Annotated in this window: 56 protein-coding genes and 2 pseudogenes (1 of these 58 running past the window's edge); 24 read left to right on the top strand and 34 right to left on the bottom strand. The window is 40.6% G+C overall.

Annotated features, from left to right (window positions below):
* Positions 1-1,803, top strand: the 3' portion of a protein-coding gene (locus AC1TO9_RS17790) for a DUF5704 domain-containing protein (protein WP_482060027.1). 1,443 nt of this gene lie to the left of the window's left edge; the window shows 1,803 of its 3,246 coding nt (coding positions 1,444-3,246); its start codon lies beyond the left edge, outside the window; the stop codon is at positions 1,801-1,803.
* An 81-nt stretch (positions 1,804-1,884) separates the two neighbouring features.
* Here the strand turns inward: AC1TO9_RS17790 and AC1TO9_RS17785 are convergent, their stop codons facing one another.
* Complete coding sequence (locus AC1TO9_RS17785) at positions 1,885-3,174, bottom strand: Gfo/Idh/MocA family oxidoreductase (protein WP_482060026.1); 1,290 nt, start codon at positions 3,172-3,174, stop codon at positions 1,885-1,887.
* A 125-nt stretch (positions 3,175-3,299) separates the two neighbouring features.
* On the opposite strand from AC1TO9_RS17785, the gene AC1TO9_RS17780 reads away from it, so the two are divergent.
* On the top strand, positions 3,300-4,157 hold the full coding sequence (locus AC1TO9_RS17780) for a helix-turn-helix domain-containing protein (protein WP_482060025.1): 858 nt from the start codon (positions 3,300-3,302) through the stop codon (positions 4,155-4,157).
* A 355-nt stretch (positions 4,158-4,512) separates the two neighbouring features.
* Here the strand turns inward: AC1TO9_RS17780 and AC1TO9_RS17775 are convergent, their stop codons facing one another.
* Complete coding sequence (locus AC1TO9_RS17775; RefSeq protein ID WP_482056762.1) at positions 4,513-4,644, bottom strand: hypothetical protein; 132 nt, start codon at positions 4,642-4,644, stop codon at positions 4,513-4,515.
* 367 nt (positions 4,645-5,011) lie between these two features.
* Here AC1TO9_RS17775 and AC1TO9_RS17770 point away from each other — a divergent pair, with 367 nt between their 5' ends.
* From AC1TO9_RS17770 to katA, 5 genes are all read left to right on the top strand, one after another.
* Positions 5,012-6,040 (top strand): substrate-binding domain-containing protein, encoded by a 1,029-nt coding sequence (locus AC1TO9_RS17770; protein WP_482060024.1) that lies wholly within the window; start codon positions 5,012-5,014, stop codon positions 6,038-6,040.
* Complete coding sequence (locus AC1TO9_RS17765; protein WP_482060023.1) at positions 6,037-7,458, top strand: sensor histidine kinase; 1,422 nt, start codon at positions 6,037-6,039, stop codon at positions 7,456-7,458. The genes AC1TO9_RS17770 and AC1TO9_RS17765 overlap by 4 nt, the downstream gene beginning before the upstream one ends.
* Positions 7,459-7,466: 8 nt before the next feature.
* Positions 7,467-8,813: a response regulator transcription factor gene (locus tag AC1TO9_RS17760; protein WP_482056821.1), complete on the top strand. Its 1,347-nt coding sequence runs from the start codon at positions 7,467-7,469 to the stop codon at positions 8,811-8,813.
* A gap of 207 nt (positions 8,814-9,020) precedes the next feature.
* Complete coding sequence (locus tag AC1TO9_RS17755; RefSeq protein WP_482056765.1) at positions 9,021-10,421, top strand: sugar porter family MFS transporter; 1,401 nt, start codon at positions 9,021-9,023, stop codon at positions 10,419-10,421.
* A 701-nt stretch (positions 10,422-11,122) separates the two neighbouring features.
* Positions 11,123-12,583 (top strand): catalase KatA, encoded by a 1,461-nt coding sequence (gene katA, locus AC1TO9_RS17750; protein ID WP_482060022.1) that lies wholly within the window; start codon positions 11,123-11,125, stop codon positions 12,581-12,583.
* 119 nt (positions 12,584-12,702) lie between these two features.
* Here the strand turns inward: katA and AC1TO9_RS17745 are convergent, their stop codons facing one another.
* The 3 genes from AC1TO9_RS17745 to AC1TO9_RS17735 are packed head-to-tail and all read right to left on the bottom strand — an operon-like array spanning position 12,703 to position 15,002.
* Positions 12,703-13,548, bottom strand: coding sequence for a MetQ/NlpA family ABC transporter substrate-binding protein (locus tag AC1TO9_RS17745; RefSeq protein ID WP_482060021.1), 846 nt, complete (start codon positions 13,546-13,548; stop codon positions 12,703-12,705).
* Between the two features lie 37 nt (positions 13,549-13,585).
* On the bottom strand, positions 13,586-14,248 hold the full coding sequence (locus AC1TO9_RS17740) for a methionine ABC transporter permease (protein ID WP_482060020.1): 663 nt from the start codon (positions 14,246-14,248) through the stop codon (positions 13,586-13,588).
* Positions 14,238-15,002, bottom strand: a complete 765-nt coding sequence (locus AC1TO9_RS17735) for a methionine ABC transporter ATP-binding protein (RefSeq protein WP_482060019.1) — start codon at positions 15,000-15,002, stop codon at positions 14,238-14,240. Before AC1TO9_RS17735 ends, AC1TO9_RS17740 begins: the two co-directional genes overlap by 11 nt.
* 412 nt (positions 15,003-15,414) lie before the next feature.
* Between AC1TO9_RS17735 and mscL the strand changes: the two genes are divergently transcribed.
* Together mscL and AC1TO9_RS17725 are read left to right on the top strand one after the other, a co-directional pair.
* Positions 15,415-15,792, top strand: coding sequence for a large-conductance mechanosensitive channel protein MscL (gene mscL, locus AC1TO9_RS17730; RefSeq protein ID WP_482060092.1), 378 nt, complete (start codon positions 15,415-15,417; stop codon positions 15,790-15,792).
* Between the two features lie 192 nt (positions 15,793-15,984).
* Positions 15,985-16,368 carry a hypothetical protein gene (locus AC1TO9_RS17725; protein WP_482056770.1) on the top strand — a complete coding sequence of 128 codons (384 nt, stop codon included), beginning with the start codon at positions 15,985-15,987 and terminating at the stop codon, positions 16,366-16,368.
* A 153-nt stretch (positions 16,369-16,521) separates the two neighbouring features.
* Here AC1TO9_RS17725 and AC1TO9_RS17720 read toward each other — a convergent pair whose 3' ends face one another.
* Together AC1TO9_RS17720 and AC1TO9_RS17715 are read right to left on the bottom strand one after the other, a co-directional pair.
* On the bottom strand, positions 16,522-17,037 hold the full coding sequence (locus AC1TO9_RS17720) for a hypothetical protein (RefSeq protein ID WP_482060018.1): 516 nt from the start codon (positions 17,035-17,037) through the stop codon (positions 16,522-16,524).
* Positions 17,038-17,039: 2 nt separating this feature from the next.
* Positions 17,040-18,026 (bottom strand): Gfo/Idh/MocA family protein, encoded by a 987-nt coding sequence (locus tag AC1TO9_RS17715; protein ID WP_482056773.1) that lies wholly within the window; start codon positions 18,024-18,026, stop codon positions 17,040-17,042.
* A gap of 310 nt (positions 18,027-18,336) precedes the next feature.
* On the opposite strand from AC1TO9_RS17715, the gene glgP reads away from it, so the two are divergent.
* A complete protein-coding gene (gene glgP, locus AC1TO9_RS17710; RefSeq protein WP_482060017.1) occupies positions 18,337-19,953 on the top strand; it encodes an alpha-glucan family phosphorylase in 1,617 nt (538 codons plus the stop codon).
* Positions 19,954-20,041: 88 nt separating this feature from the next.
* Here the strand turns inward: glgP and AC1TO9_RS17705 are convergent, their stop codons facing one another.
* The 6 genes from AC1TO9_RS17705 to desA form a co-directional block, all read right to left on the bottom strand.
* Positions 20,042-20,560 (bottom strand): hypothetical protein, encoded by a 519-nt coding sequence (locus AC1TO9_RS17705; protein ID WP_482060016.1) that lies wholly within the window; start codon positions 20,558-20,560, stop codon positions 20,042-20,044.
* A 129-nt stretch (positions 20,561-20,689) separates the two neighbouring features.
* The gene (locus AC1TO9_RS17700) at positions 20,690-20,995 is read right to left on the bottom strand and encodes a hypothetical protein (protein WP_482056776.1); all 306 of its coding nucleotides are present in this window, start codon (positions 20,993-20,995) and stop codon (positions 20,690-20,692) included.
* Between the two features lie 137 nt (positions 20,996-21,132).
* Positions 21,133-21,606, bottom strand: a complete 474-nt coding sequence (locus tag AC1TO9_RS17695) for a double zinc ribbon domain-containing protein (RefSeq protein ID WP_482060015.1) — start codon at positions 21,604-21,606, stop codon at positions 21,133-21,135.
* A 108-nt stretch (positions 21,607-21,714) separates the two neighbouring features.
* A complete protein-coding gene (locus tag AC1TO9_RS17690) occupies positions 21,715-22,314 on the bottom strand; it encodes a response regulator (protein WP_482056778.1) in 600 nt (199 codons plus the stop codon).
* Positions 22,311-23,447: a sensor histidine kinase gene (locus AC1TO9_RS17685; RefSeq protein WP_482060014.1), complete on the bottom strand. Its 1,137-nt coding sequence runs from the start codon at positions 23,445-23,447 to the stop codon at positions 22,311-22,313. Before AC1TO9_RS17685 ends, AC1TO9_RS17690 begins: the two co-directional genes overlap by 4 nt.
* Positions 23,448-23,621: 174 nt before the next feature.
* Positions 23,622-24,677: a Delta(5) desaturase DesA gene (gene desA, locus AC1TO9_RS17680; RefSeq protein WP_482056780.1), complete on the bottom strand. Its 1,056-nt coding sequence runs from the start codon at positions 24,675-24,677 to the stop codon at positions 23,622-23,624.
* A 348-nt stretch (positions 24,678-25,025) separates the two neighbouring features.
* On the opposite strand from desA, the gene AC1TO9_RS17675 reads away from it, so the two are divergent.
* The 3 genes from AC1TO9_RS17675 to AC1TO9_RS17665 are packed head-to-tail and all read left to right on the top strand — an operon-like array spanning position 25,026 to position 29,849.
* Positions 25,026-26,129: a helix-turn-helix domain-containing protein gene (locus AC1TO9_RS17675; RefSeq protein WP_482056781.1), complete on the top strand. Its 1,104-nt coding sequence runs from the start codon at positions 25,026-25,028 to the stop codon at positions 26,127-26,129.
* A 49-nt stretch (positions 26,130-26,178) separates the two neighbouring features.
* Positions 26,179-28,023, top strand: a complete 1,845-nt coding sequence (locus AC1TO9_RS17670) for an ABC transporter ATP-binding protein (protein WP_482060013.1) — start codon at positions 26,179-26,181, stop codon at positions 28,021-28,023.
* Positions 28,020-29,849, top strand: coding sequence for an ABC transporter ATP-binding protein (locus AC1TO9_RS17665; protein WP_482060012.1), 1,830 nt, complete (start codon positions 28,020-28,022; stop codon positions 29,847-29,849). The genes AC1TO9_RS17670 and AC1TO9_RS17665 overlap by 4 nt, the downstream gene beginning before the upstream one ends.
* Before the next feature lie 147 nt (positions 29,850-29,996).
* Here the strand turns inward: AC1TO9_RS17665 and AC1TO9_RS17660 are convergent, their stop codons facing one another.
* The 3 genes from AC1TO9_RS17660 to AC1TO9_RS17650 form a co-directional block, all read right to left on the bottom strand.
* The gene (locus AC1TO9_RS17660; protein WP_482056784.1) at positions 29,997-30,182 is read right to left on the bottom strand and encodes a hypothetical protein; all 186 of its coding nucleotides are present in this window, start codon (positions 30,180-30,182) and stop codon (positions 29,997-29,999) included.
* Positions 30,183-30,343: 161 nt separating this feature from the next.
* Entirely contained in the window at positions 30,344-31,108 is a 765-nt protein-coding gene (locus AC1TO9_RS17655; protein WP_482060011.1) for a C40 family peptidase, read from the bottom strand.
* A 447-nt stretch (positions 31,109-31,555) separates the two neighbouring features.
* Positions 31,556-32,083, bottom strand: coding sequence for a hypothetical protein (locus AC1TO9_RS17650; protein ID WP_482056786.1), 528 nt, complete (start codon positions 32,081-32,083; stop codon positions 31,556-31,558).
* Between the two features lie 195 nt (positions 32,084-32,278).
* On the opposite strand from AC1TO9_RS17650, the gene AC1TO9_RS17645 reads away from it, so the two are divergent.
* The 4 genes from AC1TO9_RS17645 (at position 32,279) to AC1TO9_RS17630 (ending at position 34,671) form a co-directional block, all read left to right on the top strand.
* The gene (locus AC1TO9_RS17645) at positions 32,279-33,022 is read left to right on the top strand and encodes an SGNH/GDSL hydrolase family protein (RefSeq protein ID WP_482056787.1); all 744 of its coding nucleotides are present in this window, start codon (positions 32,279-32,281) and stop codon (positions 33,020-33,022) included.
* Positions 33,023-33,296: 274 nt separating this feature from the next.
* Positions 33,297-33,683, top strand: a complete 387-nt coding sequence (locus AC1TO9_RS17640) for a MarR family winged helix-turn-helix transcriptional regulator (RefSeq protein ID WP_482060091.1) — start codon at positions 33,297-33,299, stop codon at positions 33,681-33,683.
* A 25-nt stretch (positions 33,684-33,708) separates the two neighbouring features.
* Positions 33,709-34,344 carry a nitroreductase family protein gene (locus tag AC1TO9_RS17635; protein WP_482056788.1) on the top strand — a complete coding sequence of 212 codons (636 nt, stop codon included), beginning with the start codon at positions 33,709-33,711 and terminating at the stop codon, positions 34,342-34,344.
* 33 nt (positions 34,345-34,377) lie between these two features.
* Entirely contained in the window at positions 34,378-34,671 is a 294-nt protein-coding gene (locus AC1TO9_RS17630; protein WP_482056789.1) for a putative quinol monooxygenase, read from the top strand.
* Between the two features lie 109 nt (positions 34,672-34,780).
* Here the strand turns inward: AC1TO9_RS17630 and AC1TO9_RS17625 are convergent, their stop codons facing one another.
* Positions 34,781-36,520, bottom strand: coding sequence for an ABC transporter ATP-binding protein (locus tag AC1TO9_RS17625; protein ID WP_482060010.1), 1,740 nt, complete (start codon positions 36,518-36,520; stop codon positions 34,781-34,783).
* Entirely contained in the window at positions 36,517-38,259 is a 1,743-nt protein-coding gene (locus AC1TO9_RS17620; protein ID WP_482060009.1) for an ABC transporter ATP-binding protein, read from the bottom strand. The genes AC1TO9_RS17625 and AC1TO9_RS17620 overlap by 4 nt, the downstream gene beginning before the upstream one ends.
* 151 nt (positions 38,260-38,410) lie before the next feature.
* On the opposite strand from AC1TO9_RS17620, the gene AC1TO9_RS17615 reads away from it, so the two are divergent.
* The gene (locus AC1TO9_RS17615; protein ID WP_482060008.1) at positions 38,411-39,280 is read left to right on the top strand and encodes a LysR family transcriptional regulator; all 870 of its coding nucleotides are present in this window, start codon (positions 38,411-38,413) and stop codon (positions 39,278-39,280) included.
* Positions 39,281-39,367: 87 nt separating this feature from the next.
* Positions 39,368-40,138: a polysaccharide deacetylase family protein gene (locus AC1TO9_RS17610; protein ID WP_482060007.1), complete on the top strand. Its 771-nt coding sequence runs from the start codon at positions 39,368-39,370 to the stop codon at positions 40,136-40,138.
* Positions 40,139-40,217: 79 nt separating this feature from the next.
* Here the strand turns inward: AC1TO9_RS17610 and AC1TO9_RS17605 are convergent, their stop codons facing one another.
* Positions 40,218-41,231, bottom strand: coding sequence for an asparaginase (locus tag AC1TO9_RS17605; RefSeq protein WP_482056792.1), 1,014 nt, complete (start codon positions 41,229-41,231; stop codon positions 40,218-40,220).
* A gap of 291 nt (positions 41,232-41,522) precedes the next feature.
* On the opposite strand from AC1TO9_RS17605, the gene nrdD reads away from it, so the two are divergent.
* A complete protein-coding gene (gene nrdD / locus AC1TO9_RS17600; RefSeq protein ID WP_482060006.1) occupies positions 41,523-43,712 on the top strand; it encodes an anaerobic ribonucleoside-triphosphate reductase in 2,190 nt (729 codons plus the stop codon).
* Positions 43,713-43,716: 4 nt separating this feature from the next.
* Positions 43,717-44,223, top strand: coding sequence for an anaerobic ribonucleoside-triphosphate reductase activating protein (gene nrdG / locus AC1TO9_RS17595; RefSeq protein WP_482060005.1), 507 nt, complete (start codon positions 43,717-43,719; stop codon positions 44,221-44,223).
* Between the two features lie 94 nt (positions 44,224-44,317).
* On the opposite strand, the gene AC1TO9_RS17590 is transcribed toward nrdG, so the two are convergent.
* Positions 44,318-44,788 (bottom strand): DinB family protein, encoded by a 471-nt coding sequence (locus AC1TO9_RS17590; RefSeq protein ID WP_482060004.1) that lies wholly within the window; start codon positions 44,786-44,788, stop codon positions 44,318-44,320.
* Positions 44,789-44,938: 150 nt separating this feature from the next.
* Here AC1TO9_RS17590 and AC1TO9_RS17585 point away from each other — a divergent pair, with 150 nt between their 5' ends.
* A complete protein-coding gene (locus AC1TO9_RS17585) occupies positions 44,939-45,757 on the top strand; it encodes a class I SAM-dependent methyltransferase (protein WP_482056796.1) in 819 nt (272 codons plus the stop codon).
* A gap of 112 nt (positions 45,758-45,869) precedes the next feature.
* Here AC1TO9_RS17585 and thrC read toward each other — a convergent pair whose 3' ends face one another.
* The gene (gene thrC, locus AC1TO9_RS17580; RefSeq protein WP_482056797.1) at positions 45,870-47,264 is read right to left on the bottom strand and encodes a threonine synthase; all 1,395 of its coding nucleotides are present in this window, start codon (positions 47,262-47,264) and stop codon (positions 45,870-45,872) included.
* 161 nt (positions 47,265-47,425) lie between these two features.
* Between thrC and AC1TO9_RS17575 the strand changes: the two are divergent.
* Positions 47,426-48,347 (top strand): annotated as a pseudogene (locus AC1TO9_RS17575) (arsenic resistance protein).
* A 96-nt stretch (positions 48,348-48,443) separates the two neighbouring features.
* Here AC1TO9_RS17575 and AC1TO9_RS17570 read toward each other — a convergent pair.
* Entirely contained in the window at positions 48,444-49,241 is a 798-nt protein-coding gene (locus AC1TO9_RS17570) for a DUF4183 domain-containing protein (protein ID WP_482060003.1), read from the bottom strand.
* A gap of 194 nt (positions 49,242-49,435) precedes the next feature.
* Between AC1TO9_RS17570 and AC1TO9_RS17565 the strand changes: the two genes are divergently transcribed.
* A complete protein-coding gene (locus AC1TO9_RS17565; protein ID WP_482056799.1) occupies positions 49,436-49,846 on the top strand; it encodes a DUF4183 domain-containing protein in 411 nt (136 codons plus the stop codon).
* 140 nt (positions 49,847-49,986) lie between these two features.
* Here AC1TO9_RS17565 and AC1TO9_RS17560 read toward each other — a convergent pair whose 3' ends face one another.
* The 12 genes and pseudogenes from AC1TO9_RS17560 to AC1TO9_RS17505 form a co-directional block, all read right to left on the bottom strand.
* Positions 49,987-50,292 (bottom strand): hypothetical protein, encoded by a 306-nt coding sequence (locus tag AC1TO9_RS17560; RefSeq protein ID WP_482056800.1) that lies wholly within the window; start codon positions 50,290-50,292, stop codon positions 49,987-49,989.
* Positions 50,293-50,928: 636 nt separating this feature from the next.
* A pseudogene (locus tag AC1TO9_RS17555) lies at positions 50,929-51,150 on the bottom strand (RHS repeat-associated core domain-containing protein); the annotation flags it as partial.
* Positions 51,151-51,234: 84 nt separating this feature from the next.
* Positions 51,235-51,735, bottom strand: a complete 501-nt coding sequence (locus AC1TO9_RS17550) for a hypothetical protein (RefSeq protein WP_482056801.1) — start codon at positions 51,733-51,735, stop codon at positions 51,235-51,237.
* Positions 51,736-51,894: 159 nt separating this feature from the next.
* Positions 51,895-52,119, bottom strand: a complete 225-nt coding sequence (locus AC1TO9_RS17545) for a polymorphic toxin-type HINT domain-containing protein (RefSeq protein ID WP_482056802.1) — start codon at positions 52,117-52,119, stop codon at positions 51,895-51,897.
* A gap of 56 nt (positions 52,120-52,175) precedes the next feature.
* Positions 52,176-53,123, bottom strand: a complete 948-nt coding sequence (locus AC1TO9_RS17540; RefSeq protein ID WP_482056803.1) for an RHS repeat-associated core domain-containing protein — start codon at positions 53,121-53,123, stop codon at positions 52,176-52,178.
* Positions 53,113-53,247 (bottom strand): hypothetical protein, encoded by a 135-nt coding sequence (locus tag AC1TO9_RS17535; protein ID WP_482056804.1) that lies wholly within the window; start codon positions 53,245-53,247, stop codon positions 53,113-53,115. The genes AC1TO9_RS17540 and AC1TO9_RS17535 overlap by 11 nt, the downstream gene beginning before the upstream one ends.
* 257 nt (positions 53,248-53,504) lie before the next feature.
* Positions 53,505-53,966 (bottom strand): hypothetical protein, encoded by a 462-nt coding sequence (locus AC1TO9_RS17530; RefSeq protein ID WP_482056805.1) that lies wholly within the window; start codon positions 53,964-53,966, stop codon positions 53,505-53,507.
* Between the two features lie 326 nt (positions 53,967-54,292).
* Positions 54,293-54,553: a hypothetical protein gene (locus AC1TO9_RS17525; protein WP_482060002.1), complete on the bottom strand. Its 261-nt coding sequence runs from the start codon at positions 54,551-54,553 to the stop codon at positions 54,293-54,295.
* 501 nt (positions 54,554-55,054) lie between these two features.
* Positions 55,055-55,402 (bottom strand): DUF7674 family protein, encoded by a 348-nt coding sequence (locus AC1TO9_RS17520; RefSeq protein ID WP_482060001.1) that lies wholly within the window; start codon positions 55,400-55,402, stop codon positions 55,055-55,057.
* Between the two features lie 71 nt (positions 55,403-55,473).
* A complete protein-coding gene (locus AC1TO9_RS17515) occupies positions 55,474-55,827 on the bottom strand; it encodes a helix-turn-helix domain-containing protein (RefSeq protein WP_482060000.1) in 354 nt (117 codons plus the stop codon).
* A gap of 661 nt (positions 55,828-56,488) precedes the next feature.
* Positions 56,489-56,839 carry an Imm8 family immunity protein gene (locus tag AC1TO9_RS17510; protein WP_482059999.1) on the bottom strand — a complete coding sequence of 117 codons (351 nt, stop codon included), beginning with the start codon at positions 56,837-56,839 and terminating at the stop codon, positions 56,489-56,491.
* Positions 56,840-56,873: 34 nt separating this feature from the next.
* Positions 56,874-57,671 (bottom strand): polymorphic toxin-type HINT domain-containing protein (locus AC1TO9_RS17505; protein WP_482059998.1); only part of this gene is annotated, 798 nt, incomplete at its 5' end.

Here is a 57,671-nt window from a genome sequence, read left to right as displayed (position 1 = left end):
CAAGATCCTCAAGACGCAGCAGAAATGGCCGTTGGTGAGGTTCGGGTGAAGAATGATACTTTTACTTTCTATACTCAGACATTGATGAATGGGTCAGTGACAGGAGGACATGGATCAACCCCAACGGCGATTCCAACAGCACCCATCACCGGTGACAATGTGTTGTATAGCCCTGGGAATATGATACCTAGTAGTAAGACGAACAAGGCGGACCAACCTAGTTCAGGAACGATTTATTATAGCCAGGTTAATGGATCTGCGAAGTTGAATTACCCGATCAATGGTATCAATACGGTGACTGTGCATACGCCGACCGTCATTTATGCGAATGCTTCGGATGATGCAGCACATAACCAGAAGACAACGCCTAATTATAGCCGGAGGGCTTTTATACTTGATCGCAATATGAAAGTGTACATGCCTACGAGTGGGCAACATCGTAATATTCCCGGGTACGGAAACCGTGATTATGCAAAGTATATTAAGACCAAACAGGTCCGCTTTGAATTTGATGTCTATACAGCTGACAAATCCAGATTCCATCCGAAGGATACTTGGATCACTGTACCTGTTTCAGATTTAGAATCTACGTTCTTCCTACCTGTGTGGGTCGATGAGGGAGACTATACCGTTTACTTCAGATACTTTGCTGAAAATTCACCTTTATCCGGATTCACGACTGAATCGGAAGCGAATTTGAACCTAATCAACCATGTAGCAACGGATACCGTACCTGTAGAAGTGATTGGCAGATTATATGACTTTCGTATAACGGATATCGCTGATCCGAATTGGGAAACGGTGTTTCGAACAGCTGTTGGTAGCCCTACAGAAAGAGGGACTTCCTACTGGGTAGGAACGAAAGGAATCGATGGAAGTGCTAATGGTTCCTATGCTCCGTATGTCCTTCCAATACTCAGAGGAAGTCATCCTGTATCTGCTTTCAAGACCATGTCGGTTAAGACAGGCTATCATTTCAAATTCGATCTGAAGACTAAGGGCAACATGTTTGAAGATAAGGATGCAATTCAGATCACGCCGACTTTTCACTTCCAGGATAACGATGCTTCAACACCTGCGAAACGAATTGAAGTTGATCTGTACTACCATTCGGACACTGCAAAGTTCGTGAAGATCGGATCGGCTGCGGATTTAGATCGTCGAAATATCATCCTTGATAAACGCTTACGCAATGTTCCTGTTGCTGACATCGTGAACACAGCCGGATCGATATATGATATGAATACGGGTTGGTCGATCACAAGGCCACAGTATTTAGCAGCATTCCAAAAAAGAGCAAAAGAAGATACGTATGTAGGTGGATATGGATTTGAAATACTTCCATCCCCATTACGTACATTCATTAACACATTTAACAGGCCCGACAATGCAAGTGCAAGTCCAGCTAGAACGAATGCTTCCATTCAACAGTGGTACGGAGAATACAGTTTACCGGCTGCAGTCTATGTCGTTGCCAAAGGAACCGATTTGGCCGCTTATGGCAGATCGAATCGACTAGATGAAGCTTCACCGATCTTTTTACGTAAAGGTTATATCTCTGTCAATTTCAATATTGAAACGATTCGAAATGCAGATTTAAAGAAACCCCATTTACAATATATCCATGGACCGTTAAATAACCAGTGGTGGGATATGGAAGGCTTTGATGGTACAGATGGAGTGCGAGATCGAATCATTACCGATCCTTATGGTGTTCAATTCATCTTGCAAGATGGCGATGTCGTTTTCTATGATGCAAATAAATCTTCGTATGATGATTACGCGCCAAATGGAACACATTAACAAGTACAACTGAACCGCAAATAGCAGGCCAAGAGTGACTCTCTTGACCTGCTACCTACTTGTCCATATATTTTCAGCTGTTTAGAATTGAACTAGACTATCGACACGAACAGGAAGCCCCGTCCGTATCGCCTTATTCGCCGCGATACCAGTTAAGATGGATCTCGCTCCATCGATATGATTCGCAGCACGATTGAACTTATCAGGTTCTGGATTTCCAAATATATCATTCAGTAACACAGGATCGCCACCTCCGTGACCACCCTCCGCCTCTTCGACCTCAACTTCATAAGGCTCATTGAACATAGGGAATACGTGAATCGACTTGCCTTTTAACGCACCTTCTAACGCCTTATCTCCTCCAGAATTCACGTATGATTGTTCAACTACATTCACCTCAATACGTCCTTTGCTTCCATTAAAGACAATACGATATCCTTCCCACGGCTGATAAGCAACAAGTGAATACGTTAGAATCGCTTTATTCTTATATTGAACTAACACGCCCATCGTATCCTCAATGCTAATTCCGTCTCCGAATACACTTTGGTCACGGCGATATCCATCTTCATGTTCGGCATCCAGATACATGGCCTTTAAATGCTCATTGTCATCTAAATGCAGAGCAAATGGATCTTCCTTAGCAATCCGGTTCCCGGTAGCCCGCTCATAGAACTGCGTTTCTCCCCGCTTCTCCGCATTTTCCTTGCCATAGAACATCAAGTCTCCGAAAGCAAACACGGTTTCGGGTTGAGATCCGATCCAAAAGTTCACGAGATCGAAGTGATGTGTTGACTTGTGAACGAGCAACCCACCACTATTTCTTTTATCACGATGCCAACGACGGAAATAATCTGCACCATGTTCCGTATTTAGTAGCCATTCGAAATGCACGGAATGAACTTGACCGATTACGCCGTCCATTATTAATTCCTTTAGTTTCGTATGATGTGGTGCATAGCGATAATTGAACGTCACACGTATATCTCGTCCCGTCCGTTTCACCGTGTCTAGAATTTCTTGGCACTTCTCTTCATCCACAGTCATCGGCTTCTCAGTCACAACATCACAACCAAGCTCCATAGCGCGAATGATATACGTATGATGTGTACGGTCTACACTTGTGACAATAACAACGTCTGGCTTCTCTCTATCAATCATCAGATCGAACTGTTCTGCTGTATATGTCGGAATCTCGGGATAATCATACTTCTCTCGCAACAATTGGTTCGCATAGTTCATACGAGTCTGATTCGTATCACAAAAGGCTATCAGTTCAGAAGTGTCTCGATAATCCCTTGCTAAGGCTGCATAGAAAAACTCTGCTCTTCCCCCTGTACCTACTAGAACATAACGTTTCTTCTGACTCAATTCAAACGCCTCCTCTTCTTATTACAATAACAATACCGCAAATAAGAACGATATTCTCCGCAAAATATGTCCATTTCTTCTAATACCCCGCTTTATTTGCTATAATTTAAATAGAGGTGATCGCTGTGAACCAGCCGTTTCATATTATGTTCCATGATCCTTATCATCAGATCGACATTGAATATGATCGGAGAATAGGTCATTTCACGATGCAGAATGACCATATTCATGATCATTACGAGTTATATTACTTGTTATCAGGCGAACGTAGCTATTTCATTAAAGATCGGAGCTATCACATTATAGCTGGAGATCTTGTGTTTATAGACCGCAATGCCGTTCATAAAACATCCGATGTAGGCATTCCTGATCATGAACGTATTGTCATATACTTGAATCGCAACGTCCTAGAGCAACTTTATTTAGAATGGCTACCCATATTAGAAGAACCATTTATGTGGGACACCCCCATACTACGGCTCCCGCTACACGAGAGTAGCTATCTAACGGAATCAATGGGTCAGATTAAGCATGAGTTAGCATCAATACAACCCAATAGTTCACTTCTCTTTCGACATCGCATTGTCGAGCTGTTACTTCATGCCCATCAGCAACGGATGAATAATAAACATCTTATACTGGATGACGAAACACCGATCCGACGCAAGATAGCTGACATTGCCCGCTATCTCAATGATCATATCGCTGAGTCGCTTCCACTGCCAGAAGTTGCAAGCCGCTTCTATATTAGCCCTTTTTATTTAAGCCGTCTTTTCAAAGAAACGACTGGGTTTACATACAGTAATTATTTAAGCTTAACCCGAGTTAAGGAAGCTCAGAGACTTTTACAAGAGACCCAACTTCCCATATCTGAAATTGCTTGGCAATGTGGCTTCGATAACTTCTCCCATTTCGGCAAAACGTTTAAAAAGATCTCGCATCTTTCTCCACGAGATTATCGTAAAGCACATGGAAGGGCGTGAGTGGGAGGTCGTGAGTGTGACCTTCCACTGCTGTTAAAACCGTGGGAGGTCGTGAGTGTGATCTTCCACTGCTGTTAAAAGCATGTTCACATGAATGTTATTAAGCGGACAGAACACGTTTTTAAAGGTGGATACTCCGCTCTCCATCCCACACTCACGCCCTTAGCAACTTTAAAAACAAGCTTAAACGGCTATGCCGTCCTTTGTGAAAGTTTCCTTATAATAAAGAAGTTTACGTTTACAATGCCAGTAATGCATTGTATCGCTAGCAGGTATGAGCTCCACCACCAACACCAATAATCACCTTCCACTTCCACCATTCACTATTAGCTGCAAATAGTACACTTAGATTTAGTCAATCTCCGTTAACACTAACTTTAGTTGCATAGAGTACATCTAGATTACTGCAATCCCCGTTAACACTAACTTTAGTTGCATAGAGTACATCTAGATTACTGCAATCCTCACTTTTCAGCGTTTTCGCCACTTTTAAGTGTATTTTTGATAACTAATTCCCTTATTCCCTACTTTTCCTTCTAATTAAATGCAGTTTATGCATCTATTCTTGTCTCGCCTTCACTACTTTCATATTCATCTTCACTACTTTCATATTCATCTTCACCTCCATCTTCATGCGCGCAGCATTATTCGTCACTCTAACATCGCCTCTCTACGCATATTCCACTGAATTACAACATGACATCCGGATCTCAAGAAGATGGAATCGGGTGAGTGTCGTAATATGATATTCATTCATTTCGGGTTCATTTCGGAGTCATTTCGGGTTCGTTTTGGGTTTACTTCATCTATCTAGTATAATGTGCATACTAAGTACATATCTAAGGAGTTGCAGTATGTCTAACCGGAAATGGAATCTGAGCATTGTGATCCTATTTGTTATATTTGCTTGTTTAATGCTAAGTTTCCTGTTCTCTACGCTACGTATTCGTGAATTGATCCAACCTCTACAATCTACGGATGAGAGTGATTCTATCTCTCGCCACGTCGTATTGATCGCACAAGAGTTGGACAATCCCTATTGGCGCTCTATTGAAGATGGCGCACGAAGAGCCGCACAGCAATACGGCATGAATCTCGAATATATGGGCCCCTTTCGTATCAATCCAGATGAACAAATTAAACGACTGGAGAAAGCCATTGCTGCTAAAGCAGATGCCGTCGTAATTCAAGGAATCAATAACCCTCAATATCGTACATTAATTGATAAAGCTATAGATCAAGGTGTTCCTGTAATTACTATAGATACGGATGAACCTGGTAGCCAAAGATTATCTTATGTAGGCACGGATAACTTAGAGGCTGGAAAAAGAATGGGTGAGCTTGTCATGCAATCCATTCATGAACAACCATTAGTTGAACAAATAAGCATTGGTGTATTAATTGGAGACGAATCGGCTGATAATCAGCAATTACGTCTGCAAGGGTTCCGCTCCGTTATTGATCAATATGATAACCTTTCGATTGCTGAAGTGATGTCTTCCAGCATTTCTCGTCTGCAGGCAGCTGAACAAGCAGAATATATCCTCTTACATCATCCAGATGTCACATATATGGTTGGTCTCAGCTCTTTGGATGGAATCGGTATTCTCGAAGCTGTGCAACGTGTCTCCGTACAAGGAAATGTGCAGGGGAAGGGGATTAACATATTCGCATTTGACGACTTAGCTGAAACGAAGGAAGCTATTACTCAGTGTCAGATCGTCTCGACGATTGTACAACAACCCAACAGAATGGGTTATGATTCCATATCGCTCATCCATGATTTTTTCCAAGGTAAAGCATTACAACAGCAGCATTTCACAGCGATTACTGTACTTGATCGAAGGACATCTGCCGTTTCCGAAGAGGTGGTGTGCCCATGACGATTCGCAAAAAATTACTGTTGTTTATTCCGCTACTCGTATTGCTCGTCAATTCAGTTACCTTCTTTCTATTTCAAAGCAGTCAAACCGTTCAGCAAAGCTACGGTATTATGATGGATCGCATCCTGATGTATAATCAATCCGCTCAAACCGCGGATCTTACGCTTAGATTACTTTATCAAGATTTAATTCATACTGAAAGTAACAGCGCAACAAATTTAGATCAAGAGCAGAACAAGTTAGAAGAGATCCGTAGCCAACTCTCCGAGATCACGAGTCCCTCTCTTACACCTTCGACTCTCATGGGATATTCGCATATGCTGGAAACACTCATTGAACAGACGGCAGCTGTACTTGCAGCAGTTGACGCTCAAACACCAAGTATCGCATTCGCTCATTACGTCGATGCAGAGCAAACAACTGCATTTATTCGAGAGGAAGCACAACGTCTTGTTGATATAGAACTCGCCTTCTATCAACCCATTTACCGGGAAGTCCAACAAGAGAATACACGAATGAATCAATTAAGCTCAGCTATATTTGTTGTGAATACACTGATGAGCATTGTACTTGCGATCTGGATTTCCCAGAGTATCACTAGACCTGTCAGTAAGCTGGTCAATCTAGCTAGGCAGGTGTCGCTTGGTGATCTCAAGGTAGTTGATTCACTACCCTCACGTTCCAACGATGAACTTGGCATATTGTCGGAAGCATTCCAACAAATGACTAACGATCTAGTCGTATTAATAGAGAAGGATAAAGCAAACATAGAACAGGAGAAGCTGCTCAAAGAATTGGAGTTGCAAGCGTTACAGAACCAGATGAATCCGCACTTTCTTTTCAACACCTTAAATGTGCTCTCTAAGTTAGCATTACTAGAAGGTGCTGAGAAGACGAGCGATCTCATCATTTCTATGTCTAATCTTCTACGTTATAATTTACGTAATCTCGATCAACCTGTAACGCTGGAAGATGAACTGAACATCGTTCAAGAATATTGCACGATTCAACAGGCACGATTCAGGGATCGAATCCAATTCGAATTAGAAATTGACGAGTCCACACTACAAGAGCCTATCCCTGCTCTGACACTTCAACCTATGGTTGAGAATGCCTTCTTACACGGTGTTCAAGGGATGGAACAAGGCGGGCTCATCCGGTTAGAAATTATGAGAATTCCAAAGGGCATACTCATCAAATTAATAGATAACGGAAGTGGAATGGATGAGAACACAAGACAAGCCATACTACGAATGGAAGCAGGAACGGAGAAAGAACACTCCACCGGTCTTGGCACAAGTAATGTGTTCAAGCGTATGCAATTATTTTATGGACAACCTAATCTTATGAATATTGAAAGCGCACCTGGAGAAGGAACGACGATAACCATCCTTATTCCAAAGAAGAAAGGAGAATGAACACCAACATGTACCGACTATTGATCGCGGATGACGAGGCGCTGGAGCGCGAAGGCTTGGAATGGATTATTCAGCACATGATGCCGGATACATTTGAGGTCATTCATGCCAACAATGGACGAGAAGCTATTGAACGAGCGGAGGAGCATCGTCCACATATCGTGATGATGGATATCAATATGCCCGGAATTCAAGGTTTAACCGCTATACGCGAAATTAAAGAGCGACTTCCCGATACGAAGTTCGTCTTGGTGACCGCCTACGATTACTTTGCATATGCTAAGGAGGCGGTTACGCTTGGCGTAAAGGAATATCTTCTTAAACCAGCCAAACGCGAACAGGTCGTTAGTTTGTTGGAGGAACTTCTTGCAGAATTGAAGCAGGAGAAAAAAAGACGCAATGATGAGTTAGAACTCAGACATCAAGTATCCCATCTTTTACCGTTAGTCGAGAACGAACTTGCCTTGATGTTCATGATCGATCAGACTTTGGACACAGATGCCGAACAATTATCCGAATGGCTTCGCTTCCCCCTTGAACAGGGCTGTGCCCTAGTCATGGCTTTTCCAGAACATATTCATTCACAGAACAAGCAAAAAATATACGATGTCATCCGAAGTTACACAAAGACGGCTAGAGCCAGTAGTATTGTAAGTTCTCTCATTAATCGTCATATGGCTATTTTCCTATGGAAAGACCCGAATATTCAAGATACTCTATGGAATGAGACAATGAAACAATACGGAACCAAGCTAGGTCTACTCATTGAACAACAGCTTAAATATGAAGTATCCATTGGCATCGGCTCGATTGGGAGCGGAGAAGACGGATTACGAAAATCCTACTTCGAAGCTGTATTTGCATCCACCTATGACGATCATAACGGAAACGTATGCCATTTCGAAGATTTGAAGGAAGGAGAACTACAGCCGCTCTCCGAATCAGTACGCCATTCCTTCATCACGGAACCAAGTCACAGATCCTATGTTCTCTCCGCGCTGCATCATATTCGTGAAGAACGTGAGCAACAAACGCTGGGCGTCCTCGACAGGGCACTTGGCTACATTCAGGAAAGATTTGCAGAAGATCTATCTCTTGAAGATGTCGCGGATGTTGTCCACCTCAACGCCCATTATTTCAGTAAAATATTCAAACAACAAACCGGTAGTACATTTATTGATTATGTGACTCATTTGCGGATCGATAAAGCCAAGACTCTAATGAATTCCGGGCAACTTAGCCTGAAGGAAGTCTGCTACAAAGTCGGTTATAATGACCCTAATTATTTCAGTCGTGTGTTCAAAAGAGTTGCCGGGATTACAGCTAGTGAATATCGCGATCAGAATAAATCATGAGAAGTCCATGCCTATGTCATGGACTTTTTTCTGTTATTTAGGTCATAAAAGTGCTACTTCTCCTTCCTCTCAAAAACATAAGTGCATGATATTAATTAAATGCGGGAATAACACAGATTAGTGAAGGTAATGGTTGTCCAACACCCCAATTATCCGTGTTACAATAAAAACGCAATTTAAGTGGATGTGTCGAGAGGAGATATGAAGTTGGATACTATAATAAGTAAAGAACCCGAAAAAGTAAGTATGAAGTTTGTGACCCTAGTGTCCATTGTATCCGCTCTTGGTGGATTATTATTCGGATTTGACACGGCAGTCGTGTCAGGTGCTATCGGTTTTATGCAAGAACATTTTGAATTAAGTCAGTTACAAGTAGGTTGGGCCGTTTCCAGTCTCATTATTGGCTGTATTGTAGGAGCAGCACTCTCTGGCGTGTTGAGCGATAAATTTGGTAGAAAAAGATTACTGATTACCGCAGCTATTGTATTTATTATCGGTTCAATCGGTTCTGGAATAGCAGATACATTCTCCTTTTATATTATCGCTCGTATGATTGGTGGGTTCGGAATAGGGATTACGTCAACCCTGTGTCCACTCTATAATGCTGAGATTGCCCCAGCTAAATTCCGTGGCCGTCTAGTCGCATTGAATCAGCTTGCGGTCGTAACCGGAATTTTCATCACGTATTTCGTCAACTTGTGGATTTCTAATTCTGGAGATGCTGCTTGGGGAGTCACAACAGCTTGGCGTTGGATGTTCGGAGTTGGCGCTATTCCAGGCGTCCTATTTCTAATCTTACTCTTCTTTGTTCCTGAAAGCCCAAGATGGTTGATCAAGCAAGGAAGAGCAGCCGATGCTTTGCCTATTCTACTTCGTATTCACGGTGAAGAATTAGCCAAGAAAGAAGTTCTCGATATTAAAAAGTCGTTCGATCAAGAAAGCGGATCGATTCGCCAATTGTTCAAACCAGGACTACGTATCGCACTCATTGTCGGTGTAGCATTGGCAGTCTTACAGCAGATTACAGGAATTAACGCGGTGATGTATTATGCACCGGAAATATTCAAAGCAACAGGAGCTGGGACGAACTCGGCACTCATTCAGACGATATTTGTCGGTTTGGTCAATTTCCTATTCACGATTCTAGCCATCTGGCTCATTGATAAGGTCGGGCGTAAAGCACTGCTGTTAGTCGGTACCGGATCGATGATGATTTGTCTCATCGTCATAGGTGCAGCTTTTCAGTCAGGGAATACTTCAGGACCTTGGATTCTAATCTTTATATTATTATATGTAGCATCCTTTGCCATATCATTAGGTCCAGTCGTATGGGTCATTATGTCTGAAATTTTCCCTAACCGAATCCGCGGTAAGGCCATTGCCATTGCTTCCATGGCACTTTGGGCGGCCGATTATGTCGTGTCTCAGTCATTTCCGCCTATGCTAAGTTCAATAGGACCTGGGATTACGTTCTGGATATTCGGGGCGATGTCCCTAGTCACATTCATCTTCACTTGGCGTGTTGTTCCCGAGACAAAAGGGAAAACGCTGGAAGAAATTGAATTACTTTGGACACCCTCAGAGAGTACTTCAACCAACAAGGCTTAAAAAATATATTCATAATATCAACAAAGAAGCCATAATCTCCATTGATAGCATAGGAGATCATGGCTTCTTTTTTCACTCACACGCGTGATCTCAACTTTTCCTTGCTATAGAGAGGGTATTACGCAGTTAGTTGCAAATTTGTCCTCTAAACCCACCACTATTACTCTATCCCCTACTCTAGCTGCTCAAATGGTATCTAATTACTCGAAAAATCCACTTTTCCACGATTCCCCCGATTTTAACTGTCATCCGCGCACTTAATTCTCGCAAGCCAGCTTATTCTGCTAATTTAGGTGTTGTTTAGGTACTTACTCACCGGCGGTGGATTTCTAACGGAAGTCACAGACCTTATTCCACGAAAAAACACCAAAATGAAATTTTAACGGAAATACAGGCCTCTATATGCACATTAACAGCTCAAATCCGAAGAAAGAGACCAAATAAGGTCGCTCATTTCCGTTAGAATTCCAAAAGTAACGATTTAGGCAAAATAGAGGCTGCTATTTCCGTTAAAAAATGTACGTGGTTACTCTCCATGATATCAATACACGCGATGTCTCCATAGCAGCTTATACTTTCTACTATGTAAAAAAGTTGATGTATAATTTTTCTATTTAGAATGATTATAAAAAAGTATTGATTATATCTTGAGAACTGCTATCATATAGATATATTAAAATAACTTATGAGGTGATACTTGAATGACTAACGAAAACAATAAACTAACAACAAGCTGGGGTGCTCCTGTAGGAGATAATCAGAATTCAATGACAGCAGGTTCTCGTGGTCCAGTATTAATTCAGGATGTACACCTATTAGAAAAATTGGCGCATTTCAATCGTGAACGTGTTCCAGAACGTGTTGTACATGCTAAGGGTGCCGGAGCACACGGTTATTTCGAAGTTACTAATGACTTATCTCAATATACTAAAGCTTCCTTCCTTAATGCTGTGGGCAAACGTACACCGATGTTTGCACGCTTCTCCACTGTTGCAGGTGAACTTGGATCTGCTGACACCGTACGTGATCCACGCGGATTCGCTCTGAAGTTCTACACCGAAGAAGGAAATTACGATTTAGTTGGGAACAATACACCGATATTCTTCATTCGTGATGCGATCAAATTCCCTGATTTCATCCATACACAGAAGCGTCATCCACAGACCCATTTGAAAAGTCCGAATGCTGTTTGGGACTTCTGGTCTTTATCCCCTGAGTCATTGCACCAAGTCACTATTCTCATGTCTGATCGTGGTATTCCCGCAACATTAAGACATATGCATGGATTTGGTAGTCATACATTTAAATGGGTTAATGCGGAAGGCCAAGCTGTTTGGGTGAAATATCATTTCAAAACAGAGCAAGGTATCAAAAACCTTGATGTCGATCTAGCCGCTAAACTTGCAGGTGAGAATCCTGATTATCATACAGAGGATCTTTTCAATGCTATTGATCAAGGTGATTTCCCAGCATGGAAACTATCTGTTCAGATTATGCCACTTGAAGATGCTAACACATACCGTTTCGATCCATTCGACGTTACTAAAGTATGGTCCCAGAAAGATTACCCACTTATCGAAGTTGGTCGGATGGTGCTAGATCGTAACCCTGAGAACTATTTCGCTGAAGTAGAGCAAGCTACATTCTCTCCTGGATCATTTGTACCTGGGATCGAAGCTTCTCCAGATAAAATGCTACAAGGTCGTCTATTCGCATACGGAGATGCTCATCGTTACCGCGTAGGTGCTAACCATAATGCGTTACCAATTAACTGTCCATATGCTGCCAAAGTCAATAATAATCAACGTGATGGACAAATGAGACCTGATAACAATGGTGGAAGTTCCGTATACTATGAGCCTAATAGTTATGGCGGGGCTACAGAATCACCTCAAGACAAGCCTGTTCCATTCGAAGTATCCGGATTGGCTGATAGTGTAGCTTATGATAGTGATGACCACTATACACAAGCTGGTGACTTATACCGTCTGATGAGCGAAGATGAGCGTACCCGTCTTGTTCAGAACTATGTCGGAGCTATGACACCTGTGGATAAGGATGAGATTAAACTTCGTCAAATCGGACACATCTATAAAGCTGATCCAGAATTCGGGCAACGTGTTGCCGAAGGACTCGGACTGTCTGTACCACAGCAATCATAATATGTATATCGCGACAAAATAATAATAAAGCGGCTATTCCAACGTGGATTTCTCCACGGATGGAATAGCCGCCTTTTTCATTGATATGGAATTTTTATATTCTATAATCACAATAAAGACTATTCAAATGCAGGTACAGCAATTTCATCGTAATTGTCCTTGAAGAATTGTTTCACTTCAGGACTTGTCATTCTCTTGGCAAGCTTCTGGATCGGTTCTGAATCTGCATTATCTTTGCGAGCCACTAGCGTAATGACGAAATCGGAATCATTCCCTTCCGAAATCAACGCATCTTTCTTAGGTGTTAATCCAAGAGGTTTCGCATATGCTGGGGTCATGGCAACGAGATCTACATCATCTATTGTGCGCGCAAGCATCAATAAATCAACTTCTTGAAATTTGAATTTCTTCTCATTCTCGATAATATCTGCTTGTGTAGCGTTAATACCTGCACCCTCTTTTAACTTGATCAAGCCATTCTTCTCAAGCATAACAAGGGATCTTCCAATGTTAGAAGGATCATTTGCAATCGCAATGGTCGCTCCCTCGGGTACATCATCTATGTGCTTGTAGTTTTTGGAGTATGCACCATAGATGGCATTATAGATCGGCGCTACTTTTACCAATTCTGTATTATTGCTCTCGTTATATAGTTCCATGTAGGGAACATGTTGAAAGAAGTTAGCGTCAACCTCCTTATTAGCCAAGGCATTGTTAGGTTGAATATTATCAGCCAACACGACAATTTCAAGATTAATGCCATCTTCCTTCAGCAAGGGCTTCACTAGCTCTAATACCTCTGTCATTGGCGGAATAAGCGTAGCAATTCTCAATGTAACTTCTTCTTGCTTGCTACCTTCAGCTTCGTTCTGAACCTGATTCTGGTTATTGTTCTTTCCACATCCAGCGATAACTAACATCAATACTACCATCGAAATCAACATTATATTTCTATTTCTCTTCATGTAAATACCCCCATTGTTTTTATCTATCTATATTTCATTATCTTTTATCCAATATTCTAGAAATAAAGCTCCCCGTATATTGGATGGTCTGTACTAGAATGATCATAATGATAATCGTAAAAGTCATCAGATCGGTCTCGAACCTTTGATATCCGTAACGAATAGCGAAATCTCCAATTCCACCTCCACCTACGATACCCATCACAGTCGAATAAGAAATGAAACTGATAGTTGAAGTGGTCAAGCCTAACATAAGCCCTGAACGAGCTTCAACATACAGAAATTTAACGATGATTTGAATCGTCGTAGCGCCCATAGATGAAGCTGCTTCGATAACGCCTTTGGGAACCTCCAAGAGCGACTGTTCCACTAATCTTGAATAGTAAGCAATCGCCATGATGGATAAGGGCACAGATGCCGCAAGCGTCCCTAGAGCCGTTCCGACCACAAACCGAGTAAATGGAATCAAGAATACAACGAGTAGTAGAAAAGGAAATGATCGGACAACGTTAACTAACATATCCAATATTGCGAATAAGACTCGATTCTCATACAATTGACCTTTTCTACAGAAGTACAGCATCGTTCCTAACGGGAGACCTAGTAGAATTGCCGCAAAGATGGATATCCCCACCATGGCGAACGTCTCACTAATCGCTTGCCAAATTTCAGATTGGTATTTCATAATGTTATCGAACATCGCTTTTCCCCACTTTGCTCCAATTATGGCCTACAGCCATGAGGGAAATATCCTCAGACGAAATTGTCTTTCCCTGATCTGTCGTTAACGTTCGGAGCAAGTGGCCATTCGCCATCATAGAAACGTTATTGCATATCGTTGTGATCACATCTATCTCGTGTGTGACGATTACGATGGTTACTCCAAGACTCTGGTTAATATGTTGTAGAACATCTAGAATACCTGATGTAGTCTGCGGATCTAATGATGATGTCGGCTCATCGCATAATAGCACCTTCGGTTGGCTCACAAGCGCTCTAGCAATCGCTACCCGTTGCTTCTGCCCCCCACTTAACGCTGATGGATATTCATCTGACTTATCCAAAAGACCAACGAAGTCCAAATATTGTCGGACTTTTTCCACTCTCTCTTTCTTCGGTAATCCAGCCATTTCGAGCGGAATAGCGACATTTCCACTTACTGTACGATTATTGACTAGATTGAAAGACTGGAATATCATCCCCATCGATCTGCGAGCTTCCCGAAGCTCTCGTGCGGTCATTGAAGTCAGGTCTTTACCATCCACGATAACCGAACCCTCGTCTGGTCGTTCCAATAAATTAATCAGCCGCAAAAGTGTGGATTTCCCCGCTCCACTGCTACCGATGATACCATGAATATCTCCTGCACCAACATGGAGTGATACCGAATCAACCGCTTGAAGACTACTGTTAGAAGTGATGAAGTTCTTACTAACTTGATGTAACGAGATCATCGAGATTCCCCTCCTTCTGTAGGGATTCATTTATACATTCAATCAATTAATGAACGGATGTATAGCGTATGTAAGTCTGGACAAGAATAAGGCCCGCTAGACCTAGGGTCTATGCGAGCAGTCATAACCACAATGGATAATCGAGTTCCTTCTCAGTTCTAGGCAATGACTTACATTACATAGTATACCATTCGGGATACTATAATGCTAAGAAAAGAAGATAATAGTGCTTATATAAAGAAAGGCATCAATGATGATTGTAAGCGACTCATAGTGAATTGCACTCAGCCCATGAAATAGCAACCTTCCTGTCAATATTTATTTTCTAGAATAAGTTCGTTCTATTGCCAGTCTCCCATGCCATTTGATATAATTCAACGTAATTAACTACTGCTAAGGATGTGATATGACTATGTTAAAAGAGTTCAAGGCCTTTGCGCTTAAAGGGAATGTAATGGATCTTGCGATTGCAGTTATCATCGGAGCAGCGTTCGGTAAAATCGTATCCTCCTTGGTTGATGACCTCTTTATGCCATTGATTGGTTTGATTCTTGGGGGTAAAGACTTCTCCGGAATGCAATTTCCATTAGGTGGTGACGCCTTTCTGAAATATGGTTCTTTCCTACAAACCGTCATCGATTTCATTATTGTTGCCTTCTCTATCTTCCTATTCGTTAAGCTACTAACAAAGTTCAAACGTAAAGAAGAAGACAAACCTGCTGCATTACCCGAACCATCGAAAGAAGAATTATTACTTACAGAAATTCGTGACCTGTTGAAACAACGCTAGGTCTAAAATAACTACATTGGATACATATCCATAACAACTTAGGGGATCCCATACGGGGTCCCCTAAGTTCTTATTACGTCATCATATATCTCAACTTCTGAAGAAAAACAGACTCTCCAAATTCAAAGTAGTCTAAGCCAATCCTAGTAGACTCTCATATATTGTTATCATCTCTTGAAAGGAGTGATAGCAATGTCATTAAATATCAATCGTAATCTAAGACTCTCTCTCTTCTCCGGTTCTAGCTTTACGGGGAGACAAATCCTATTTAGACATGGAGAAGTAGCCGTTCGTAATCTAGGAGCATTCCAATTCAATAATGAACTTACCAGTTTCAGGCTGAGAAATTCCGTAAATCCTAGTGATGTCACGCTAGTATTATTTTCTCGCAATAACTTCCAAGGTTCAATCCGCGTATTTCGTGGAAGCCAGAATATTGCTAACTTAGCGAATTCTAATTTCAATAATGTAACCTCGTCATTTATTCTAGTAAGTTCTAGACTAACTGATCAGCAAATTCGTGAAATCCAGCGTACTTCTACTCTGCCTTGTGATATTCTAGTTATCACACGATAACCCCATTTCGCTAGTAGATTAGAAACCATAATTCAAAAAACCTGGAATAGCTATTAAGCCTTTCCAGGTTTTTGGGTTTATACCATATTTGCACCATAGTACCAGTGTTTCGTAACGAAGTTATCCGATGTGTACGCTAATCTCTACAATTAGCTAAATATCATTCAGTTCTGTAAGGGTCTGAATCATATGATCCACTAACTCTGGAATATCCTCCATTTGATCCTCAGAAATCCTTCGCTCAAATCTAACTTCAATCGTATTCATGTATAGCGAATCTTCTTGTCCATATACATAACTTAACGTTTGCGTCGGAGTTATCGAAGACTTCCAAATGTACAGTAATATATCATCAATCTGTCTACATTGTGTCTCCACATTCATAATCTGCATATAGAATCGTAAGCGCAATGTGCAGGCTGGAATCTCGTCTGGTAGTTCTAGAATTTCAGCTGCCAGATCTTTAAGTGATGCCTCTAACAATATTTCAGCAGTCACATTCCTATGCTCAGGCAATACAAATTGTAAAGAAAACTCTCTCGACATAACAGCCATTTCCATACAGTCCGTTCGATTCGTAATCAGAATGCTGCCCTCTAGATTATCCAAATCATACAGATAGTTCTCAAACGTCACTTTTAGATTGTCGTAAACGGTAGGATCAAACATATCTATGCTAAATCCGCTGGATAATGAAGTCCAATCTGACGTCTAGCTTCCTCCATCACTTCTGCAACAGCTAGCGAGTTCGCATGAGAATTAATAGAACTTTCCTGCTGTCCGCTCTGTATCAATCCAATAAACTCCTGGACTTCATAGAACATTGGTTCATGAACCTGCGGCCGAGTTAAATCTTCAATCGAACCATCCCTGTAATGAATTTTCACATTATACGGTACACTGATCTTATCAATCACCATCGTCCCATTCTCGCCCTGTATTTCAGCAGGCAAGTATGAATCCGTAATCTTGGAATGCATTATAATCGCATCCATCTTGTTATATTTCATCACTATACTTCCTTCGCCGTCGGCACCTGATGATAGAAGAACACCTACAGCCTTTACAGTATCTGGCTTGCCAAATAACGCCACCATCGGGTAGAGACAGTAAATGCCTAAATCCATTAATGATCCATTGGATAATTCTGGTTTGAAGGCGTTCAGAACATTCCCCTGTTTAAAAGCATCAAAGCGCGAGGAATATTGACAATAGCTCGCGAAATAACGCCGAATTCGCCCTATTTTATACAAATTATCTTTCATGATAGTAAAATTCGGCATCATCGTAGATTTCAAAGCTTCCATTAATACGACATTGTTCTTCTTCGCTACAGCTATCATTTCTTGCGTCTCAGTCGCATTAGATGCCAGCGGCTTCTCACATAGAACATGCTTTCCATGATTCATACAAAGTATCGCCTGCTCCGCATGGAATGAGTTCGGACTAGCAATGTATACAGCATCGCATTGATCGCCTGATACCATTTCCTCCAAATTCGTATATACCTTAGGATCATTATATTGAGATGCAAAGCTCTTGCCCTTCTCTTCCGATCGCGAATAAACCGCTGTCAGGATGAATTGATCTGTCTCAAGCGCTCCTTGGATGAAACGTTCTGTTATCCAGTTCGTTCCAATAATACCGAATCGTATCATAATTCATCTCATTTCCTTCCCTTATGACTTTATTTATATCATTCTCTCATTCTGATTTCTTCATGTCCACTTTCTATACTGATTTTATTATAAAAGTTACATTAATCAAGAGTAGTGCAAACGATTGTTCATACTCTGTAGCTATATCCCAAAGTTTATAGACGCATTCCGTTAGATTATGCTAATATATCTGTGAAAGCGTTTGTAATCATTGTTAATCTCTATATCTTTAGGCAAACGTTTGCATCTAGATAGCAACTACATCATGTTGTTCAAGTATGTTACAACACATTGATTAGGAGGCTGTTAAATGAGTAACAAAGGATTACCGACCGTAGCTTATTTCAGTATGGAATACGGACTTCATTCAGATTTCAAGATGTATGCAGGTGGTCTAGGTATTCTTGCCGGAGACTATATCAAGGGTGCCAAGGACATCGGCATGCCGATTGTAGCAATCGGACTGAAATGGAAACAAGGCTACACAGATCAAAGAATTGACGCAGAAGGTAAACCCTACGACACATACCATAACTATGTTTACGATTTTCTAGAGGATACTGGAGTTAAAGTAACTGTTAAAGTTAGAAAGACCGATGTTGTATGTAAAGTATGGAAGACAGAACAGTTCGGCAATAGCCCACTATATTTACTTGATACCGATATCCCTGAGAATAACGACGCATGGATAACAGGTCAGCTATATGGTTGGTTCGGTGAAGAACGGATTGCACAAGAAATTGTGATCGGCATAGGCGGCGTCAAAGCAATGCGCGCGCTAGAAATCCCAATCGATGTCTATCATTTCAATGAAGGACATGCGGCTCTTGCCGCTACAGAATTAATCCGCGAAAAGATGTGTACAGGTCATTCCTTCGAAGAAGCTTGGAAAGCCACCAAAGAAGAAGTCGTATTCACCACTCATACTCCAATTAAAGAAGGGAATGAAACACATCCACTCGACCGCCTTGAATATATGACCGCTTTCAATGGCCTAACACGTGATCAAATGGAGCGTATTGGTGGAGATCCATTCAATATGACCGTCGCTGGCTTGCGTCTTTCACGCATTTCTAACGGCGTAGCTCAATTGCATGCAGATACCTCAAACAAAATGTGGAAAGAGATTGCCGGGAGATCTCCCATTATTGGCATTACTAATGCCATCCACACGCCAACTTGGGTTGATGAACGCATCACTGCCGCCTTTGAAAATGGTGGAGATCTGTGGGCCGCACATATGGAAATCAAGCAAGAGCTGATTGACTTCATTAAGGACCGTTCTGGTATTCAGTTAAATGTAGACCATCTTCTCGTCGGATTCTCTCGTAGAGCAGCTCCTTACAAGCGGAGTGATCTTATCTTCTCAACTCCTGAAATCATTGAACCTTATCTGAAATCGGGTAAAGTCCAGATCGTCTTCTCTGGTAAAGCCCATCCATTGGACGATATGGGCAAGAAAATTGTTAGCAATCTCGTCGCTATGATGAAGAGATATCCAAAGAGCGTCGTTTTCTTAGAAAATTATGATATGACCATTGGCGCCATGCTCACTCGTGGTTCAGATATCTGGCTGAATAACCCACGTAGACCACTTGAAGCTAGCGGAACCTCTGGAATGAAGGCGGCGATGAACGGTGTACTCAACTGCTCTATCCTAGACGGTTGGTGGCCAGAAGCCTGTATCGACGGTGAGAACGGTTGGCAGTTCGGCGATGGCTTCGAGACAACAGATTTCAATGAATTGGACCGACATGACACGGAAGCCTTATACGACACTTTACTCAATAGAGTGCTTCCGACGTATTATGAAGATCGTCCGAAGTGGGTTGCCATGATGAAGAAAAGCATTGAGACTACACGCGAAGAGTTTGCATCCAAGCGGATGCTAGAGCAATATTTCAACGAAATGTATATTAAATCCTAAATACAAACAACGGCTGTGCCATCCTGATTAAAGGACGGACACAGCCGTTTCAATTCAACATATACTTCTCTCTTCAATCTGATCTAATTTACATATGTGGTTCTTCCAGCTGCGTAGCTGATTGATCCGCTTTCTGCGACATTTGGCTTGGTAACTTCCACGCGGTTGCCACTGCGAATACGACAAAGAGGATGTCCATTCCACCGAAGAACTCAGTAATATTATCCGTAAATATTGTAATGATTTCACTACTAAATAACCCTTCAAAACCATCATTCATTATGTAACTGAAGAAGAGATATTTACCCAATACAATCCCGATCAAACTAGCGATGACTGCCATAACTTGATGTATCTGAGTTATCTGTTTATTCGAGAATAATACAACAGCATATCCCGCTAATCCTCCAATGGCCCAAGCGATAATACCTAATTCATAATCTGATATTACCCCGATCACTGCCCAAATTACGCCCCCAATAATCGCAGCCAATAAAGCCCCTAATGCAGGTAAAACAATTTTATTTCTTTCCATCTCCACATTCCCCCATTTCAGCAGTAACATAACTTTCAATAAATTGTAATGAAACTGCAATCTAATTTTCATATTCTTTTAATGTTATAACGCTACAATGAAGTTACCCCTTTTAGTATATATATATAATTAATTTGGACCCATAGCCCGTTGCTGTGGGTTCCTTTTATGTAAAGCAATGGACAATCCAACGGTTATCATCTACTTTTCAAGTTCTGTCCCATAGGAAGTGACTGAATACTTGAATACCGCATATCCCAGAAAAATATACACTAATGGGGTAATTAACGACGACAGCGATATGCTAGTGAATGGAAATAATACACATAATGCGTATCCCCACAATCCATAAGGTAAATACTTCAGATTGCTTCTAGATACAAGCGTTAACCATGCCCCTATTAAGAAGGCTAGATAAGCTAATGAGTTCAACGGAATCGTGTGAAAGATAAAATTCAATGTGCCATAAGATTTATACGGCAGCAATTGGAATATTAAGTCTCTCAAGAACATGACTCCTAACCCACCAAATAAAAGGTGGAGCCCAAATTCACGAAAAAATGAATACCATTTCAATGTTTCAAACCATCTGCGCGTTTCTTGGAGGGCTATTGAGAACTGTTTCAATCTAGATCTCCCCTGTCCTATACCTTTTGACCGCAATTCTCACAAAACTCATTGGATGTCGGTACTGTGGAACCACAATCTGAACACACAATAACAGTCGGTATCGTATCTACAATGACAACTTCTTCTTCACTTTCGATAATCTCAAATTTATTCCCACATGATGCACAGAATTTAGCATTCATTGGAACAACTTTTCCGCAGGAACAGGTCTTTTCATCTTTGATCTGCTTTATTTTTTGAGTAAGTGCTTGATTCTCTTGTTGCAAAGCAACGATTTTCTCGCTTTCAGCTTTAATAATTTGCTGCGCAATGGTTAAATCATCAGCAGCATACGCGTTAAAGACTGACTCTCCAATCACCAAGTAAGACTTCTCAATCTCTTTCTGCTTAGCAGAAATTTGGGCGTTTAGTCTGACAACATCCACTGATTCTTTCGCTTTATCCGCAGCTTTCGTAGCCCCTTCCTTCAACTTGTTAAAAAAACTCATACACTCTCTCCTCCTTATTACCTATACTATCTCATATTATCCAACAAATCCCGCACTTTGTCACGTAAATAAAAGATAAAAACTGAAATGAATTTTTCACTTCAGTTTTTATTTGAACCATCCCTTTTCTTTAAATCGTGTGACGGCTTCAATTCGGTTACTGACTTTGAACTTATCTAGAATGACAGAAATATAATTGCGCACCGTTCCCGTTGTAAGATATAGCTGAGCAGCAATTTCCTTCGTATTTCTACCGTCAGCCATTAATTGTAGAACTTCCTTCTCCCGCTCCGTTAGCGGACTTTCCTCACTATAAGCATCATCTACGAGCTCTGGCGCATAGATCCGTCTACCTGCCATAACGCTGCGAATGCTACTAGCCAGTTCCTCACTCGGACTATCTTTCAACAAATAGCTACTTACACCTGCTTTGAGCGCACGTTCGAAATATCCAGGTCGAGCAAATGTCGTTAATATCATAACTTTACAATCCAATCCCTTCAATTCCTCAGCAGCATCGAGCCCAGTCTTCGCCGGCATTTCAATATCCATAATACATATATCCGGTTTGTGAAGGTGAACCATTGCTAATGCTTCTTCCCCATTACTAGCCCTTCCAACAACCGTCATGTCCTCTTCCAAATCAAGCAGGGAAGCAAGAGCACCCAACAACATCCGCTGATCTTCAGCAATGACTATGCGAATCATTCCCCCACCTCCTTATCCTGATTCTTGATAATGTTCGGAACTTTAATGACAAGCATCGTTCCATGGTCTGAACTAATTTCAAGCGTCCCATTTACGAATTCAAGCCGCTCCATCATTCCTCGCAAACCATTTCCTTTGGGTCGACTATTATCTTGATCCATACCGATTCCGTTATCCTTAACTTTAATAACCAGATCCGTTCGTGTTGATTCAATAACAATAGTACAAGAGGACGCTTCACTATGCTTGACTACATTGGTGACAGCTTCCTTGAGACACATACTTAGCACATTTTCCGTAAGTAATGAGGTGTTCTTCAATATCGGATCACCTTCAATGCTATACTCAATTTCAGCGGCCTTTAGTATTTGACTCACTCGAAAGACTTCATCTTCCACTCTTGTTCCTCGCATTTGCGTAACCATTTCCCGTACTTCCTTCAAAGCACTTCTCGCCGTTTGACGAACATCGTCAATTTCTGCTTGCGCTTGTACGATATTCTTACTCATCAATTTGCTAGCTAGATCGCTCTTCAATCCTATAAGTGAAAGCTTCTGACCCAATGTATCATGCAAATCACGAGCAATTCTCTGACGCTCCTCTAGCTTTACAAGTTCAGAAATTCGCTTGTTCGCATCCTCAAGTTGATCCTGTAGCTTATCATTCTTATTGCGATTATACGTGTTCATTGGAATGAGAATAACACCAATCAAGCACATAACGATAAATGGAAACTGCGAAATGAATAGAGACTTTTGAGTGAAGAAGCCATAATTAATGCTTAAAAAGGTCGTGACCAAATGAATACAATACAGCGTAATAAACCCTGCCTTACTCTGAATATTTCCGATGAAAAGAGCTAGGAAGATAGCAAAATAGACATAACCGAACAGCAAGGTCATGCCTATAGAGATGACAATCTGTACACTCGTCCATATATATATCGGCCATCCCTTCGTTACAAAGGACATCACATAGCAGCCCAAAAATACAAAGGTCATGATAATGCCAGTAGTGATCTGGAATGGAGAAGACGAGCGAAATATAAAATAAAAAGGGAGGATACATAAGACTACCCATATATATGGACTTAGTCCTGTGCTCTTATGAAAACTTTGATACCATTTCTGCATGGTCATCCACCCTCTTTTTTGAAATATAGGAAAGTATAAGTTTTCGTTACTTTTATCTCCTATAATTTTGGACAAACGGCCGTCCTTCGCATAAGCGAAGGACGGCGAAGCCGTTTATCTTTATATGCCACTTCAATTGATTGTATTTTAACATATAAGGCTTACCACATGTTATTATTTCTCTAATGGATTAGGAAGGCTAACCTTCAGTTTCTCCGCTCCAGAATTCGGCTCACGAAGACGTCGCTTCATATCTCTGAAGCTGATAAACACTTTATTCTCCTCGTCCCACAGACGGAAACTTAGTGATTTAAGACTCGTGCTAATCGTAATCGTTGTCGCTTTATGCAGAGGTGGTGTTGCATTGTGAGCTTCTTCCAAATGGTAATTCGGTACCTTCGGATTCAAATGATGAACGTGATGGAAACCGATATTCCCTGTGAACCATTGAAGAACTTTAGGAAGTTTGTAATACGAGCTTCCGTCTACTGCTGCTTTTACATAATCCCATTCATCTTCATTCTCGAAGTAGGAATCTTCGAACTGATGTTGGACATAGAACAACCAAATTCCAAGGCATCCTGATACGAAGAAGACCGGACCTTGAACCATCACAAATGCCTGCCAACCAATAGCCCAAATTAACAAAGCATAGAGAGCAACAATTGAAATGTTCACCACATAGGTATTAATCCGTTCCTTACGTTTCGCGCCTTTACGGTTAAAACGATATTGGAACAAGAATATAGCAATTGGACCAAGTCCAAACATAACTAACGGATTGCGATAGAATCGGTATGCCAAGCGACTCATCTTAGAAGCCTCTGCATATTCATCCACCGTAAGAAGCCACATATCCCCTGTACCACGTTTATCCAGGTTACTACTCGTTGCATGATGCATGGAATGACTGTATTTCCACTGCTCGTATGGAACCAATGCAACGATGCCCGTAATCGTTCCAATGACCTTATTGGCTAGTTTGCTTTTAAAGAACGATTGATGTGTACAATCATGAAAAATAATAAAGGTTCTGATCACAAATCCAGAAGTAACAATCGCAAATACTAATGTTAACCAATATGAAACAGAAAGACTTAGGTAAGCTGCGTACCAGAGTACTATTAATGGTCCCATTGTATTTATAAGCTGTCTAACACTTGATTTCATTTCGGTTTTTTCATAAGGGGCGACCTTTTTTCTTAGGTTGACTTGTTTAGCCTCGGTCATTACATGTATTCCTCCTCAGATTCGACGCTTAAGACAACTTGTTACAAGCTCAGCGTACTTTACTCTCTCTAGTATAGGCAAATAAGTGTGAATGTAATAGTCATAAACGTCAAGTCGAGAGTATGACATATGTCATACTCTCTTACTCATTATGTCATTCCAGTATCTCATTATCCATTGAGCTATTACGCTTTAGCTACCACCAATTTCATCAATTCTAATAGGATCATTATTTTTCTATTTACAGATCATTCATTTTGGTTTATTCTAACATTAAGTAAATACTGAATGTTATTGAATATCACTAAACATTTAGTATTTACAATGAACAGTGTCTGGAGGATGGCTATGAAAGATTTATTAAAAAAGAATATTAGCTTTGCCTACAATGAAGCTCTTGAATTGATTGTTTCCATGGGGATGATCGCTTGCGAAGAGCAAATGCTCGCAATAGCAGAGGATTACAAACTTGAACTAGATCCACTCGCTATGTCTTTCCATGAAGAGACGCGGGCACGATTGTCACCGCATACCCTTCGGGAGCTTGAGTTTTTTTTCAAATATAACTTTTTACACAAAGGACTTGATTTCGCTTTCTATCAATCAATCTGTTCATCGATGGAACCGCTGTCTGCAGAAGAATGGATGATGCGCCTAGAGCAAAGCCCAGCAGAAAGAATCGTCGCAGAAATGGTATATGGTGTTTATCGCGATAAATTGGATGAGCTTCTACAGGGCATGGATTGGGAAGTTGTCAAAAGGGATATTCCTTTGCTACTTGAGATCGTGAATAATACAAAACCTCAACCGGAAGTGGTCGCAGCTCATGAGCCACTGCTTGAATGTCTTGCCCATCCAGAAGAGACCAAGGCACGGTGTTTACAACTCATACAGCAGTTCTACCATGATGCCTTTTCTCTCTGGAAAGACCGTTTGAGGGTGGAGTCTGAACGAGCTGCAATACGGTACGAAGAAACTTTTCATGCCAATCCCGAACGTTTCATTCGTGATCATACCGGAACCGAGCCCAATATGTATGACATACCCACAATCTTTCATATCAGTTTCATGGGCCAAGTAGGTAGCGACGGCCTAGTCTTGTATACCGGAACATCTTGGATCGGATGGGTTACTTTTGGCATACATAATGATCGCGTATTTGGACCTGCTGCCGATCGAGAAAAGACAGAGCTGTTCTTAAAGGCCTTCTCAGATAAAAGACGCCTAGACATCTTATTACTTCTGCGCGAACGTCCTCACTATGGACAGGAAATAGCGATAAAGCTCGGGATAACACCATCCGCAGTCAATTATCATACCAATTTCTTATTCTTCTTAAATCTACTCGAAATAAAAAGAGAAGAACATCGAATGTACTATCATCTCGATACAGAAAAACTGCGAGAATTGCTGGCTATAACAACTAGAGTCATGCTGGCTGAAGATTATTGAGTAGACCCTAAACAGTAGTGAATTTGATTAGTCATTGGGAGGATGTAACTTGAGTCGAACTACGAAAGAAGAGTTTGTGAATAACGAAACGTCAGCCGCTGCTTCTAGCACTTTGAAACGTCTCATGAGATTAGGAAAGCCTTATTTGGGTTGGTACATCCTATTGTGTGCCATTGCGGCAGTCTTATCACTTGCGAATGTTGGCTTAGCTGAATCTTTACGTCGTATTATTAATGCTGCTACAAATCACGATATGTCAGTACTAGTATCTAGTGCCATATTTGCAATAGTAGTTGTTATCGTTGATGCTTGCGGGCAGTTCCTCAAAACTTATATCACAGGACTACTCGAATTCAAGTCGATCGCCAAACTCCAAGCATCGGTGCTATCCAAGCTATTGAAAGTACAAATGAAGGATCTAGACCATTATCATTCAGCCGATCTCATAAGCCGTATCCATGATTCTGCCGTTGATGCTCAGCAAGGTATCAATCAAAAAACGATCGATTTGCTTAGCAGCTTGATGCAAATTGCCTTCCTCCTTACTTATCTATTATCTCTCCAGTACGTATTAACCATCGGGACTCTGGTCATCTGCGCCTTCGTTCCGCTAGTCATGATTCCTTTCACCTCCCGCCTTCGCTCTATGCATGAGCAAAGACAGAAGATAGAAAGTGCGCAACAAGCTTTTATTCAAGATGCGGTACAGGGTGCTGAAGTGGTGCGCGCATTCTCACTAGGTCCCAAGCTTCATCATCAATTTGCACAACGAGTGAAACAGTATTTCAACATTCATCTGCCGGTCTCTCGCTTAGAAGCGGTAGGTTATAATATGCCATTAGCAGTTATACTCGGTGGATTAATATATGTTCTGTCCTTTGGTGGATACCTCGTCATTGACGGTCGTCTAGATGTAGGTGCCGTCGCGGCATTCCTCATCTGTTTCGAGCAAATTACGAACCCCGTATCTCGCCTTGCCAACTTATGGACTGAATTACAAGCTTCCATGGCACAAGGTAACCGAATGTTTGAAGTTCTCGATCTAAAGGATGAAGGTGCCCATCTTGAAACTGACCTTTATGACGTTCACACAAAGAGCTCTGCCTCAGCATCTATTCCGATTATGAGTGGGTTACACGCAATCTCATTCGTACAAGTCAACTTCCGCTACGGAGATGATCAAGTATTAACCGATGTCTCTCTTACAATCGAACCTGGGAAAGTAACTGCATTTGCAGGTCCTAGCGGAAGTGGAAAAAGTACGCTCCTTAATCTACTACTTGCCGTTTATGAACCTCACGAAGGCATCATACGCTGCGGTAATCTGCGATTAAGCAATATCCAACCCCGAGACTGGCGTGCTGGCATCGCATACGTTTCTCAGGAACCATATCTTTTCTCTGGCACACTGTATGAGAATATCTGCTGGGGGAAACCAGATGCCATTCATGAAGATATTATTAAAGCCGCACGAAAAGCTGGCATTCACGAGTTCATCATGACAACGCCCCAACAATATGAGACTATCATCGGTGAACGCGGACTTACATTGTCAGGAGGAGAGCGGCAGCGCTTATCTATCGCTAGGGCATTTGTCCGTGAGCCGAAGCTGTTGCTTCTCGATGAACCAACAGCAGCTCTTGATAGCCACAATGAAGAGATTGTGCAACAAGCCCTTCAGGAACTCATGTATGGTCGAACTACCGTAGTGATCGCCCATAGACTGTCCACCATTAGAGATGCTGATCGAATTTATTATATGGAATCCGGTTCTATTGTTGAAGAGGGCTCACACCATGAATTAATGGCTTCAGATGGTAAGTATCGAGCCATGGTTGAGATCACTTTTAACAATGATAATATCTCTTCCGAGGCTATGGAGGTCGAAACATGAACGTTAAAGAACCTACCGATTATAAACTGGGCTACATTCTGCGTAGATTGATTCCTTATTCCATCCCTTATCGAATCGGATTTATTGTTGCCATTCTTCTTCTTTCTGCCAAACTCGTGATGGACATCGGCTTTGCAGTCATTCAGCAAGTATTCATTGATACGATCAATAGCTCGAATATGAACTCACTTACCCGCGTGACTGTCATTTGTGCAATGGCCTGTATCATTATTATCTGTTGCCTCATGCTACAACATTATATTAGATTCGTTGTGCAGAGTCGTATGTCATGGGATATTCGCGCGAATCTTTTTGATAAGAGTCACCGAATTTCATTCGCTCATGTCCAATCGATGCATTCAGGTGATCTAACCTCACGTAATAATAAGGATGCAGGTATGGCGATCGGTGTAATAAATAGCATTGTATACGACCTCGGATACAATCTTCTCCTCTGCTTTGTTTCGTTTCTATACTTAGCCCAAATGGACGTATGGATCGCGCTACTTGCTCTTGGTTCAGGTCCTATTGTATTTCTATCTGGTCGGTTTTTTGATCGGAAGCTACGTAAATTATCTACTAACATTTATAAGAAGGAAGCAGAACTTCGTGGATTGTTGCAAGAAATATTGCAGGGAATGAAAGTGGTGCGAGCATTTGGGCTAGAAGAGACTCTTCTTAATCGATATGTCCTTGAACGTGAGAAGTTGAATCGATTACAACTGCAAAGAACCATTTTAAACGGACTATTGTGGCAATCCTCAGCATTTATCAATAATATAGTTATGGTTGCATGTGCTGCTTTAATTGCTTTATCTGCTCTAAAAGGCGGAACGACAGCCGGTGAAGTACTCGCATTTATCATTCTGATGGGACGAGTACAGTGGCCATTCGTACATATGTCTCGGACGTGGGGCGGGGTACAAGAAGCTTTAGGTGCAGCTGATCGTGTATTCGATATTTTCGAGATGCCCGTTGAAGGTGAAGTACATCCATTATCACAACTTGCCTCGTCTTCAGAAGCTTCAGATGAGTTTACAGCATTGTCCTTACAAGATGTCCATTACAGACACTACGCTTCTGATGGAAGTGAATCACCACTCTTTGCCGGAATAAATATGAATATCTCTCCTGGAGAAACTATCGCTGTTGTAGGACCCAGTGGTTCAGGTAAGACGACACTCGCTCGGTTATGCTGTGGTCTATATGAACCTGATAGCGGAAGTATCTCCATTTACGGAAAGTCTGTTCATAAGCACCTTGAAGAAGCACGCTCTATGATTACGTATGTACCTCAGACACCTTATTTATTCTCAGGAACAATAAGGGATAATATCGCCTTCAGTTCAAATAAAGCAACCGAAGAAGAAATTCAAGAAGCTGCGCGACTCGCGGGTGCAGAGGAGTTTATATCAAAGATGCCCGCAGGGTATGACACGATATTAGGTGAACATGGTTCAACCTTATCCGGTGGACAAAGACAACGAATTGCTATTGCGAGAGCCTTCCTTCGTAATGCTCCGCTCCTTATTTTAGATGAGGCGACTTCCGCTTTGGATAACGAATCAGAACGAATTGTTCAACAATCACTTGATTTACTCATGAAAGATCGAACAACGTTAGTCATCGCTCATAGACTATCCACGGTGAGGGATGCCTCTAGAATTATCGTATTAGATCAAGGTACCATTGTTGAAGAGGGCTCGCATCATGATCTGCTAGCGTTGAACGGACTGTATGCCGAATTATACAATATTCAGTTTAAAGTGAATGTTCAAAAAGTCGGCTTTTCAGCACCGAGAAGATTGGATGAAGCAAGGGAGTGAGGAGCGGAGCGTAGGCAGTACCTACGTGAGCACCGGAAGGACCGGCTGAATTCAATATTTGATGTCGATTAAGCTCCTTGGTATACTTCGTGATCAAAAGATGACTTTTTGAACTACCTCTTAAAGAGTGACCTTTATTGTTTGCATTTACACCATAACAAACGTACAAGAGGCTCTCACATACTCATTCCCATCAATTCGCACGGATTCTGTAGTAAAGGACTCAACCATACCTAGGATCACTAATTCTTGATCTACCCATACTTCTACATTTCTTTGAAAAGTTATTGATCTTTGAAAATCCGTATCCAGTAAGCAATTTTTCCTAATCATAATAATTCTCCCATTCTTATGTACAGTTCCGTATTGAACGGTGTTCTTACATGTAGTATAACATTTTCAACAGACAAAGATCCCAATCGATTAACCTCAAGTGGGATCCTTGTCTATGAAACGTTGCTTCGTGATCAAAAGATGACTTTTTGAACTTCCTCTTAAAGTGCACTTCCTCCGAATAAGAACCTCTTCTCCCAGTGCTTACCATCAATTGTACCTGTCGTAACTCCACCTGATTCCTTAGAATAAGTATGAAGGATTTTTCCATTGCCTAAATAAATACCGACATGCGTAATTTTAGCTGTTGATTTATTCACACCAGAATAGGCAGACGCACTTGATCCTTTGTATGACATGAAGAACATGAGATCTCCACGTTTCAGTTTAGTCCAATCTTTCTGCACTGTTCCCTTACTTTTCACATAAGCTCCCTGAGCTCGAGAATCAGCCGGTAGCTTTATTCCTACTCCATCAATAAAAGCTTGACGTATGAAGTCAGAACAATCAAATGTTGACGTATTAGAACGGCTTGATCCATACTCATATGGTGTTCCCAAATACTTCATTCCTGCTGCAATGACCTTCTCCACGCTACTGCTTGCGTTGTTATTGTTACCTGTATTTCCTGAAGCTTTCGTAGTATATTTCGAAGAAGAAGAGATATAACCTATCTTTCCTTCAACATTTTTCACCTTAAGCCATGATGCACCGGATTTCTCCAGAACAACAATCTCCTCACCTTTTTTAAGCATTCGAATGATGCTTGCAGTACTAGAAGGAGCCTTACGTAAATTAACTCCCCAAGTCACTTTTGATGTCGAGGTTGCAGCTTCTACTTGTTGCACTAAGACGGTTGTGGACAAGCCACCAAACAGCATTACTGCTGCGAACGATGCTGATATTACTTTTGTGCGAATCTTCATGATGTTATTACCTCCTAAGATGCGTTTGTTTCTACTTGCTTGTCCTCATTGTAAAGTGCTTTTCCCCGCTAGTTAATCAGTCCATAGTCATAGTTCATGAAATGAAATCAAGGTATAAAGAACTGCTATGTTATATTCATTATGGATAAATAATACAATAGAATACGGAAGGCTGACCGTCTCGTTAATTAGTTACAATGTTGTAACTACTGACTTTTTTACTAGTCACTTCTCACAAAGAGTAATCAAGATAAGCGTTCCATTCGATAGTCTTATATACCTACTCGGCATTTGTATTATGACATCGGAATTCCAGTAGTTACCACTCAATTCAAGACCATATATGTATAGGCTGAGACGAATCCTTCTTGTTATACTCTCTACTATGTCAAAAAAGGGCCCTGAGGATTAAACTCCTCAAGGCCCTTCTTTAATAAAACGAACTATTTATTTCACTTCAGTAACTCCAGTTACTTCACCATTCCCAGATGGATCAAAAGATGCTTTGAACTCTTCACTTGCAAAGTAAATATTACCTTCAACCTTAGCATCAACAAGTAGGAATCCATTAGCCTCAACATAGACATCACCAACAAAAGTTCCACCTTGAATTCTTGCATTTTCACTTGTTACTGTTAACTTAGGAGCGGTTAGTGTATACGAAGCTGTTATATTTTTATCTGCATCTTGTTCATAAAGAGCGATCTTACGAGCGACTACGTCTCTGTTCGTAAATTCTCCTTCTAATACAAGATCTTGATCAAACGTCAAATCATTAAGTGTAGCAATAATCCATGTTCCATCTTTGCTGATCGCATTCAAGAATGCTTCTTCATTGTTTACAATTGAAGCTGTTGTTACTACATCAGCCACTTCATTTCCAGCAGGTTCTTGTGCTGCTGGTGCATTGTTATTTCCGCAAGCTGCTAGTAATACAACCATCAATACTAATCCCAGACCCATTAACTTTTTCATTTTAATTTCCCCCTAAGACTATTTGTATAAATTTAGTATAACACAATTTTAAGTAAATAAAATGCCCTTGCAACGAAATTCACAAAGTGTATACATTTTAATCCTATAGTGACCCATCTGCATTTTACTTATCCCCAAAGCTATATTACACTTTAAAAGAGATATTGAATCTTCTCAAAGAATCGAGTTGAAATCATGAGTAAAGAACGTGAAGAGTTATCTGCCAATTCCATTAAGTATATGATTACGGGAGACTCCATTTCCAAAGGAGTTGTTTATGACGAATCTCGCAGTAAGTATGTCATTCTAGAAGATAATTATGTTTCTCTCATGCAAAGTAAATTAAAAGGTGTTGTTCGCAATACGGCGAGATTTGGGAATACGCTAATTAAAGGAATCGGAAATCTTAAAAAAGATATACTAAAAGAAAAGCCTGACTTCGTGCTGATCGAGTATGGTGGCAATGATTGTGATTTCCATTGGAATGAAATTGCCAATAATCCTGATGCGGAGCATAATCCAAAGACCGACTTCAATGTATTTGAGAAAATGCTTAGAGATACTATCGAATTATTAAAAAGCCAACAAATTACGCCTATTTTAATGAACCTCCCTCCACTTAATGCGGAGAATTATTTCAAATGGGTCAGCCACAACAACCCAGAGGTAGCTGCAAATATCCTGAAATGGTTAGGTAGTGTCACCAAAATTTATTGGTGGCAGGAACGGTATAACTCGACAATTCTCAAGGTTGCCGAGAGTACCCAGACGAGAATAATTGATGTAAGAAGCGCCTTCTTAGAACAGCCTGATTTCACTAAATTTATTTGTATAGATGGTATACACCCGAATAAAGACGGACATCAGCTTATATACGATAAAGTGTTAGACTTCATCCGTAATAATGACTTTCAATTACTACTCGATCATAATAATTGATTATGTCCTCCCTCATTACAAGTGAATAGTGCAGAACAATGGCAGACCTACGGTATCATCCTCGGTCTGCCATTGTTCTGCTTTTGTATATTCCCTATTAGTTCAGAAATAATTGGAAAGTGAAAGACACTTGATTTATTGGTTCATATGTTTTATATTAATTGACATATCAACCATTGATGCATCAACTAATAAACATCATAGTTTTACGCATGATATAAGGAGGCCAACATTGACCCCATTATCATCTGAGGAAGCATATGTCTTTGACCAAATGCAATCTCTTAGTAAACAGATCAGTACTAAATTTGAACGTTGCGCAGGTATTAGTCCATCACGACTGCAGCTTTTACATCAGCTTTATCTAGTAGATGAAATCAGTCAAACCACACTCCAAAAAGAAGTGAAAATTGACAGCGCAGCAGTCACGAGGCACTTAAAGCAACTTGAAGTAGCAGGTACTGTTTCAAGGCGTACTAATCCAGACGATAATCGAGTTACACTCGTAAAACTAACGGATCGTGGACGCCATGAAATCATCGTTTATAAAAAAGAGAAGCAACAGTTTATTACGCAATTGCTTAAAGATTTCGACGAGCAAGAACGATCTACGCTATCTGATATGCTCAACCGGATGATCCACCATATTAACCAACTATAATAACAGACAAAAGGAGATTTTAACTTTGCAAACTACTAAAACAAATGACTTCACAGAAATAATTACAGGACGCCGCTCCATCAAAAATTATGATACTTCCGTAAAAATCAGCCGTGAAGAAATGACTGAAATACTTACAGAGGCAACTCTTGCACCCTCTTCAATTAATTTACAGCCATGGCGCTTTGTTGTGATCGAGAGCCCTGAAGCAAAAGCAATTCTAGCACCACTTGCTCGATTCAATCAAAATCAAGTTGAAACATCTGCTGCTGTCATCGCCGTCTTTGGCGATCTGAATAATTTCGATAAAGCTGAAGAAATATACGGTAAGGCCGTTGAACTTGGTTATATGCCCTTAGAGACAAAAGAGATGCAACTTCCTAGATTATCAGCCCATTTCGCAACACTGGATCCTCAAGATAATAGAGAGACCGTCCTCATTGATGGTGGCCTTGTATCTATGCAACTCATGCTCGTAGCTCGCGCTCATGGGTACGACACAAATCCAATCGGTGGTTACGAGAAGGATCAAATTTCCGAGGCTTTCGGATTAGATAAAGAACGCTACGTTCCTGTTATGCTTATCTCAATAGGTAAAGCAGCGGATCAAGGTTATAAATCAGTACGTTTACCTATCGATACAATTGCTCAATGGAAGTAAGACATATTACTCACGATAATGGAGGGAAATTCAATGATCATTATTCATGCCACATTTAATATTATCGCCAATAAACACCAAGCATTTATTGAAGAGATTCAACCTTTAATCGACGCTTCAAAAGCAGAAGCCGGCAATATCTCTTACGATTTATTTAAAAGTACTGACAAAGAAAATATATTCATTATGGTTGAAGTTTGGCAAGATTCCGATGCTGTAGCAATCCATAATGCTAGCACGCACTTCACTACTTTTGTGGGTAAGGCTGGTAACTTCTTAGCTGCACCACTAGACATTAAATCGTATAATGGACAATCCATCAATTAGACCTAATATTTCTTGAACAACATTACTCCATCAACAGAAAAGGGATGTGCTTCAAGCCATAATTCTTGGCTTGCGCACATCCCCTTTTTCAAATCACACCAAGACTCATTCATGCCGATGTAAACTGGCTATTGTACAACCCTGCATAATGACCACCTTGCTCTAACAACTCCTTATGACTTCCACTCTCCACGACATCGCCATTCTTCATGTATAGGATCAAATCAGCTTCTCTTATCGTCGATAATCGATGTGCAATAACAAAGCTGGTTCTCCCCTCAATCATTTTCTGAAATGCCTTCTGAATACGAACCTCCGTTCGAGTATCAATGCTACTTGTTGCTTCATCAAGAATAAGCATTGGTGGATCCACTAACATCACGCGGGCAATCGTCAGAAGCTGTTCTTGTCCCTGAGATAAACTGCCCCCAGTACCAGAAATCAACGTATCATACCCATTAGGTAACCGTTTGATGAAGCTATGTGCATTAGCCGCTTTCGCTGCCATAATAACTTCTTCATCCGTTGCATCTGGCTTACCATATGCAATATTGTCTCGAATACTCCCGCCATATAACCAGGTTTCCTGCAATACCATACCGAAACTTTGTCGTAAACTATCACGAGTTATGTTATTGATATTCACACCATCAATCATAATAGCGCCACTATTCACATCATAAAATCGCATTAAGAGGTTAATAAGTGTCGTTTTTCCCGCCCCAGTCTGACCGACAATCGCAATACGAGTTCCCGGCTTAACTTCTAGGCTGAAATTAGTAATGAGTGGTCGATCTGGATTGTATGCAAAATTCACCTTATCAAAGGTTATCGTCCCTTTACTTTGTTCCAAATAAATTGCCTCTGGAGCGTCGGGGTGTTCCGCTATCTGATCAAGAACAGAGAAGATACGCTGTGCCGATGCACTTGCCGATTGAAGCTGCGTTAATACGCCTGTAATCTCATTGAAAGGCTTAGCGAACAGATTAGAGAAGATTAGGAAGCTTGATAGTTCCCCCACTGTAATGGTATTTAGAATAACAGCTACACTACCAATCATGGCGAGAACAGAGAACGTAATATTGTTTACGAGACGGGTTGTCGGATTCGATAATGAACCATAGAACTGAGATTTCACACCTGCCTCATACAACGCTTGATTCTTCTCTTCAAATTTAGTAAACGAACGCTCTTCGTACTGAAATGCTTGAACCACTTTTTGTCCACCAATCATTTCTTCTACATAGCCGTTTAATCCACCTAAGATGCGAGCCTGCTCTTTGAACATCTGCTGAGATCGTGTCGTTATGAATCGTGCCACAAAGAACGAGACCGGGCCCGATATCAGAACAACTAACGTCATAAGCGGATTAATATAAAGCATGAATGCAATTGATCCCGCAATCATAATCACACCTGTAAGCAATGTGGAGAAGCCCTGAAGAAGTCCATCTGAGACGATATCCATATCATTAACAAATCGACTGATACTGTCACCCTGTGGGTGAGTATCGTGATAACTGAGCGGCAATATATTCATCTTCTCGAAGAGTTCACGACGCATATCATACACAGTCCGGTAAGCGATACGATTCGTCGAATAGATCAACAACCATCCAAAGAGACTACCAACGATATATACGATCGCTAGAATGACCAACAGTTCCAACATTGCACTGAAATTGACCTGCTGTACACCAATCATATGATCAACAGTCTTACCTATTAATAATGGACCGATCAGACTGGCAACAACACTGAGAATAGCACACAATATCGCCCATACAGTCATTTTTTTATATCGTCCTATATACTTTATCAGTCTCTTCCATGTTTCCTTATTATTCATTTGCCCGACTCCTCACTGGAAAGCTGGGAAAGGTACACTTCCTTGTAAACCTCGCAGCTAATCATCAATTCATCATGCGTACCGATTCCTACAATTCGTCCTTCCTCAAATACGATTATTTTATCGGCTTGCTGTATCGTGCTAACTCTTTGCGATACCATGAGCACAGTCATCAACATATCGTTCGCCTTCAGAGCACGCCTTAGCCCAGCATCCGTGGCGAAATCTAGAGCACTTGAGGAATCATCGAGGATAAGAATCTCTGGCTTAGCGACGATTGCCCGGGCAATCGTCAGACGTTGCTTTTGACCACCAGATAAGTTGAGTCCCCCACGGGAGACCATCGTGTTATATCCATCTGGAAGCTTAGTGATAAATTCATCAGCTTGCGCAATAGCAGCCGCCTTAGCCACTTCCTCATTCGTTGAGTTCTCGTTACCCCAGCGGATATTCTCAGCAATCGTACCGGTGAAGAGATTTGCCTTTTGTGGAACCATACCGACCTTCTGCCTTAATTGTTTAAGGGAATAATTTTTCACATTGACTCCCTCCATCCGCACTTCGCCTTCTGTCGCATCGTAGAACCTTGGGATTAGATTGATAAATGTAGATTTCCCCGAACCTGTACTCCCGATTATCCCTACTGTTTCACCATGATTGATCTCGACAGATATATTCTCAAGCGCCATATCCCCCGTCTTGTTATATCCAAAGGTAACGTTGTTGAACTGAATAACTGGCACTGCCACATGTTTGTCGATGTAGTGAGAACTGATATTACCCATATCCTGAAGTGACGATGTCGTAGCTAACACTTCATTAATCCGTCCAGCCGAAGAAGATGCCTTCGTAAAAATAATGACTAAATTCGATACAACAATTAATGCTAGCAAAATTTGCGTAATATAATTCATAAAGGCGATAATCTCCCCCTGTGAGAGACGACCTTCATTGATATGGATACCACCAACCCATAGTATAGCGATAATAGCAGCATTCACCACGAGTGTCGTCAGCGGATTCAAAAGTGCTGAAATTCGACCTACCCGAATGGCTGTATGAGTTAAATCCTCCGAGGATTCATTAAATCGCTGTCTTTCCTCTCTACTCTTTGAAAAAGCACGAATAACCCGTACACCGGATAGATTCTCACTTAAAATAAGGGCAATTCGATCCAATTTCTGCTGATAACTTCGATAGATCGGTGAAGTACGTGTGATGACGAAATATAAGATCACTCCAAAAATAGGTGTCGCTATTAGTAGAATAAGTGACAATCGAAAATCTAATATCATCGACATTATTATTGCCCCAACGCAAATAAAAGGTGCTCTTATAACGAGGCGAATGAGCATTGCAACAGCTAATTGAAGCTGATTGACATCATTCGTTATCCGGTTCACGAGCGATTGTGTACCAACCTTATCCATGTCCGCGTATGAGAGTGAGGAAATATGTTTATAAATCTTGTTACGCAATGTGGTGCCGAACCCTTGTGAGGCGCGCGCAGCATAATACTGACAGATCATTGAACATCCAAACCCTATAATGGACAGCAGGAGCATAAGCCCACCCATTTTGAACACATAAGACGTATCACGCATGCCTATCCCTTTATTAATAATGAGCGCGACTATCGTGGGTAGGAGTAGCTCAAATATAGCTTCCAACAGCTTGAATATCGGCCCGATGATGACCTCTTTCCTGTACGGTCTTAAATATGTAGCTAACTTAAACAACTCTAATCATCACCTATCGTAAAATATCGTCCAAACTATTGACTATTATGCATTACCGACTATCATTATGGCATAACTACTCACATATTAAAAATACCAGTTTCATTCCTTTGCGATACGATAATCATATGTCAAGACTGGAGGATTCTATATGGATATTAGACAACTCAAATACTTCCTTACCATAGCTGAAGAAGGTCAGATTACAGCGGCGGCAAAGAAGCTACAAATGGCCCAACCGCCACTAAGCCATCAACTCAAGCTTCTCGAGGAGGAGCTTGGCGTTAAGCTCGTGGAGCGAAGACCACGAAGTGTGCAGCTCACGGATGCGGGAATCATCCTGCGAAATAGGGCCCAACAAATTTTAGAATTAACGGACTCCACCGCCAGAGAAATCAATGATTTCGCTAAAGGACTGAAGGGAACTCTCTCCATAGGCACAGTATCCTCTTCTGGTGCAACCCTTATGAAGGAAAGGCTTTCCGAATTTCACAAATCCTATACGGGTGTGAAATTCGAAATTCACGAAGGCAATACTTTTATGATTATTGATCTCTTAACGAAAGGGATTGTGGAGGTTGGCATTGTCAGAACCCCATTCAACACATCTAATCTAGAATGTAGATATGCTGAATCTGAGCCCATGATTGCCGTAATGACCCCCAATTTTGACTGGGCATCTCATCGCAACACGATTGATGTCGGTGAATTAATGGAGAAACCACTCATCATTTATCGCAGGTTTGAGCAACTCATTCTCGAGACCTGTTTGAAAGAAGGTTTTGAACCTACTTTTTTTTGCATAAATGACGATGCTCGTACAACATTATTGTGGGCAAACGCTGGACTTGGAATCGGAATCATTCCTAAGTCTGCCCTCGTTCTCGCCAATCATGAGAATCTGATCTACAAAGAAATCAAGAGTGAAGCATTGAGAACGAGGATAGCCGCCATTTGGATAAAAGATAAATATATCTCATCTCTAGCTACCAAGTTTATAGATAGCTTCAGCAAGGGATAGTTATGACATTATTCTTCTGAATAAATGATTATACAGTGGTGAAATATAATATCAAAGTGTAAAATAAGACCCAAAGACGGAGGTTCAATGAATATTTTGAATAAGATACGAATCATCATTATATTCACCATTGTCAGTTCACTATTCATCAACGTAACATATGCGGAACCCAATTCCCCAACGAGTAAAAATAGATTCTATTATGAGAAACGTGGAGATATCGTTTGGGAAGTTCCAACAGATCGTAAGGTCGTCGCTCTTACCTTTGATGACGGTCCTGATCGCGATAAAACACCTCAAATACTTGCCCTCCTCAAACAATATCAGGCTAAAGCAACTTTCTTTGTACTAGGTAATCGAGTTGAGAAGTTTCCCGAAATTGTCATGCAAGAATCATTGGAAGGACATGAGATCGGAAATCATTCTTATGACCATTCTTCCTTCCTTAATATCCCTAGAGATAAATTACTGTTAGAACTGAATCTAACCCAAGATGCTATTTATAAAGCTATTGGGCAAAAGGCAACTCTATTTCGGCCTCCGGGTGGTAACTATAACGAAACATCTGTTAACATTTGTAAAGAAAATGAACTGCTAATGGTCCTCTGGTCATGGGATCAAGATACGAAGGATTGGGCTAATCCAGATGTGAATACAATCGTGAATAGGGTACTCAACAACGTTCACAATGGAGATATTATATTGATGCACGATTACGTTTATAAAGGTACAAATACCGTAGAAGCCCTAAAAGTATTGTTGCCAGAATTAATAAAGAGAGGTTATTCTTTCGTAACGGTCTCAGAATTGCTCTCTAATAAAGATCTTCCAGGACGACATATCGAAGTAAATGATTAAATTTAACAAGCGGAGTCCCAAACCAGTAAACATGATTTGGGACTCCGCTTGTTATTCTATGAAACGCTATATTACTCACCTACTCCGTAGCCGAATCCAAAACGAAGTTCGCCTTCACAACACCGATCTTAACATTCCTCGCATTCAGTACAGGTGCATGAATATAATCTTTCAACAACTCATTTGTTGACTCATCACCAATTCCAAGCTGTCTCAATACCTCCATTGCCGCAACACCGGATGCCCGATCCGATCCATCTTCAATTTTAATAGCAATACCGATACCACGGTCAACGATTCCCAGACATTGAACCCCTTCTGCCCCTACCTTAGTGACAATATTACCTTTAAAAGCTCTCATGACGTCCGTATCGAATCTTTTCTTGCCAGCTACCATCTCAGGATTCGCCATCATCGCATCACGGATCATTTCGAGTGCTCCTGCTCTACCTGCAGAAACCGTCCCCCCTGGATATGCCAATCGAGCAAATCCTAATGCTGTATTACAAAGAGGAATTTGATGTACTGGCAAACCACAACCATCTACACTAAGTCCAATCTGCTCTCTGGGAATACTGCACACCTCTGTAATTACGTCGAGAATCCGTTGTTGAACAGGATGATTAATTTCAGGATACGTATGTATATCTTCATTCAGATGTACTGCTGTTGCGAGCATGCTTGAATGCTTACCTGAGCAATTACTAAAGACTGGCGTTAACTCACCACCCGCTTGGATTAGTTCGATATAACTAGCCTTGTCTCTGGGAACATGGGTCCCGCACAATAAATCTTCTTCTTCTAAATTCACCCGTTCTAGTATATTCAATACAGCTTTCCGATGAATCTCTTCCCCACTATGTGATGCGCAACTAAGTGCAATCTCAGAAGCACTATATCCGAATGACGTCGCCGTCCCTGTCTCCACAATCGGAACCGCTTGAAATGGTTTCATGGCCGAACGTGCAAAGGTTAATCTTTGGGGATCCCCATATGAATACAGTAGCTTTCCTGTATAATCTACAACGGCTACATGAATGTGATGTGTACTCTCTACATATTTCCCTCTAAATACTTGAATCGCTTCTGACATATATCATTTCTCCTTTTACTTCTGACTTATTTCATCTTAAACATTTTCACAGGAAAAGGGAAACGGTGATGCCCCAGAATGAATTATATTGGAATATCTCCATACGATATATCATGCTCCCTTCCCATATATACTCCCCTGATTTTGCAATAGTCAAGCATTCTAGAATGTTTGTCAAGCAGATCCCCTTTAAATTTTAGATTTTAAAACCTAATGAAAACGATGTGACAAATGTAGCTAAGTTGCTGTGACTTTTGATGCTATACTCACGAAACATGAACTTTAGAAAGGGTGAGTACTACGTTAGTTATAAAACGGGATGGTACAGAGGTCACTTTTAATCAACAGAAAATTATTGATGCTATTTGCAAGGCTATGGATCGAACTGAGAAGAAAATAGATATGGACATCGCTCAGCGAATCGCCGACAAAGTAACCCATAAAATATATAAATTTGAGAAGATTGATATAGAACATATTCAAGATGAAGTACAATCTGCCCTCATGAATAGTTCAAGAAAAGATGCTGCTGAAGAGTATATAGGGTATCGCGAAATACGCACACTTAAGAGGCGTGAACGCGGTAGCCTAGACAAGAAAGTACAAGGGCTTCTCGACCTTACTAATGAAGAAGTATTGAAAGAAAACTCCAATAAAGACGGTGCTACGATTCCAACACAAAGAGACTTGCTTGCAGGAATTATGGCCAAGGACTTCGCGCAGACGTATATGATTCCTAAGAGAGTTGTCGAAGCGCATAACGTGGGTCATCTACATTTTCACGATCAAGATTATAGTCCTTACTTCCCTATTTTTAACTGTATGCTTATTGATCTTAAAGGTATGTTGGAGAATGGGTTCAAGCTAGGCAATGCTCAGATCGAAACACCTAAATCTATTACAACTGCAACAGCTATTACAGCACAGATTATTGCTCAAGTCGCCAGTCATATTTATGGTGGTAATACGATCAACCAGATCGATGTCATATTATCTCCCTATGTAGGCTATTCATTTAAGAAACACTATAAGATTGGTCTTGAATGGTTGTATATGCTAGACACTTCTGCTATCGCCGACCTCGACATCTCTTATGATAACGATATGCTACATACAGAATATCCAAGATGCTTCGAGTATGCTAAGAAACTTACTGAAAAAGAGACATATGATGCATTTCAATCACTGGAATATGAGATCAATACACTCGTTAGTGCGAATGGACAGACACCTTTCAGCACTTTTGGCTTCGGTAGAGGGACTTCGTGGGCGGAAAGACAGATTCAAATTGCGATTCTCAAGAATAGAATTAGGGGGCTCGGTAAGGACGGCAAAACACCGGTATTTCCCAAGCTTATCTTTGGGATTGAAGAGGGCGTAAATCTCAACCCCGATGATCCAAACTATGACATTAAGAAGCTAGCTCTCAAATGTAGCACACTGCGTATGTACCCAGACATTATCTCCGTTCCTAAAGTGAAGGAAATTACGGGTTCATTCAAGTTCCCTATGGGTTGCAGATCTTTCTTAGGTGTATATGAGGAGAATGGACAAGCTATTCATGATGGAAGATTCAATCTAGGTGTCGTGACAGCCAATCTGCCTCGGATTGCTATTAGAGCGAACGGTTCAGAGAAAGACTTCTATCTTCTACTTGATGAATTACTTGATACTTGCAAGGAGGGTCTGATGTATCGTGCTCAACGTCTAAAAGGCGTACAAGCCAAAGTAGCCCCTATTCTATATATGGAAGGTGCAGCGGGCAGTCGGCTCCAACCGGAGGATACAATACATCATTTATTAGAGAATGGCAGAGCAAGCATCTCCCTAGGTTATATAGGTATTCATGAAACTATTCTAGCTCTCTACGGTCATCAAATATTCGATGATCTAGAACTTCGGAAAAAGGGATTAGATATTGTCAAATATATGAGTGCTAAGACGCAACAATGGACGCAGGAAACAGGTTACGGGTTCAGTCTGTATTCTACACCTGCGGAATCATTATGCTATCGCTTCTGTAAGTTAGATGAGGAGCAGTTCGGTGTGCTCGCTGGAATTACCGACAAAGGATATTACACGAACTCGTTTCATTTGGATGTATTTAAGAAGGTCACTCCTTTTGAAAAGATTGCTTTCGAAAAAGATTACCCTCAACATGCGAATGGTGGATTCATCACGTATTGCGAATTCGATTCACTGGTCAAAAATCCGGACGCATTAGAAGCGGTGTGGGACTTCGCTTACGAGAATATACCTTACTTCGGGACGAATACTCCAACGGATAAATGTCTAGAATGTGGATTTGAAGGTGAATTCGAAGCAACGAATACAGGATTCAAGTGCCCCAATTGCGATAATAGTAATCCTAAGACTTCATCCGTTATTAGACGCTGCTGTGGGTATTTATCCGAACCTAGTCAAAGACCATTCAATGCGGGCAAGCAAAAAGAAGTTCTCGCGCGCGTAAAGCATATGTGAGCGTATGAATATTGCTGACTACAAGAAATTCGATGTGATTAATGGTAAGGGACTTCGCCATTCCATCTTCACATCCGGATGTGAACATCATTGCATCGGCTGCTTCAATGCAGCCACTTGGAATTTCAATTATGGAATACCATATACACAGGAATTCGAGGATCAGGTTATTCGTGATTTAAATATTGATTATGTCGCTATAGCAGGCTTATCTATTCTTGGTGGCGAACCTTTTCAGAATGTAGAGGGATTATTGACACTAGTAAAGAGAATACAGAATGAATGTGTCAACAAAAACATCTGGGTATGGTCTGGATATACATTTGAAGAACTGATAGCAGACGATTCACGGTTGGAGTTACTCACCTATTGTGACGTCCTCATTGATGGAAAGTTTATGTTAGAACAACGGAATTTGAAGCTAGATTGGCGTGGTTCAGAGAATCAACGCGTAATCGATGTCCAAGAAAGCCTGCTTCAAGGACAAGCCATTTGGCTAGAATTAGGCTGACCTATTTAACTGAAATTTATGTACAAAATGGCTGCTCTGTCCTGTTGAAGGATGAAGCAGCCATTTCATATATAGGCATGTGTTCCACGTTGAATTAGTTATTCGAGTTCAGCACTCTCACCATTGCAGTAATCATACCCAAATGTAAATTCTCATGAGACATATCTAGCTGTACGAGTTCACCAATCGTCTCTGCTTTTGCGAAGTTATCCTTCACGGCTACGGGTTCCTCCAACTTACCATAAAGCGATTCTTGTAGAGAATGGAATTGCTCTCGCAACTGAAGAATTAGGATGTCCCAATGCGGAGGCTCGTCCTGCCAATCTGCTGGTTTCGTTCCATTCCCGAACAATTTGCCATATGAGGCTGGAATCTTAGATTCCATACCTGCTAATCGAAGGATTAGGGTGTCTGCAGCCGTAATGATATGCCCAAGTTGCCAATGAAGATTGTTGTTGAACCCTTGCGGAACAATATCCCTTTTTGATTCCTCAATATTCTCTATTTGTTTGATTACGTTCTCTCTCGTTTTTGCAATTAGACCGAATAGATATGCTTCACTCATTCATAATCCCTCCTAGTATATACTTCCTTTACATTATACCCTATCAGAACGATTCTCTCACTTCTCTTCTCCTTACAAAAAAGGATTAACATATCTCCTTGTAGAACTGAATAGATATTCCAAAGAAATTATGAAGGAGCGTAATGGAGCATGATTGAAAAAGTACGCCACAACAATGTCGAACGTTTCGCTGGTTTCGGAGAACTATATGATCAGAATCGTCCTGTGGCACCTATGGAAGTCGTCAATATTCTCACCACATATTTAGGCGGTCATCCACACACGGTTGTAGATGTAGGATGTGGAACTGGCCTGTCATCATTTGTATGGCTTAATTCAGCAGATCATATCATCGGGTTCGAACCCAGTGATGATATGCGAGAAGTTGCCATATCCAAATGGAATGCCAGCGGACAACCGTCAACACTTGAATTCAGAGAAGGTTTATCCCATGAATTAGGATTATCATCTGGAAGTGCTGACATCGTAACCTGTTCACAGTCCTTCCACTGGATGGAGCCACAGAGTACGCTACAGGAATTCGCCCGCATCTTACGTCCAGGTGGCATCTTTGCCGCCTATGACTACGACTGGCCTCCTGTCTCCGACTGGAGGATTGATGATAAGTACCAACAACTGATCTCCCACGCAGATGCTCTTGCAGCACAATTAGCACCACAGGAACAACGTGCACATAAATGGAATAAGGATGGGCATTTACAGCATATTAGGGAATCCGAATTGTTCCGCTACACTAGAGAAATCGTCTTCCACCACAGCGAGCAATGTAATGCAGAGCGATATGTCAACATCGCCCTCAGCCAAGGTGGGCTGCAAACAGCTCTTAAATTAGGAGCAGAAGAGCTTCATTCCGAAGTGATACAGTTCCGTGAACTTGTGTCACAGTCTTTCTCAGGAGAATCCCGTGAAGTTATATTCAGCTACCGGATGCGACTGGGTGTTATTTAATTCATGTGAATTTCAAATCATGGAGTAGAAATAGAAAACAGCAGATCAAGGACTCTTGATCTGCTGTTTCTTTGGATATCATTTTCCCTTTTTTCTAATAGAGTTTACTTGATTAGCTCTCGTAAAATTTCACAAGTTCTCGAATGATTTCTTCTTTATTATGCTCTAGAACAATCTGATGTTGCGGCTTGGAGAATAACTCCTTAATCTCCACAGGGAATTGTTGCTCAATATTACACTGTTCTATCGCCTCATTGAATTTCGCAGGATGTGCAGTAGCAAATGAGATACAAACCTCATCTTCAGCGTTATATGCTTCATAGGCTGCAATCCCACAAGCTGTATGTGGATCTAGCAAATAGTCATCATCTGCCTTGTACTTACTAATTAATTCTAAGCACTGTTCATTACTTGCACCATAAGCTTCGAAATCAGCTTGAACACGTACTAAGTCCTCAGCACTGATGACAATCTTACCATCGTCTTGTAACTGCTTCATGTAAGCAGACACTTTCTCTGCATTTTGACCCAAGAAATAATAAAGATATCTCTCAAAATTACTTGCCACCTGAATATCCATCGAAGGACTATGCGTACTTTTGAAACCACCAGGTTTATATTCACCCGTCTTCACAAAGCGCTCAAGAATATTATTCTCATTCGTTGCAATGATCAGCTTATGAATAGGTAAACCCATCTTCTTCGCTAGGAAGCCCGAGTAAATATTCCCGAAGTTACCTGATGGAACACTGAAATTAACTTTCTTCGGCTGGTCTCCTTGCTCAATTTGGAAATAAGCATAGAAGTAGTAGACCGTTTGTGCCAAGATCCGCAAGAAGTTGATCGAATTAATCGCTCGAAGATTATGCTTTCCTTTAAAGTCTAAGTCTGCAAATTGCTCTTTAATAATCTTTTGACAATCATCGAAATTCCCTTTAACTGAAAGGTTCAATACATTCTTATCATCAACCGTTGTCATTTGCAGTTCCTGTACTTTACTCACCTTCTCGTGGGGATGCAGAATACAAATCTTGATGCCTTCTTTCCCCCGAACTCCTTGAATTGCTGCTGCTCCCGTATCTCCTGAAGTTGCTCCAAGAATATGAATAATTTTGTTCTGCTTCTTAGATACATACGAGTAGAATTCGCCCATGAATTGCAGAGCTACGTCCTTAAATGCAAATGTCGGTCCATGAAATAACTCTAGAATATATAGTGAATCATTTATTCGCTTAACAGGTGTTACCTCAGAATGACGGAAGCTGGCATAGCTCTTATCAGCCATTTCTTTGAGATCTTCATAAGGGATTTCATCATTCGTATAGTGGGCAAAAATTTGGAGAAACAGTTCCTTATAACTAAGCTTACTCCATTGCTTCAACGTCTCTGGCGAGATATGTGGAATCTCTTCTGGAATCATGAGTCCACCATCATTGGCTAATCCCATGAGCACGGTATCAATAAACCCTTGAGCTTCTACCTGACCTCTTGTACTTATATATTTCATACGAATCCTCCGTTAATATAATATAGAATAGTTAATGTATCGATCTTCACCATAGTTATATCTATAATACCTTCACTTGCAGATATAGCCAATCCCTTATTTTTAGGAGAGCTTATAAACATTATATAACAAAATAGTAATATGAGGAGGTTAACTTTCAATTGATCACGAGAGAACAGCTTGAGAATAAGCAAATTTGGTTATATGTAGTATCCTTGTTCATTGGAGCAATGATAGGATTAGCAATTCCTACGGCAGGTTCATCTCTTCACTTCACCATTTCTCCTATTCTGGCTATCCTTCTGTTTGGAATGTTTACACAGATTCCTTTTCTTCATCTTCGAGAGTCTCTTTCAAATAGAAAATTTATTGGCGCATTATTACTTACAAACTTCATTATTGTACCTATTATCGTATGGCTACTGATACAATTATTCCCGCAGTCTCCGCCTGTTCTAGTCGGGGTCTACCTTGTATTGCTGACTCCATGTATCGATTATGTCATTGTCTTCACACAGCTTGGACGCGGGAATGAGAAGCTAATGCTAGCCGTAACACCTATTCTATTCGTAGTTCAAATGATATTGCTCCCGATCTTTATGTGGCTGTTTATGGGGGAGCAAGTGGCTAATATTGTGAAGATCGGTCCTTTTGTAGAGGCATTCTTAACTTTAATTGTGTTCCCATTATTGCTTGCCGTATTCACACAAATATGGGCTCGGCGCAACCCGATGGGTCAATCTGCACTAAATACAACAGCTTGGTTGCCCGTCCCATTCATGGCACTTGCCCTTATCGTCATCGTAGCATCCCAAATTGCAAAAGTGTATGCCGATTTCAATATTATCATTCGTGCTATTCCGATTGGATGTAGGGGCAGGTCGAGCGCTTATTTTCAGTTCAGGAACACGGAATTCGCTCGTTGTGCTTCCTTTAGCTTTGGCTTTGCCAGATGAATGGGCTACGATTGCAGCAGCCGTTATTGTCACCCAGACTATTGTAGAATTGATCGGAGAATTAATTTACATACGCGTAATTCCAAGGTTTGTTATACGTGATCAACACAAGTCTACCCTAGAATAAGTAAGAAGCATCCTATTGGCTGCTTCTTATTCATGATTCAAGACAAACCATACTGAGACTCAGGATTCATCCTGTATAAACCATCGGTTATCCGCTTCATGAAATAATACGTGCAACAAATTGGACAATCTCAATAGTAATTGGAGTGCCTAAATAAATAATATCTCCATCCACAATAAGCGTTAAAGTATTATCAGTTAGAATGTATAAACTGCTTTCTTGTAATACGCCATTAATATATAAATTTGAATAACTATTTAGGCCAAGACCTACAAAACTATTGCTTGAATTTCCTTCGTCGTCAAAAAATTGATTAGCTTGGATGACGATTAGTGAATCAATATCGGTAGTAGCAAAATAAAAATATCTTTGCGAACTAGGTATAATAGATACGCCTGATATTGTACCCGGCTGCCCTTGAGGTCCTTGAACACCCTGAGGTCCAACAGGACCCACAACTCCAGCGATTCCCTGTGGTCCCGTAGCACCAACACTTCCTTCAGATCCAGTAGCTCCTGCACTACCTTGTGGTCCTTGGGGTCCGACTGGCCCCAGAACTCCAGCGATTCCCTGAGGTCCTTGCAATCCAATTGGCCCTTGATCCCCTCTAACTCCATCTAAGCCCCGAAGTCCCTGTAGTCCTTGAGGACCTTGTAAACCTCGTAGACCTTCAACTCCTTGAATCCCTACTCTACATCTAGCTTTAGCTACTTTACCGCAAATGCGTCTAGATCTTGATTTTGATTTTAATTTTGTTTTGGATTTTTCTGAATATATCCTATTATATATCTTCACTGTAGTGTTTTGTTGATGCTTATGGCTATTTTTAGTACTTACTTTATTTTTTCGCACTGTTTTTTTGCATTTTATTTTATTGAGCTTACGACGCGCCATTTAAAACTCCTCCTCACATCAGTTTATTCATAATATGTAATCTACCTATGTGAAAGATTGGACATCATCAAAATCCATTTTTAAAAAAACTAAACAACAGTAACTCTGCCGTTTCAGAATTCCTTTTTTCACATTAACTATTAATATAACCGAGGATTTCACTCAGTTATTTCTAAGTGAATGGAGGTGATCACATGCCCGTTATAAAACCTGTCTACACAGCTACTTCTACTTCTCCAGAATCGACTGGTGGAGTTATTACTACCGCTGTCAACCCAACTGTCTCTCGTTACTTCGCAACAATAACTGCTGGAATGATAACCACAGATATTACCATTCCTGCTGCAAGTTTTGTTGACGATGCCGACGCACCTGTAGTTGACCTTCCTGCAATAACTTCAGATGATTATTTCAATGTATATATTAATGGTGTGCTCCAACAAGGCGCTCTATCTACACTAACAACTGCTAATCTAGTATTAGATACGACTGATGTTTCCGTATCTGTACCTATCTTACTTGAGATAGCAAGCTTCGGAAATACAACATCAACTATAACTACTCAACCTACGATTTCCGCTCCAACCATCACTATTATTACTTGATGTGATTTAATAACTAGCAACTATTATTTTGTTATATGCTAGGACATAGATTTGAGTTAAGAGCTTACTTGCCCAAACAGGTTGTTTATAGCGATACTTCACCATAAACAACCTGTTTGTTCATAAAATACAAGGATTTATTATCTACAGCAATTCAATCCCTTCAGATGATTATCTTTAATTACCCAACCATATTTTTTATACTCAATTCCAGATCCACACTTACAACAGATTTTTGGCCACCCATTTTTCCGCCAATCTGCAAGTTTCCCCAAATCCAATGAATGACAAATCGCTGTCCATTCATAGTTATCCAAACACAGTATTTCATGAATTTCACCTTCTAATTCCCCTTCGTGAAGTCCATCTACAGTTTCATTCATAATACCATTAGCTTGTTCAATCGAAATTTCTCTATTATTTATTTTTCCCAAAATATCAATCAATTTCTATCGTCCTCCCCTTACCTTAACAGGTCCTTTATACATTTCACCCGTTGTAGGGTTCATAGATCCAAGATGCACACCTTTCATAGGAGAACTGCTGGGATGAGGTACCTTGTTTCCAGCGGTGAAGTAATTGCAGCCTTTAGAAATCCATTTTGATACTTTTTTATAAGCAGCTGTTGTACTCTTTACAGCTATTTTACCGCCTTTTGTAGCAATTTTTCCACCTGGGTAGCTACAAAAAGGATCTTAAGGGTTTAAACCCTTAAGACCTAATTCATGTTAACTGATAATTTGTTCTATGGTATTATCAATATCAATCTTGTTATCGTTAATACTTATTAAGCACATATCATCATCTGATGCAGGTTCAATATCTCTCCCTTTATAAATATCGATACCCTTACTTAAAATATTATTTGATCCAGCAATATCAGTTGCATGATATAAAGTATTTATATCATTTTATCTGTTTTTATTTCTAGTTTCAGCAATAGTCTCGGGAATTGGTATCGCAAAATCCTTAGTCTTTTTATTTGCTTGCGATATTGTAATTCCGCCTGCAGCAATTGTTCCACCAACCACCATTGCCCGTATCCTTTGAACTATTTTTGGAAGAATACCCACAATAGGACTATTCCCACTTGGATCCGTATACTTCAACGGATTATTCTCCACATACGAATACAAATTCAAACTTAGCGGATTCGAAATCTGCCCTTCATACGTATCCCTAGATACGAACCTTGCGGCATTAGGATCATACCAGCGGGCTCGCAGGTATTGGAGTCCGGTGTCGCTGTCCCAATATTCTCCGGAGGTGAAGTGAAGTTCATACGAGATTTGTGAAGGTGAAGTTCCATTGAATGCAGCCACAGATTCATTCAGTATTGGGTGAATGTAAAAAGAAACCTTGAGGATAGCAATCCTCAAGGTTAGATATTACTCTTCAATGATATAACAAATGTTGAACAATATATTTTTCATGACTAATTGTCTCATAAATTCGCTAATAGTTAGAACGCCTTGGACTATTTCGTAATCCCCCCCCTGATATCTCGCTAAGAACATAATTGAATTGGATGGAGACTGCCCAAGAAAAAATCTTAATATTTTTTCAAAGTCTACTTTAAATTCTGAACGAATAATCAATGGGGTTAGATTATACATCACATCTTCATCTTGAATCCAAAAAGGAATAGGTATTCGTTCAATACCTTCTTCAAAATCTGAATCACAAAGTAGGTACGCATTTTTAACTCCGTCATCATCCCTGACTAAAGAATACCAAACTCCATTTGTTCGACTCATAACTTTCCAATTATCATTAAATCTTGTAACATTCTCATCATTCTGCTCATTCATCACTTCTATTAAAGATTGAAATGGTAAGATTACAGGATGTGCTTGATTCATTACTAAAACTTCCAAATCAAAAGACATTCTATTTCTCCTTTCTCATGGGAGGAATCCATTGATGCTCCAGTCAGTATCAAATGATGTCTTCCCATCCCTGGACATAATTCTAATTGTTCCATCGGAACTTAGGTGTATGTCTGGATTATTACCCACTTTTTTCATTTTATCTTTAAATGGGGAATTTTAATTAGTTAGATCTTTAATGATGTCCTGCTTCACTTTATGAAACTGTCCCTTCTTAAGGTCAAATTTTCTTTCTATTTCTTTGGCGGAAAAATTCTTGAAATCCACTTTACAATTATGAACCCAAATACCAAGGTTAGATACAATGTATGAATGGAAATCAGCAACCTCAAAGTTATAAACCGTTGCCTCTCGTGGCTCTTTCTCAATCTTGTCTATCGCCAAAGACTTATTAAATGAGGAGGAATTGGGATCAATAATTGTATTAATATCATCTACTATTAAAAAATTGGATATGGCGCAACTGTATGTCCACTCGGGTCTGTATAAATCAACGGATTATTCTCCACATAAGAATACAAATTCAAACTTAATGGATTCGAAATCTGCCCTTCATACGTATCCCTAGATACGAACCGCGCGGCATTCGGATCATACCAGCGGGCTCGCAGGTATTGAAGTCCCGTATCGCTATCCCAATATTCTCCGGAGTAGCGGAATACGTTCGGAACGTCTTCTTCCTCATCTATCGGGTTACCCCAGATATCATAGCTGTAGGTGTTCAGTTCATTACCTGCACTATCGATTAATCCGATAACATCGCCATGTCCATTAAACTGGTAATACTCCAGTTCACCTGTCTTGTTCTGACGGGCCCAGAGACGTCCATTCAGATCATAGATATAGAAGTAGGTCATTTGTGCTGTGTTGCCCGCTTCGATCTTTGCCTCTGCTAAGAGCTTGCCTTGCTCATCATAATAGTAGCGAACGCGTTCACCTTTGGCTACACGTTCATATAACAAGCCATCTCCATTATAGCTGTAGGTGACATCAATGGCTTCCGCTCCTTCACCCTCGCCCTTCACGCCAGTTAAGCGATCCAATGAATCAAAGATATATTCGGCATTCTTCATCCCGGATATTTCGCCGCCTGCCACCGTCAGGCGATTGCCTTGATCATCGTAGGTGAAAGTTTTGTCCTTTCCTTCACTTTGTTCACTCTCGATTCTGCTTAGGGAATCATAGGTCAACTGGTCTGCAGTCCCGTTCTGAGTACGATTTATAATATTCTTATTGTTATCATATTCGTAGGAGAATTGCTGGGATGAGGCACCTCCTCCGATATTCACACCTGTTAAATCGTAGCCATTGTAACTAAAAGTAGTATTCGCACTACTTGAAGACACTTGACGTTTCAATAAGCTGTTCGCTTCATATTCAAATGTCATTTGTTGCGATGCGGCTCCCGGAAAAGGTGCTGATTCCTCCAGCCGTACCACTTGAGATATCCATCTCCGTTAAGCGGTTCATCTCATCCAGCGTGCCCTGTTCAGAATCCGTAACCTTACTCAATCTATCTAGATCATCGACTAACTACTGCCTTCGTCACTCGGGACTCAAACCATATAGATGCGCTGCTGGGACAACCATAAATAACCTCTCAACAGCGCTGTTGAGAGGTTATTCGTTGTGATTATTTCATATGCACTAACGAAAGTTAAGTCATATTTGACTTGGCCAGCCAATCCATTTGGGACTGGATAGTGTTACTTCTATATCAATTTCCAAAAGGCCACTTGAAGCGGTTACTCTCATGTCGACTCTAAATGTTAGACTAGTTCTAGACCATTTTCAAAAAAGATCTGTAATCTGGGTAGAACTACATTAAACAAATTTGGTTCTTCACAGTATACCGAAAGGATGTAGCCATCTAATTCATCGTGCATATGCAATACGAATGTTCTTTCATAAAATGCTCTTCCTACTTTATGAACTATACATGTAAAGTACCAATCTTCTGTTATGATTTCTTCAATTTCCTCATCTGTTTTAGGAGCGTACCATATTTGATTAGAATAATACCCTGATGGAGGATCAAATGGGTAAACCCAATCACAATTTCCAAATACTCTTCGTTCGTATACTGAGAATGAAGTAAACTGAGTTATTCCATTTGTCTTAAACAATAATTCTTCCCCATCAGCAACAAAAGAATGAAGTAATTTTATTACCTCTATATTGTTTTCATCTTCGGACTTATTATATAAATTATGAATATGATAAGCCTCCACACTAGATCTCTCCTTTAATAATTATCATAATAGTGCATTCCATCTCGTTAAACCAGATACATCAACATAACTAACTTTACCACATGAATCCTGATTATGTGTCCATACATGCAAGTTGGAAACATAATAGGTATGGTACTCCTTAACCCTAAAATTATAGACAGACCCCCAAAATGACACAACATACTATTTATTCATTCTTATACGGAAGAGGAGTTAATTCCTTTATATCTTTCTTCCACCAAACAGAATCAGAACCATAATAGATCTCATGAGCCCATTCTTCAGGAATCATATGAAAAAGCATACTATCATCATCTATATAGCTAAGCGATAAGATCAACCAATATCAGCTTTTCATACTGGCTTAAGCCGTAACACCGATGATTTTTATGCGGCAAGACAGTATATCCTTTGTGTTGTCCAGTAAAGCTATTTTCTTTGGCTACCTCGTCCATGTACGAATTAGCGGCTTTGTTACTTTTAGTCAACCAGAAGTCGTTTACCTTTGTCTTCATCTTTAGTTCCTTCCTTCTGCAATCGTTGTCTGTACCACCCTGCGGCGGCTTATGAGGTCGATCCTTCACGTTGCCTTACCTTTTCTATATCAACTGGCACGTTACCAGATTGTTTTTACACAATAAGAATCGCTTCATATGTCCAGATCGTTGCGAAGCAAAATGATGATTTGTTGCTTCCCCCACACCATAGTAGTCGGACTATGTATCTCTATAGTTGCGGAAATTCTCTTCTCGCCCTCCCTATCGGCTTAGGAGGAGGTTTGTTACGATTACTTACATTTTTAATTTATTTGGCAAATACCGTGAGAAAACGAAGGTAAGGTAATTGGAACAAATTACGGTGGTATCTGATGATTTTAAGGTTTTGATGAAGCAGGAAGTTACTAAGAAAAGGATATAAAATTCAATTGTTGAGTGGTTTTGTGCGTACACGACATTTTGAAGAAAATTCATAGGGGGATTACGAGGGTTAGGTTAGGTTAGCTTGGAATTAGTAGTCCGAGTCATTCGGCACTGGGTGGGGATAAAAGAAAGACCTTGAGGATGTTCTCCCCAAGGTCTCCTACATCAGTATCCATATGCTTTTTGTGTTGTAACGCAAAGTTTTCTTGTTAAATCACCCATATATGCCTTGGCTGTTTCAATAATCTCTATCTCAGTTATTAAGGATTCGAGAACAGAGACAACCAATACTTCCTGAACCTTTTCGTCTGATAGAGCCATCTCTTCCAAGAAGCCATAGAGATTACTTATATCTTTTTGCTCATTAATAGACTTTATTATGAACGGAGTGACCACCATACCAAAGATGACGTGTGGTAAATCCTCTTCGAGCCATTCGATTTCCTCTTCATAATATGGTCTAATTTGTGGCACTGCTATTAATAATCGTTCGATTAAGTTCTCGTATTCCAAGCTTCTTCACCTCTTATTATTTTCCTGCTAATGCTTTTTGTAAATCGTCATAAATTGCTTGTGCCACAGCCTTAATTTGCATATGATTTATATGAGTCGCCGTTAATGATATTCGCAATGACGGATTGAATCAGGGTCTTCTTGATATACCTTGGCTGATAAAGTCTCAGGAAGAAATGTACGTTCTCAGAGAGCACTAGATACGGGTTAGCCTCTAACTGGTCAATTCTATAGCGATTTACTTGCCCCCTTCTGCGTACTGTTTTGATGAACTTTTTTTCCTCAAGTGAGGTTATAGCCGACTTTACAGTGGATTCACTAATTCCCAAATTACATGCAATAGTCTCTTGAGAGGGAAAGGCTTCTTCGTTCTCCCCTAAATGAGATAGGATATCTAGTAGTACGCCTCTTTCATTCATGCTCATGCCATAGCACTTCCTAATCATATGAGGATACGGAATGTAATACTTATTTTGCTGGAATGTGCTATGAAAACAGTGCCAATTCTCGTCCAATGATAGCTTTATCAATCTTTCTTGAATATTTTTCGCCATGCTAATTCTCCCTTTCAATTTCGGTTTTTATATACGAGTGGGCGACTAGCCGAATCGCCCCCCATTCTATGTCAACTGCTCGTCAGCAGAGTTTTTTCTTTCGCCGTAACAATCGCTGTAAAGGTCAGTTCAGTTACTGACAGAATCAAAAAACCTATAAGTTTGACGCCCTTACTATGAATAGTCGTTCTATCCTTCCTAAAAGATGCGCCTTCCTTTCACGCTCTCTATCGGAACAGGGTAGTTTACAGTTGCAATTCATTTTGAAAAAACCGTGAGAAAGCGAAGATAACAAAAAACAGGTCAATCATGGTGGTATCTGACCATAATCGACCTATCCAACGCAACGGAACACCATTATTTAGGGTATAAAATTCAAGCATTGCATGTGCGTACAGGTATATTAGAGGAATATTATACGGGGGTGATGAGGGTTAAGTTCTTTCGGGACGTGCCGCCCGATTCATTCGGCACTGGGTGGGGTAAAATAAAGACCTTGAAGGTGTTAAACCCGCAAGGTCGAATCGAAATATTACTTCTCGTACTCCCAGTAAAAATAAGGGCTCATTTTCAGTGCAATTTCCTCCCACGTTTCGCCCTGACAATTCGTGATTATGTTATTTATTCTTTCTTTTAATAATTTTATATCAAATTCCTTTAGTATGAAGTATGCCCTTCCATAAATTAAGTTAGTTGTATTTAATTTTTTTTCAAGGGCTTTTGGGGAGATGACTGTAAAGTCAAAATTATCACATGCATTGGATTCTTTCGTACCAATACATGCTGTTCCTGATAATAGAAAATCATCCCCTAAATTAACAGTCTCATCAATTTCTAGTTTACCTGTAATAGCAGGATTCCCCATAATAATGATGTCTTTCAATTCTGGAATTATCAAAAACTTCTACCTGCCCTTCTTAAGGTTTTTGTACAGTTACATGGTAATTTGTAAGTTGATTATCACGATTAAAATCAAATGGATTTTTGAAAGTCTCAAAGTTACCTTCTAGTCCACCACTTTTACTCGCTTTTGTGCCAACCCTAACTCTTTTTGTACCATTACTGCTAATTAACCAAGTATAACCATTTTTCTGAATTGTGCTGTATCCACTTCCAACAAATTTTTTCCCTGCATCATATACGTGGTTTAATGGAACTACTGCATCTGATAAACCATCAATTTTCTTCGATTTGTTTGCCAATTTGACTAAATCGGTTGCAGAGCCACTAAAGCAACTCGTATTATGCACCCAAATCCCTAAATCCGTCACATAATACGTATGGAAATCAGCAACCGTAAAGTTATAAACTGTAACAGGCTCATCAAGCTTAACGAACTCAACTTTGTCAATCGTTAAGTTACTTCCATCAGCCTTTTGAAGCTTATCGTGTACTTGAAGTTCATCTGCAAAGACCCAACCTTTGCCTTCCACCCAGAACGGATGATTGTCGGTCGTCTCGATGATCTGCACTCCAACATGTAGCTTTATAATATCATCACGTTGGTTACGATATAAAGCAGTAACCTCTTTGTAGGCCAACTCACCGTTAGAATCATACTCAGACTTAGCGAGAACCCTATCTCCGACTTCAATGTCTTCGATATTCTTCTCCCCTTCGTCTGTTAGAACCTCCGTTCCAGCAGTAAAGCAATTGCAGCCTTTAGAAATCCATTTTGATACTTTTTTATAAGTAGCTGTTGCACTCTTTACTGC

It is taken from the genome of Paenibacillus sp. Y916 (assembly GCF_056786435.1).
This window is presented reverse-complemented; position numbering and strand designations above follow the sequence as displayed.

What these genes read in the sequence shown, in the direction of transcription:
- AC1TO9_RS17770 (WP_482060024.1), top strand. Translation starts at nt 5,012, where the DNA reads ATGTCTAACCGGAAATGGAATCTGAGCATTGTGATCCTATTTGTTATA.
- AC1TO9_RS17765 (WP_482060023.1), top strand. Translation starts at nt 6,037, where the DNA reads ATGACGATTCGCAAAAAATTACTGTTGTTTATTCCGCTACTCGTATTG.
- AC1TO9_RS17760 (WP_482056821.1), top strand. Translation starts at nt 7,467, where the DNA reads ATGTACCGACTATTGATCGCGGATGACGAGGCGCTGGAGCGCGAAGGC.
- katA (WP_482060022.1), top strand. Translation starts at nt 11,123, where the DNA reads ATGACTAACGAAAACAATAAACTAACAACAAGCTGGGGTGCTCCTGTA.
- AC1TO9_RS17745 (WP_482060021.1), bottom strand. Translation starts at nt 13,548, where the DNA reads ATGAAGAGAAATAGAAATATAATGTTGATTTCGATGGTAGTATTGATG.
- AC1TO9_RS17740 (WP_482060020.1), bottom strand. Translation starts at nt 14,248, where the DNA reads ATGTTCGATAACATTATGAAATACCAATCTGAAATTTGGCAAGCGATT.
- AC1TO9_RS17735 (WP_482060019.1), bottom strand. Translation starts at nt 15,002, where the DNA reads ATGATCTCGTTACATCAAGTTAGTAAGAACTTCATCACTTCTAACAGT.
- mscL (WP_482060092.1), top strand. Translation starts at nt 15,415, where the DNA reads ATGTTAAAAGAGTTCAAGGCCTTTGCGCTTAAAGGGAATGTAATGGAT.
- AC1TO9_RS17725 (WP_482056770.1), top strand. Translation starts at nt 15,985, where the DNA reads ATGTCATTAAATATCAATCGTAATCTAAGACTCTCTCTCTTCTCCGGT.
- AC1TO9_RS17720 (WP_482060018.1), bottom strand. Translation starts at nt 17,037, where the DNA reads ATGTTTGATCCTACCGTTTACGACAATCTAAAAGTGACGTTTGAGAAC.
- AC1TO9_RS17715 (WP_482056773.1), bottom strand. Translation starts at nt 18,026, where the DNA reads ATGATACGATTCGGTATTATTGGAACGAACTGGATAACAGAACGTTTC.
- glgP (WP_482060017.1), top strand. Translation starts at nt 18,337, where the DNA reads ATGAGTAACAAAGGATTACCGACCGTAGCTTATTTCAGTATGGAATAC.
- AC1TO9_RS17705 (WP_482060016.1), bottom strand. Translation starts at nt 20,560, where the DNA reads ATGAAAATTAGATTGCAGTTTCATTACAATTTATTGAAAGTTATGTTA.
- AC1TO9_RS17695 (WP_482060015.1), bottom strand. Translation starts at nt 21,606, where the DNA reads ATGAGTTTTTTTAACAAGTTGAAGGAAGGGGCTACGAAAGCTGCGGAT.
- AC1TO9_RS17690 (WP_482056778.1), bottom strand. Translation starts at nt 22,314, where the DNA reads ATGATTCGCATAGTCATTGCTGAAGATCAGCGGATGTTGTTGGGTGCT.
- AC1TO9_RS17685 (WP_482060014.1), bottom strand. Translation starts at nt 23,447, where the DNA reads ATGCAGAAATGGTATCAAAGTTTTCATAAGAGCACAGGACTAAGTCCA.
- desA (WP_482056780.1), bottom strand. Translation starts at nt 24,677, where the DNA reads ATGACCGAGGCTAAACAAGTCAACCTAAGAAAAAAGGTCGCCCCTTAT.
- AC1TO9_RS17675 (WP_482056781.1), top strand. Translation starts at nt 25,026, where the DNA reads ATGAAAGATTTATTAAAAAAGAATATTAGCTTTGCCTACAATGAAGCT.
- AC1TO9_RS17665 (WP_482060012.1), top strand. Translation starts at nt 28,020, where the DNA reads ATGAACGTTAAAGAACCTACCGATTATAAACTGGGCTACATTCTGCGT.
- AC1TO9_RS17660 (WP_482056784.1), bottom strand. Translation starts at nt 30,182, where the DNA reads ATGATTAGGAAAAATTGCTTACTGGATACGGATTTTCAAAGATCAATA.
- AC1TO9_RS17655 (WP_482060011.1), bottom strand. Translation starts at nt 31,108, where the DNA reads ATGAAGATTCGCACAAAAGTAATATCAGCATCGTTCGCAGCAGTAATG.
- AC1TO9_RS17650 (WP_482056786.1), bottom strand. Translation starts at nt 32,083, where the DNA reads ATGAAAAAGTTAATGGGTCTGGGATTAGTATTGATGGTTGTATTACTA.
- AC1TO9_RS17645 (WP_482056787.1), top strand. Translation starts at nt 32,279, where the DNA reads ATGAGTAAAGAACGTGAAGAGTTATCTGCCAATTCCATTAAGTATATG.
- AC1TO9_RS17640 (WP_482060091.1), top strand. Translation starts at nt 33,297, where the DNA reads ATGCAATCTCTTAGTAAACAGATCAGTACTAAATTTGAACGTTGCGCA.
- AC1TO9_RS17630 (WP_482056789.1), top strand. Translation starts at nt 34,378, where the DNA reads ATGATCATTATTCATGCCACATTTAATATTATCGCCAATAAACACCAA.
- AC1TO9_RS17625 (WP_482060010.1), bottom strand. Translation starts at nt 36,520, where the DNA reads ATGAATAATAAGGAAACATGGAAGAGACTGATAAAGTATATAGGACGA.
- AC1TO9_RS17615 (WP_482060008.1), top strand. Translation starts at nt 38,411, where the DNA reads ATGGATATTAGACAACTCAAATACTTCCTTACCATAGCTGAAGAAGGT.
- AC1TO9_RS17610 (WP_482060007.1), top strand. Translation starts at nt 39,368, where the DNA reads ATGAATATTTTGAATAAGATACGAATCATCATTATATTCACCATTGTC.
- AC1TO9_RS17605 (WP_482056792.1), bottom strand. Translation starts at nt 41,231, where the DNA reads ATGTCAGAAGCGATTCAAGTATTTAGAGGGAAATATGTAGAGAGTACA.
- nrdG (WP_482060005.1), top strand. Translation starts at nt 43,717, where the DNA reads ATGAATATTGCTGACTACAAGAAATTCGATGTGATTAATGGTAAGGGA.
- AC1TO9_RS17590 (WP_482060004.1), bottom strand. Translation starts at nt 44,788, where the DNA reads ATGAGTGAAGCATATCTATTCGGTCTAATTGCAAAAACGAGAGAGAAC.
- AC1TO9_RS17585 (WP_482056796.1), top strand. Translation starts at nt 44,939, where the DNA reads ATGATTGAAAAAGTACGCCACAACAATGTCGAACGTTTCGCTGGTTTC.
- thrC (WP_482056797.1), bottom strand. Translation starts at nt 47,264, where the DNA reads ATGAAATATATAAGTACAAGAGGTCAGGTAGAAGCTCAAGGGTTTATT.
- AC1TO9_RS17570 (WP_482060003.1), bottom strand. Translation starts at nt 49,241, where the DNA reads ATGGCGCGTCGTAAGCTCAATAAAATAAAATGCAAAAAAACAGTGCGA.
- AC1TO9_RS17565 (WP_482056799.1), top strand. Translation starts at nt 49,436, where the DNA reads ATGCCCGTTATAAAACCTGTCTACACAGCTACTTCTACTTCTCCAGAA.
- AC1TO9_RS17550 (WP_482056801.1), bottom strand. Translation starts at nt 51,735, where the DNA reads ATGTCTTTTGATTTGGAAGTTTTAGTAATGAATCAAGCACATCCTGTA.
- AC1TO9_RS17540 (WP_482056803.1), bottom strand. Translation starts at nt 53,123, where the DNA reads ATGACATTTGAATATGAAGCGAACAGCTTATTGAAACGTCAAGTGTCT.
- AC1TO9_RS17515 (WP_482060000.1), bottom strand. Translation starts at nt 55,827, where the DNA reads ATGAGCATGAATGAAAGAGGCGTACTACTAGATATCCTATCTCATTTA.